General features: G+C 61.8%; 50 protein-coding genes, 1 tRNA gene, 3 pseudogenes and 1 riboswitch (2 of these 55 running past the window's edge). Of the genes and pseudogenes, 24 read left to right on the top strand and 30 right to left on the bottom strand.

Translation table 11 applies throughout. The features are described 5' to 3' along the window. The 3 genes from ACFE72_RS04155 to ACFE72_RS04165 all read right to left on the bottom strand — a co-directional run. A protein-coding gene (locus ACFE72_RS04155; RefSeq protein WP_375411792.1) for an FAD-dependent oxidoreductase crosses the window boundary here: on the bottom strand, positions 1-363 show its 5' portion. The gene continues 1,851 nt to the left of window position 1, outside the view; the window shows 363 of its 2,214 coding nt (coding positions 1-363); it begins with the start codon at positions 361-363; its stop codon lies off the left edge, out of view. A 12-nt stretch (positions 364-375) separates the two neighbouring features. Beyond that, entirely contained in the window at positions 376-1,584 is a 1,209-nt protein-coding gene (locus ACFE72_RS04160) for an acetyl-CoA C-acetyltransferase (protein WP_375411793.1), read from the bottom strand. A gap of 121 nt (positions 1,585-1,705) precedes the next feature. Further along, a complete protein-coding gene (locus tag ACFE72_RS04165; protein ID WP_375411794.1) occupies positions 1,706-3,496 on the bottom strand; it encodes an acyl-CoA dehydrogenase C-terminal domain-containing protein in 1,791 nt (596 codons plus the stop codon). Positions 3,497-3,853: 357 nt separating this feature from the next. On the opposite strand from ACFE72_RS04165, the gene ACFE72_RS04170 reads away from it, so the two are divergent. The 3 genes from ACFE72_RS04170 (at position 3,854) to ACFE72_RS04180 (ending at position 9,075) form a co-directional block, all read left to right on the top strand. Continuing rightward, positions 3,854-7,165 carry a hypothetical protein gene (locus ACFE72_RS04170; protein WP_375411795.1) on the top strand — a complete coding sequence of 1,104 codons (3,312 nt, stop codon included), beginning with the start codon at positions 3,854-3,856 and terminating at the stop codon, positions 7,163-7,165. A 195-nt stretch (positions 7,166-7,360) separates the two neighbouring features. Next, on the top strand, positions 7,361-8,287 hold the full coding sequence (locus tag ACFE72_RS04175; protein WP_375411796.1) for a sulfite exporter TauE/SafE family protein: 927 nt from the start codon (positions 7,361-7,363) through the stop codon (positions 8,285-8,287). Continuing rightward, positions 8,287-9,075 (top strand): TIGR02186 family protein, encoded by a 789-nt coding sequence (locus tag ACFE72_RS04180; RefSeq protein ID WP_375411797.1) that lies wholly within the window; start codon positions 8,287-8,289, stop codon positions 9,073-9,075. The genes ACFE72_RS04175 and ACFE72_RS04180 overlap by 1 nt, the downstream gene beginning before the upstream one ends. Before the next feature lie 26 nt (positions 9,076-9,101). Here the strand turns inward: ACFE72_RS04180 and ACFE72_RS04185 are convergent, their stop codons facing one another. From ACFE72_RS04185 to ACFE72_RS04195, 3 genes are all read right to left on the bottom strand, one after another. Next, positions 9,102-10,457, bottom strand: coding sequence for an NRAMP family divalent metal transporter (locus ACFE72_RS04185; protein WP_375411798.1), 1,356 nt, complete (start codon positions 10,455-10,457; stop codon positions 9,102-9,104). A 160-nt stretch (positions 10,458-10,617) separates the two neighbouring features. Then, positions 10,618-11,283, bottom strand: a complete 666-nt coding sequence (gene pdeM / locus ACFE72_RS04190; RefSeq protein ID WP_375411872.1) for a ligase-associated DNA damage response endonuclease PdeM — start codon at positions 11,281-11,283, stop codon at positions 10,618-10,620. Positions 11,284-11,334: 51 nt separating this feature from the next. Then, a complete protein-coding gene (locus tag ACFE72_RS04195; RefSeq protein ID WP_375411799.1) occupies positions 11,335-13,926 on the bottom strand; it encodes a ligase-associated DNA damage response DEXH box helicase in 2,592 nt (863 codons plus the stop codon). A gap of 296 nt (positions 13,927-14,222) precedes the next feature. On the opposite strand from ACFE72_RS04195, the gene ACFE72_RS04200 reads away from it, so the two are divergent. Further along, positions 14,223-15,668: an outer membrane protein gene (locus ACFE72_RS04200; RefSeq protein WP_375411800.1), complete on the top strand. Its 1,446-nt coding sequence runs from the start codon at positions 14,223-14,225 to the stop codon at positions 15,666-15,668. A 257-nt stretch (positions 15,669-15,925) separates the two neighbouring features. Here ACFE72_RS04200 and ACFE72_RS04205 read toward each other — a convergent pair. Then, positions 15,926-16,071: pseudogene (locus ACFE72_RS04205) on the bottom strand (branched-chain amino acid ABC transporter substrate-binding protein); the annotation flags it as partial. 104 nt (positions 16,072-16,175) lie between these two features. Continuing rightward, positions 16,176-17,102 (bottom strand): methyltransferase domain-containing protein, encoded by a 927-nt coding sequence (locus tag ACFE72_RS04210; RefSeq protein ID WP_375411801.1) that lies wholly within the window; start codon positions 17,100-17,102, stop codon positions 16,176-16,178. Positions 17,103-17,235: 133 nt separating this feature from the next. On the opposite strand from ACFE72_RS04210, the gene ACFE72_RS04215 reads away from it, so the two are divergent. The 4 genes from ACFE72_RS04215 (at position 17,236) to ACFE72_RS04230 (ending at position 21,725) form a co-directional block, all read left to right on the top strand. Next, positions 17,236-18,279, top strand: coding sequence for a ligase-associated DNA damage response exonuclease (locus ACFE72_RS04215; RefSeq protein ID WP_375411802.1), 1,044 nt, complete (start codon positions 17,236-17,238; stop codon positions 18,277-18,279). Next, on the top strand, positions 18,276-19,955 hold the full coding sequence (locus ACFE72_RS04220; RefSeq protein WP_375411803.1) for a cisplatin damage response ATP-dependent DNA ligase: 1,680 nt from the start codon (positions 18,276-18,278) through the stop codon (positions 19,953-19,955). The genes ACFE72_RS04215 and ACFE72_RS04220 overlap by 4 nt, the downstream gene beginning before the upstream one ends. Positions 19,956-20,045: 90 nt before the next feature. Continuing rightward, positions 20,046-20,363, top strand: a complete 318-nt coding sequence (locus ACFE72_RS04225; protein WP_375411873.1) for a DUF6460 domain-containing protein — start codon at positions 20,046-20,048, stop codon at positions 20,361-20,363. A 54-nt stretch (positions 20,364-20,417) separates the two neighbouring features. Beyond that, positions 20,418-21,725: an MATE family efflux transporter gene (locus ACFE72_RS04230; RefSeq protein WP_375411874.1), complete on the top strand. Its 1,308-nt coding sequence runs from the start codon at positions 20,418-20,420 to the stop codon at positions 21,723-21,725. On the opposite strand, the gene ACFE72_RS04235 is transcribed toward ACFE72_RS04230, so the two are convergent. After that, the gene (locus ACFE72_RS04235; protein WP_375411804.1) at positions 21,700-22,794 is read right to left on the bottom strand and encodes a quinone-dependent dihydroorotate dehydrogenase; all 1,095 of its coding nucleotides are present in this window, start codon (positions 22,792-22,794) and stop codon (positions 21,700-21,702) included. The two genes, ACFE72_RS04230 and ACFE72_RS04235, sit on opposite strands and share 26 nt — an antisense overlap. Continuing rightward, positions 22,791-23,135 carry a DUF952 domain-containing protein gene (locus tag ACFE72_RS04240; RefSeq protein WP_375411875.1) on the bottom strand — a complete coding sequence of 115 codons (345 nt, stop codon included), beginning with the start codon at positions 23,133-23,135 and terminating at the stop codon, positions 22,791-22,793. Before ACFE72_RS04240 ends, ACFE72_RS04235 begins: the two co-directional genes overlap by 4 nt. A 198-nt stretch (positions 23,136-23,333) precedes the next feature. Between ACFE72_RS04240 and ACFE72_RS04245 the strand changes: the two genes are divergently transcribed. Continuing rightward, positions 23,334-23,960, top strand: a complete 627-nt coding sequence (locus tag ACFE72_RS04245; RefSeq protein ID WP_375411876.1) for a helix-turn-helix transcriptional regulator — start codon at positions 23,334-23,336, stop codon at positions 23,958-23,960. A 103-nt stretch (positions 23,961-24,063) separates the two neighbouring features. On the opposite strand, the gene ACFE72_RS04250 is transcribed toward ACFE72_RS04245, so the two are convergent. Both ACFE72_RS04250 and ACFE72_RS04255 read right to left on the bottom strand, forming a co-directional pair. Continuing rightward, on the bottom strand, positions 24,064-25,704 hold the full coding sequence (locus tag ACFE72_RS04250) for a lysine--tRNA ligase (RefSeq protein ID WP_375411805.1): 1,641 nt from the start codon (positions 25,702-25,704) through the stop codon (positions 24,064-24,066). A 146-nt stretch (positions 25,705-25,850) separates the two neighbouring features. Continuing rightward, positions 25,851-26,693 carry a transporter substrate-binding domain-containing protein gene (locus tag ACFE72_RS04255; RefSeq protein ID WP_375411877.1) on the bottom strand — a complete coding sequence of 281 codons (843 nt, stop codon included), beginning with the start codon at positions 26,691-26,693 and terminating at the stop codon, positions 25,851-25,853. Between the two features lie 151 nt (positions 26,694-26,844). On the opposite strand from ACFE72_RS04255, the gene ACFE72_RS04260 reads away from it, so the two are divergent. Next, the gene (locus ACFE72_RS04260) at positions 26,845-28,890 is read left to right on the top strand and encodes a glycosyltransferase (protein WP_375411806.1); all 2,046 of its coding nucleotides are present in this window, start codon (positions 26,845-26,847) and stop codon (positions 28,888-28,890) included. Here the strand turns inward: ACFE72_RS04260 and ACFE72_RS04265 are convergent. The 3 genes from ACFE72_RS04265 to ACFE72_RS04275 form a co-directional block, all read right to left on the bottom strand. Next, complete coding sequence (locus ACFE72_RS04265; protein WP_375411807.1) at positions 28,881-29,471, bottom strand: SCO family protein; 591 nt, start codon at positions 29,469-29,471, stop codon at positions 28,881-28,883. The two genes, ACFE72_RS04260 and ACFE72_RS04265, sit on opposite strands and share 10 nt — an antisense overlap. Before the next feature lie 22 nt (positions 29,472-29,493). After that, positions 29,494-29,697, bottom strand: coding sequence for a hypothetical protein (locus tag ACFE72_RS04270; RefSeq protein ID WP_375411808.1), 204 nt, complete (start codon positions 29,695-29,697; stop codon positions 29,494-29,496). A gap of 78 nt (positions 29,698-29,775) precedes the next feature. Next, complete coding sequence (locus tag ACFE72_RS04275) at positions 29,776-30,234, bottom strand: hypothetical protein (RefSeq protein WP_375411809.1); 459 nt, start codon at positions 30,232-30,234, stop codon at positions 29,776-29,778. A gap of 268 nt (positions 30,235-30,502) precedes the next feature. Here ACFE72_RS04275 and ACFE72_RS04280 point away from each other — a divergent pair, with 268 nt between their 5' ends. From ACFE72_RS04280 to ACFE72_RS04300, 5 genes and pseudogenes are all read left to right on the top strand, one after another. Further along, a complete protein-coding gene (locus ACFE72_RS04280) occupies positions 30,503-32,161 on the top strand; it encodes an FAD-binding dehydrogenase (protein ID WP_375411810.1) in 1,659 nt (552 codons plus the stop codon). Positions 32,162-32,193: 32 nt separating this feature from the next. Then, a complete protein-coding gene (locus ACFE72_RS04285) occupies positions 32,194-33,111 on the top strand; it encodes a hypothetical protein (protein WP_375411811.1) in 918 nt (305 codons plus the stop codon). A 92-nt stretch (positions 33,112-33,203) separates the two neighbouring features. After that, on the top strand, positions 33,204-33,554 hold the full coding sequence (locus ACFE72_RS04290; RefSeq protein ID WP_375411812.1) for a RidA family protein: 351 nt from the start codon (positions 33,204-33,206) through the stop codon (positions 33,552-33,554). A 118-nt stretch (positions 33,555-33,672) separates the two neighbouring features. Beyond that, positions 33,673-34,369, top strand: a pseudogene (locus ACFE72_RS04295) (RNA polymerase sigma factor). Positions 34,370-34,462: 93 nt separating this feature from the next. After that, entirely contained in the window at positions 34,463-34,723 is a 261-nt protein-coding gene (locus ACFE72_RS04300) for a DUF4142 domain-containing protein (RefSeq protein ID WP_375411813.1), read from the top strand. Here the strand turns inward: ACFE72_RS04300 and ACFE72_RS04305 are convergent. The 7 genes from ACFE72_RS04305 to ACFE72_RS04335 all read right to left on the bottom strand — a co-directional run bounded on the left by ACFE72_RS04305 (position 34,672) and on the right by ACFE72_RS04335 (position 41,210). Then, on the bottom strand, positions 34,672-35,541 hold the full coding sequence (locus tag ACFE72_RS04305) for a branched-chain amino acid aminotransferase (protein ID WP_375411814.1): 870 nt from the start codon (positions 35,539-35,541) through the stop codon (positions 34,672-34,674). The two genes, ACFE72_RS04300 and ACFE72_RS04305, sit on opposite strands and share 52 nt — an antisense overlap. A gap of 15 nt (positions 35,542-35,556) precedes the next feature. Then, the gene (locus ACFE72_RS04310) at positions 35,557-36,939 is read right to left on the bottom strand and encodes an aspartate aminotransferase family protein (protein WP_375411815.1); all 1,383 of its coding nucleotides are present in this window, start codon (positions 36,937-36,939) and stop codon (positions 35,557-35,559) included. A 14-nt stretch (positions 36,940-36,953) separates the two neighbouring features. Then, positions 36,954-37,466, bottom strand: coding sequence for a RidA family protein (locus tag ACFE72_RS04315; RefSeq protein ID WP_375411816.1), 513 nt, complete (start codon positions 37,464-37,466; stop codon positions 36,954-36,956). Next, on the bottom strand, positions 37,459-38,343 hold the full coding sequence (locus tag ACFE72_RS04320; protein WP_375411817.1) for a DMT family transporter: 885 nt from the start codon (positions 38,341-38,343) through the stop codon (positions 37,459-37,461). Before ACFE72_RS04320 ends, ACFE72_RS04315 begins: the two co-directional genes overlap by 8 nt. Positions 38,344-38,388: 45 nt before the next feature. Beyond that, positions 38,389-39,186, bottom strand: coding sequence for a 2OG-Fe dioxygenase family protein (locus tag ACFE72_RS04325; protein WP_375411818.1), 798 nt, complete (start codon positions 39,184-39,186; stop codon positions 38,389-38,391). Positions 39,187-39,190: 4 nt separating this feature from the next. Next, complete coding sequence (locus ACFE72_RS04330) at positions 39,191-40,366, bottom strand: hypothetical protein (RefSeq protein ID WP_375411819.1); 1,176 nt, start codon at positions 40,364-40,366, stop codon at positions 39,191-39,193. 76 nt (positions 40,367-40,442) lie between these two features. Continuing rightward, complete coding sequence (locus tag ACFE72_RS04335) at positions 40,443-41,210, bottom strand: phytanoyl-CoA dioxygenase family protein (RefSeq protein WP_375411820.1); 768 nt, start codon at positions 41,208-41,210, stop codon at positions 40,443-40,445. Between the two features lie 530 nt (positions 41,211-41,740). Here ACFE72_RS04335 and ACFE72_RS04340 point away from each other — a divergent pair. Both ACFE72_RS04340 and ACFE72_RS04345 read left to right on the top strand, forming a co-directional pair. Continuing rightward, positions 41,741-42,226, top strand: coding sequence for a GNAT family N-acetyltransferase (locus tag ACFE72_RS04340; protein ID WP_375411821.1), 486 nt, complete (start codon positions 41,741-41,743; stop codon positions 42,224-42,226). A gap of 77 nt (positions 42,227-42,303) precedes the next feature. Further along, positions 42,304-43,800, top strand: a complete 1,497-nt coding sequence (locus ACFE72_RS04345; RefSeq protein WP_375411822.1) for an aldehyde dehydrogenase family protein — start codon at positions 42,304-42,306, stop codon at positions 43,798-43,800. 71 nt (positions 43,801-43,871) lie between these two features. Here ACFE72_RS04345 and ACFE72_RS04350 read toward each other — a convergent pair. Then, positions 43,872-43,945, bottom strand: a tRNA-Gly gene (locus tag ACFE72_RS04350). A 159-nt stretch (positions 43,946-44,104) separates the two neighbouring features. Between ACFE72_RS04350 and ACFE72_RS04355 the strand changes: the two genes are divergently transcribed. The 4 genes and pseudogenes from ACFE72_RS04355 to ACFE72_RS04370 all read left to right on the top strand — a co-directional run bounded on the left by ACFE72_RS04355 (position 44,105) and on the right by ACFE72_RS04370 (position 46,364). Further along, positions 44,105-44,950 carry a helix-turn-helix transcriptional regulator gene (locus ACFE72_RS04355; RefSeq protein ID WP_375411823.1) on the top strand — a complete coding sequence of 282 codons (846 nt, stop codon included), beginning with the start codon at positions 44,105-44,107 and terminating at the stop codon, positions 44,948-44,950. A 52-nt stretch (positions 44,951-45,002) separates the two neighbouring features. Then, positions 45,003-45,406: pseudogene (locus ACFE72_RS04360) on the top strand (VOC family protein). A gap of 26 nt (positions 45,407-45,432) precedes the next feature. Then, entirely contained in the window at positions 45,433-45,834 is a 402-nt protein-coding gene (locus tag ACFE72_RS04365) for an SRPBCC family protein (RefSeq protein WP_375411824.1), read from the top strand. Continuing rightward, on the top strand, positions 45,831-46,364 hold the full coding sequence (locus ACFE72_RS04370) for a hypothetical protein (RefSeq protein WP_375411825.1): 534 nt from the start codon (positions 45,831-45,833) through the stop codon (positions 46,362-46,364). Before ACFE72_RS04365 ends, ACFE72_RS04370 begins: the two co-directional genes overlap by 4 nt. Before the next feature lie 55 nt (positions 46,365-46,419). On the opposite strand, the gene ACFE72_RS04375 is transcribed toward ACFE72_RS04370, so the two are convergent. Together ACFE72_RS04375 and ACFE72_RS04380 are read right to left on the bottom strand one after the other, a co-directional pair. Further along, positions 46,420-47,865, bottom strand: coding sequence for an MATE family efflux transporter (locus ACFE72_RS04375; RefSeq protein ID WP_375411826.1), 1,446 nt, complete (start codon positions 47,863-47,865; stop codon positions 46,420-46,422). 105 nt (positions 47,866-47,970) lie between these two features. After that, positions 47,971-49,029 carry a hypothetical protein gene (locus ACFE72_RS04380; RefSeq protein ID WP_375411827.1) on the bottom strand — a complete coding sequence of 353 codons (1,059 nt, stop codon included), beginning with the start codon at positions 49,027-49,029 and terminating at the stop codon, positions 47,971-47,973. A gap of 133 nt (positions 49,030-49,162) precedes the next feature. Between ACFE72_RS04380 and ACFE72_RS04385 the strand changes: the two genes are divergently transcribed. Further along, positions 49,163-50,500, top strand: coding sequence for a PQQ-dependent sugar dehydrogenase (locus tag ACFE72_RS04385; RefSeq protein ID WP_375411828.1), 1,338 nt, complete (start codon positions 49,163-49,165; stop codon positions 50,498-50,500). A gap of 76 nt (positions 50,501-50,576) precedes the next feature. Here the strand turns inward: ACFE72_RS04385 and ACFE72_RS04390 are convergent, their stop codons facing one another. Further along, positions 50,577-51,719: a 2'-deoxycytidine 5'-triphosphate deaminase gene (locus ACFE72_RS04390; RefSeq protein WP_375411829.1), complete on the bottom strand. Its 1,143-nt coding sequence runs from the start codon at positions 51,717-51,719 to the stop codon at positions 50,577-50,579. 78 nt (positions 51,720-51,797) lie between these two features. Then, a riboswitch (SAM riboswitch) is annotated at positions 51,798-51,877 on the top strand. A gap of 71 nt (positions 51,878-51,948) precedes the next feature. On the opposite strand from ACFE72_RS04390, the gene ACFE72_RS04395 reads away from it, so the two are divergent. Next, on the top strand, positions 51,949-53,142 hold the full coding sequence (locus ACFE72_RS04395) for an O-succinylhomoserine sulfhydrylase (RefSeq protein WP_375411830.1): 1,194 nt from the start codon (positions 51,949-51,951) through the stop codon (positions 53,140-53,142). 79 nt (positions 53,143-53,221) lie between these two features. Here ACFE72_RS04395 and ACFE72_RS04400 read toward each other — a convergent pair whose 3' ends face one another. The 3 genes from ACFE72_RS04400 to ACFE72_RS04410 are packed head-to-tail and all read right to left on the bottom strand — an operon-like array spanning position 53,222 to position 56,203. Continuing rightward, positions 53,222-54,190: an SGNH/GDSL hydrolase family protein gene (locus ACFE72_RS04400; RefSeq protein WP_375411831.1), complete on the bottom strand. Its 969-nt coding sequence runs from the start codon at positions 54,188-54,190 to the stop codon at positions 53,222-53,224. Between the two features lie 13 nt (positions 54,191-54,203). Then, positions 54,204-54,926: an SGNH/GDSL hydrolase family protein gene (locus ACFE72_RS04405; protein WP_375411878.1), complete on the bottom strand. Its 723-nt coding sequence runs from the start codon at positions 54,924-54,926 to the stop codon at positions 54,204-54,206. Between the two features lie 35 nt (positions 54,927-54,961). After that, positions 54,962-56,203, bottom strand: a complete 1,242-nt coding sequence (locus tag ACFE72_RS04410; protein WP_375411832.1) for an OpgC domain-containing protein — start codon at positions 56,201-56,203, stop codon at positions 54,962-54,964. Between the two features lie 216 nt (positions 56,204-56,419). Between ACFE72_RS04410 and apaG the strand changes: the two genes are divergently transcribed. Further along, entirely contained in the window at positions 56,420-56,812 is a 393-nt protein-coding gene (gene apaG / locus ACFE72_RS04415; protein WP_375411879.1) for a Co2+/Mg2+ efflux protein ApaG, read from the top strand. 186 nt (positions 56,813-56,998) lie between these two features. Here apaG and ACFE72_RS04420 read toward each other — a convergent pair whose 3' ends face one another. After that, positions 56,999-57,220: the 3' end of an Hsp33 family molecular chaperone gene (locus ACFE72_RS04420; RefSeq protein ID WP_375411833.1), read on the bottom strand. The gene runs 780 nt beyond the window's last position; 222 of the gene's 1,002 nt are visible here — the last part of the coding sequence; its start codon lies beyond the right edge, outside the window; its stop codon occupies positions 56,999-57,001.

Here is a 57,220-nt window from a genome sequence, read left to right on the forward strand (position 1 = left end):
GTTGATGGCGGCGACCCACGGCTTGCCTGACGTTTCGATTTTGCGCAGCGTCAGCGACAACTTGCGGCTTTCGTCGAACAGCATTTTTTGCGCGGCTTCCGCGCCGTCGGCCTTCAGCGCCTCGGCAAAGGCCCTGTTCATGCCTTCCAGCATCGAAAGATCCGCGCCCGCCGAAAAAGCTTCCTTGCCCGAGGTGATGACGACGCCCTTCACGGCGGCATCCGCAGTGGTTTCATCGACGATCGCACCGAGTTCCTCGATCGTGGTGGTGTCGAGGACGTTCATGGAACGGCCCGGAATATCCCATGTCACCAGCGCAATGCCGTCGGCGTCCGTTTCGATCTTGAAATTCTTGAAGGTCATGTTGGTCGTTCCCTAAACCCGCTCGATAATCGTCGCGGTGCCCATGCCGCCGCCGATGCATAGCGTTACCAGCGCCGTCGATTTGCCGGAGCGCTCCAGTTCGTCAAGCACGGTTCCGAGAATCATCGCACCGGTAGCGCCAAGTGGATGGCCCAGTGCAATCGCGCCGCCATTGACGTTGATCTTGGCGTTGTCGATGTCGAAGGCCTGGATGTAGCGCAGGACCACCGAAGCGAATGCCTCGTTAAGTTCGAACAGGTCGATGTCCGACAGTCTCATGCCGGATCGCTCCAGCACCTTCCTGGTCACGTCGACGGGTCCGGTCAACATCATCGCCGGCTCGGAGCCGATATTGGCGAAAGCACGGATCTTTGCACGCGGCTTCAGGCCTGCTTTTTCGCCGGCTTCCCTGTTGCCGAGCAGCACCGCCCCCGCGCCATCGACGATGCCGGAAGAATTGCCGGCGTGATGCACGTAATTGACGCGCTCGATTTCCGGATGAGACTGGATCGCCACCGCCTCGAACCCGCCCATTTGCCCCATCATCACGAATGACGGCTGCAACGACGCCAACGACTGCATCGTCGTGGTCGGGCGCATGTGCTCGTCCTTGGCGAGAATGGTAAGGCCGTTGATGTCCTTGACCGGTACCACCGACTTGTCGAAGCGCCCCTCCTGCCACGCCTTGCCGGCGCGCTGCTGGCTCTGCACTGCATAGGCGTCGACATCGTCGCGTGAAAAACCGTATTTGGTCGCGATCAGGTCGGCCGAGACGCCCTGCGGCATGAAGTAGGCCGGCACCGCGATCGAAGGATCCATCGGCCACGCGCCCCCGGAGGCGCCGATGCCGACCCGGCTCATGGATTCGGCGCCACCGCCGATCGTCATCGCGTGCTGGCCCGACATCACCTGGGCTGCCGCAAAATTCACGGCATCGAGCCCCGACGCGCAAAACCGGTTGATCTGGATGCCCGGCACGTCGTTGCCATAACCTGCGCTCAGCGCCGCCATGCGCGCGATGTCGCCGCCGGCCTCGCCGACCGGATCGACGCAGCCCAGCACGACGTCGTCGATGGTGCCCGGCTGGATGTTGTTACGCTCCTTCAGCGCCTTCAACGGCGCGGTGGCCAGCGCCAGCGCGGTCACCTCGTGCAGCGAGCCGTCGGGCTTGCCACGGCCGCGCGGGGTGCGGACGTGATCGTAAATGAACGCCTCAGGCATTGGGTTCTCCCGTTTCAGTCTTGCGATTCGTCCTTGCGAGGAGCGTAGCGACCAAGCAATCCGACTTTCCTGTGCGGCCTGTGGATTGCTTCGCTTCGCCCGCAAGGACGGTGTTATCTTTTCAAAACGCTTCCGCCGGCAATTCCATGGTGGTGCCGCTTCCAGTCTGGATGCGCGCGAGATGCACCGAGGTTTCCGGCAGCATCCGCTCCATGAAGAAGCGGCCGGTGACGAGCTTGGAGGTCAGATAAGGTGCAGCGCCGCCGCCGGCAATCTTGTCTTGGGCTACTTTCGCCATTCGCGCCCACATGTAACCGAACGTGACCAGACCGAACAGGTGCATGTAATCGGTGGCGCCGGCGCCGGCATTGTCGGGCTTGGCCAGCGCATTCTGCATCAGCCACATGGTGGCCTGCTGCAAGTGACCGAGCGCGGTCGACAGCGGTGCGAGATAAGGCTGCATCGCCTCATCGGCGGCGTGATCCTTGGCGAATGCGGCAACCTCGGCGAAGAACGCCATCGCCGCGCGGCCACCGTCGCGCGGCAACTTGCGCCCCACCAGATCGAGCGCCTGAATGCCGTTGGCGCCTTCATAGATCATGGCAATGCGCGCGTCGCGCACGAACTGCTCCATGCCCCATTCGGCGATGTAGCCGTGGCCGCCGAACACCTGCTGGGCCAGCACCGCGTTGGAAAACCCGACGTCGGTAAGCACGCCCTTGAGCACCGGCGTCATCAGGCCCATGTGGTCGTCGGCCTCCTGGCGATCCTTGGCATCGCTCGATCTGTGCGCGACGTCGCTCTTCAGCGCGGTCCACACCACCATCGCGCGCGCCGCCTCGTTGAAGGCGCGGATCGTGAGCAGGGTACGGCGCACGTCGGGATGCACAATGATCGGATCGGCCGGCCTGTCCGGCGCTTTAGGCCCTGTCAGCGAACGGCCTTGCAGGCGGTCTTTCGCGTAAGCGACGGCGTTCTGATAGGCGACTTCGGATTGCGCCAACCCCTGCACCGCCACGCCGAGCCGGGCCTCGTTCATCATCACGAACATGCCCTGCATGCCCTTGTTTTCCTCGCCGATCAGCCAGCCGGTGGCGCCGTCGTAATTCATAACGCAGGTGGAGTTGCCGTGAATGCCCATCTTGTGTTCGATCGAACCGCACGACACCCCATTCGTCGCACCGAGAGAGCCGTCGGCATTGACCAGCACCTTGGGCACCACGAACAGTGACACGCCCTTGATGCCGGCCGGGGCGCCCTCGATCCGCGCCAGCACGAGATGGATGATGTTTTCGGTGAGATCGTGCTCGCCGCCGGAGATGAAGATCTTGGTCCCGGTAATCTTGTAGCTGCCGTCGGCCTGCTTCACAGCCCTGGTGCGCAACAGCCCCAAATCGGTGCCGCATTGCGGCTCGGTGAGGTTCATGGTGCCGGTCCAGTCTCCGGCCAGCATCCGCGGCACGAACATTTTCTTCTGCTCCGGCTTGCCGTGCACCATCAAGGCGGCAGTGGCGCCCTGGGTCAGGCCCGGATACATCGAGAACGCCATATTGGCCGACATCTGGAATTCGTTGACGGTTTGCGTCAGCGTGGTCGGCAGGCCCTGCCCGCCATACTCCGCGGGAGCCGATAGTCCGAGCCAGCCGCCTTCGCCCAGTTGCTTGTAAGCAGCCTTAAAACCCTTCGGCGTCGTGACCCGACCATCGTCGTGGCGGGTGCAACCCTCGAGGTCGCCGATGCGGTTGAGCGGCTGCAGCACTTCCTCGCTGAGCTTGGCGGCCTCGGCCAGGATCGCTTCCCGCACGTCCGCGGGCGCGTCGCTGAAGCCCGGAAGATTGTTGTATCGGTCGATCTGGAACACGTCGTTGAGCAGAAAGCTGACGTCTTCCAGCGGGGCTTTGTAACTGGGCATCGGGACCTTCTCCGGCAGGGCTTCAGGCGGCTTCGTTTAGGCAAATTTTTGCATCGCAGCAATCGGCTTGTTGCAAAATCACATTAGACGGAACCCGAGGCCGAAGGGGAGCCTAAGAGAGCCAAAGCGACAACATGCGCGCCCTGCTACCGCGAAGCACGCACCTACGGTTGAATTTGCGCCAAATAGCAGTTTTTAGGGCCTGATCCGCAACTCCTTAACCCGTTGTTTACCGTAACACGAAAAAGTCGATCTCAGATGCAGACGACCTGCGCTGAATTCGATTGTCTCTTCAATGGGACGCGCGGGGAAGCTGGCGGTGCAGCGATGCGCCGAGAGTTCGAACCGGGCCAGAGCATGAATTCGCGCGTATCGTGGAGTGTAGAGGGCATCGATCCATCGGTCCGTGAGCGGGCCGAGGCCGCCGCGCGACGCGCCGGCATGTCGCTCGATGACTGGCTCAATTCCACCGTCGGCGATTCCACGGCCCCGAACATTCCTGTCCCCCACGATCCGCCGCTTCCGAGCCAGGACGCCAAAGACGTCGCCGACATTCATCAGCGGCTGGATTCCATCACCCGCCAGATCGAACAGATTTCGCGCCCAGCACCTCGTAACGACGCGGCGCCCAACGATGCCCCGCCCGGCGGCGCATCGCACAACGGCCCCGGTGTCGCCAAGCAGTTGAACGACGCCATTTCGCGACTCGACGCGCGGCTGTCGCAGATTTCAAACCCCGCGCCGAAGCAGGCGCAGCGCCAGGATTCCCAGCGCCAGGCCGAGAAAGTCGAGCGCGCGGCGGCGCAAGTCTACCGTTCTTCTCCGCCGCTCAATCCAGGAACGCTGGACTTCGCCATTGCAGAAATCACTGCGCGCCAAAGCGAGCTCGATAATTCCTCGCCGCGGCCGATGCCGTCCCGTGCGGCACCGCCGATCGCACCGGCGATGGCGCAGCCGGCGCCCGCCGGCCCGGATTTTTCCGGGCTCGAGCGGCATCTGCTCAAGATCACCAGCCAGATCGAGTCGCTGCAGCGTCCGGACAATATCGAGCAGTCGATCGCCGCGTTCCGCGGCGAACTGAACCAAATTCGCCATGCCATCACCGAGGCGATGCCGCGCCGCGCGATCGAATCGATCGAAAACGAGATCCGTTTGCTGTCGCGACGGATCGACGACAGCAGGCAGAACGGCACCGACGGCCAGGCGCTCGCCGGTATCGAACGCGCACTCAACGAGATACGCGAAGCGCTACGCTCGATGACTCCGGCCGAACAACTGGCGGGCTACGACGACGCGATCCGCAATCTCAGCGCCAAGCTCGACATGATCGTGCGCAGCAACGACGATCCCGGCACCATTCGTCAGCTTGAAGATGCAATTTCCGCGCTGCGCTCGATCGTCTCCAATGTCGCGTCGACCGACGCACTGGCACGGCTCAGCGACGACGTTCAGGCGCTGTCGTCCAAGGTCGACCAGTTCGCCCGGTCCGAGGGCCATGGTGATTCGTTCGCGATCCTCGAACAGCGCATCGCCGCATTGACATCGTCCCTGGAAGGCCGCCAACGGCCTGTCGCCAGCGACAATTCCGAGCATATCGAAGGCGCGTTGCGGGCGCTGATGGACCGCCTCGACCATATGCAGGTCGGCAATGACAGCGCGTCGGCATTTGCCCATCTGGAACAGCGCGTGTCGTATCTGCTGGAGCGCCTCGAAGCTTCGACGGATCACCGCTCCGGCAATCTCGGGCGGGTCGAGGAAGGCCTGCAGGATGTGCTGCGCCATCTTGAAACCCAGCATGCCAGGTCTGCCGCGCCCGCCGACGACGGAAGGACCGGCGCGCCGCCCGCCATGCAGATGGACAGCGGCCTGGTCGATCTGATCAAGCGCGAATTGTCCGACATGCGCTTCAACCAGTCGGAAACCGGCCGTCATACCCAGGACGCGCTTGAAGTCGTTCATAACACGCTCGGACATGTGGTCGACCGATTGGCGATGATCGAGGGCGATCTGCGCGCAGCCCGCCCCGCGCCGGTGCCACCGGCGCCCGTGACGGCGGCCCAACCGCTCTCGCGCGCGATGACGCCGCAGCAAGCCGCCCCGCCGCCGCCCCGACCGGAAATGCCGAATCCGGCTGCCGCCCAGGCACATTTCGCCGCTGCGCCGCGCGAATTCCACGCCGCCGAGCCGCCCGCCGCGCCGGTCATCGCCCCAAGGGCGATCAGCGAAATTCTCGAACCTCAGGCGCCGCTACCGCGCGCGGCGATCGAACCCGATCTGCCGCCGGATCATCCGCTGGAACCGGGTACGCGGCCGGTGGGCCGTACCGCGTCACCGTCGGAGCGCATCGCAGCGTCGGAAAGCGCCATCAGCGAGATTTCCCCGGCTGCCCGCGAGCAGGCCAGCACGTCGAGTTTCATCGCCGCCGCCCGCCGGGCCGCGCAGGCCGCTGCGGCGACGCCCGCCAAGGACAACAGGACCAAGCGCGTCGCCGCGCTCAAGGATACGAGCGGTGATGCGGCCAAAGGCTCGTCCACCATCACGTCCAAGATCCGCTCGCTGCTGGTCGGCGCGAGCGTGGTCGTGATCGTGCTCGGCACCTTCAAGATGGCGATGACGCTGCTCGACAGCGGCACGCCGCCGTCAATGCCGGAATCGGAGATCTCCAGCGAGCCGCCGCCCCCGGCGCCTGCCGAAAGCGCCAAGCCCGCGGCACCCGCTCCGGCCATGCCTTCGATGACCTCGCCGACACCGATCGGCCGGCAATCGCTTAATGCACCCGCGCCGGCCGTTTCGGAGAGCACCGCATCGGTGGCGATCCCGCAGCCCGCAATGCCGGCAGCCGCTCCGGTCACCGCGCCGGATATCACCGGAACGATCCCGCAGGCGAGCCCCGCGGTTCCGGTGCTGGCCGCCAATCGCAAACTGACGCTGATCCAGATTCCTCCGGAAGAAAAATTGCCGGACGGAATCGGCGGACCGGTCCTGCGCGCAGCCGCGCTTAAAGGCGATCCCTCCGCCGCTTATGAGATCGGCCTCCGCTATGCCGAAGGCAAAGGCGTGCCGGCGAGCTATGACGATGCCGCGAAATGGTACGACCGCGCCGCGCAAGCAGGCGTGGTGCCTGCGATCTTCCGGCTCGGGACCCTTTACGAAAAGGGCCTCAGCGTGAAGAAAGATGCCGACCTTGCGCGCCGCTACTACCTGCAGGCCGCGGAACGGGGCAACGCCAAGGCGATGCACAATCTCGCCGTGCTCGACGCCGATGGCGGCGGCAAGGGCGCCAATTACAAGAGCGCGTCGCAATGGTTCCGCAAGGCGGCCGACCGCGGCGTCGCCGACAGCCAGTTCAATCTCGGCATTCTCTATGCGCGCGGTATCGGCGTCGAACAGAACCTTGCCGAATCCTTCAAATGGTTCAGTCTCGCCGCCGCCCAGGGCGACGCCGACTCGGTGCGCAAACGCGATGATATCGCCAAGCGGCTCGACGCGCAGTCGCTGGCTGCCGCGAAACTGGCAATCCAGACCTTTACGCCGGAAGGCCAGCCCGACGACGCCGTCAATACGGCAAGCCCGGCCGGGGGATGGGACGTCGCACCGACCCAGGCCGATGCGGCCAAGCCGGCACCTGGCGCGGCCAGGCCGGTCGCCATCAAGCGCGCCGCGCGTTAATCTGAATTATTCACCACTTCGAAAGTTGCGCGCGGGACCGCGGCAAAAACCCGGCATTTCGGGGATACTTTAATCCCTCAGGCCGGCGATTTCGGTTATGCAGGAGCGCGGCCAATAACCCGCGCCGCTATCGAAAAAACCATGCCGTGAGCGGTTTCGGCCGGCTGCAGGGCTAAAAATCCGAAGCGAGCGCGCGTGCAGCTTTACCTTCCGATCGCCGACATTCCGGTCAACGTCTTTCTCATCCTGGCGATGGGTGCGGCGGTCGGATTCGTGTCCGGCATGTTCGGAATTGGCGGCGGCTTCCTGATGACGCCGCTATTGATCTTCGTCGGCATCGCACCCGCAGTCGCCGTCGCCTCGGTCGCGAGCCATATCGCGGCGTCGTCGTTTTCCGGCGCGCTGTCCTACTGGCGCAAACGCGCCATCGATCCGGCATTGGCCCTGGTATTGCTAAGCGGCGGCGTTATCGGCACCGCACTCGGCGTGTGGACATTCACCCTGCTGCGCTCGCTTGGCCAGCTCGATCTGCTGATCGCGCTGTCCTATGTGGTGCTTCTCTCGGCCGTCGGCGGATTGATGTTCTGGGAAGGATTGCGCGCGATCCTGCGCACGCGGCGCGGCGTTGTGATCCCGATGCGGCGCTCGGGCAGTCATGGCTGGATCCACGGTCTGCCGCTGAAAATGCGTTTCAAGCGCTCGAAAATTTACCTGTCGGTGATCCCGGTCGTCGCGGTCGGCCTGGTGATTGGCTTCATCGGCGCGGTGATGGGCATCGGCGGCGGCTTTATCCTGATCCCGATCATGATCTATCTGCTGAAGGTTCCGACCTCGACGGTGATCGGCACCTCCATGGTACTGACGCTGGTCACCATGCTCTTTGCCACCATGCTGCACGCCGTCACCAACCATCTGGTCGACGCTGTGCTGGCGCTGATCCTGATGATCGGCGGCGTCACCGGCGCGCAGTTCGGCGCCCGCGCCGGGCAAAAGATTCGCGGCGAGCATTTGCGGCTGCTGCTCGGACTGCTAATTCTCGCGGTCGGCATCCGCTTTGCCATCGAATTGGGGATCCGCCCCGACGATCTCTTCACCATCCGGGAAACCGGGGGCGCCGGATGATGTGGCGTCCACCCATCGCGGGTATCGGCTTCGCGCTCGTGCTGGGCGCCGGTCTGGCGGCCGACGTCGCGCATGCCGAACGGCTGATCGTTTCCGTGTCGAACCATCGCGTCACCGTGACGCCGAATTATTCCGGCGAGGAACTGGTGCTGTTCGGCTCGGTCGAGAAGGACGACAGGGCGCCCGCAAACCGTGGCAATTACGATCTCGTCGTCACCGTCAGCGGTCCGCGCGCGGACATGGTGACCCGCCGCAAGGAGCGCCGGTTCGGCATCTGGATGAATAACGACTACCGGCAGTTTCTGAAAGTGCCGACCTATCTCGCCCTGTTTTCCAACCGGCCGTTCGACGCCATCGCTCCGCCCGAAGTGCAGCGCCGGCAGCAGCTCGGCCTCAACAACGTATTGCTGACCCAGCGGGTCGGTCCCGACTACGCCGATGTGGTTCCGGACGACGCATTCCGCAGCGCCTTCGTGCGGCTGCGTTCGCAGCACGGTCTCTATCGCGAAGCGAGCTCCGCGGTGACGTTTTTGACCCCGACGCTGTTTCGCACCGGAATCCCGCTTCCGGGGGAGGTCCCGATCGGGACCTACGATGTTGAGATCAAGCTGTTTGCCGACGGCATGCTGGTGACGCGGACCGATACCGCGTTCGAAATCGTCAAGGTGGGGTTCGAGCAATTCGTCGCCACCACGGCGCGTCAGAACGGTTTCATCTATGGGCTGGTGACGGCGTTCATGGCGCTGATGACGGGATGGATGGCCTCGATCGTGTTCCGGAAGGATTAATGTCGCAACGCATCGAGGACATGAACTCACATAAAGAGGCCGATACCCATTGCCGCTACGCTGAGCGCCATCGCCGCAGTTGCGAGCCAGCCAAGCCAGTGCAACGCCCCGCCGATCGTAAAGCGACCCATCACGTCCTTGCGCCGCGCCATGATCATCAGCAGCACCATCACTGGAACAGCGAGCACGCCATTGATGACGGCGCTCCAGAACAGCGCGGAGATCGGATTGATCGAGGTAAAATTCAGCGCAATGCCTATTCCGGCCGACAATGCCAGCACGGCATAGAAGGCGATCGCCTCTTTCGGCTTGCGCGCAAGCCCGACCGGCCAGCGGCGGCCTTCGCCGACGGCATAGGCCGTTGCGCCGCCGAGAACCGGAATCGCCAGCAATCCGGTGCCGACGATGCCGAGCGCGAAAATGACTTCCGCAAACGCGCCTGCGATGGGCTTTAGCGCTTCGGCTGCCTGCGCCGAGGTTTGGATGTCGGTCTTGCCGGTGGCATGCAGGGTTGCTGCCGCCGTGATGATGATCGACAGGGCAATCAGGTTGGAAAACGCCATGCCGACGATGGTGTCGGCGCGAATCCGGTGGAATTCGTTTTGCGCGCCATAATGCTTTTCGATCAGCGGCTGCTTGGTGGCATCGACGCGCTGGTCCTCGGCTTCCTGCGAGGCCTGCCAGAAGAACAGATAGGGCGAGATGGTGGTGCCGAAGATGGCGACGATGGTGGTCAGATAATCGGCGCTCCATGTCAGCCTCGGCACCAGAATGCCGGTGATCGCCTCGCCCCAATGCACATGGGCGACAGCGAGCGCTGCGACATAGGCGAACAGGCACAGCGTCAGCCATTTCAGCACCGCAACGTAGTGCGAATAGTCAAAGAAAATCTGCGCCGCGACCGAGGTGACGCCGAATACCAGTACATAGACGATGCCCGGCCCCCCGATCAGCAATTTGGTCGCATCCGCCATCGCGCCGAGATCGGCCGCGATGTTGATGGTGTTGGCGATGAACAGCAACGCGATCACGATATTGAGCAGCGTCGCCGAATAATGCCGGCAGACATTGCCGGCAATGCCGCGCCCGGTGACGCGGCCGACACGGGCTGAAATCTCCTGAATCGCCGCCATCAGCGGAAACGTCAGCAGCATGGTCCAGCCGATGCCGTAGCCGAGCTGCGCACCGGCCTGGCTGTAAGTGCCGATGCCGGAGGGATCGTCATCGGAGGCGCCGGTGATAAGGCCGGGCCCAAGGCTTTTGAGGAAATCCTGAATCGAAACGGTTCGCGGTGCTCGACCCTGGGAATCGGCCTTTGGTCCCTCGGCTTCCTGGGATTCTTCGGCCTGGTCTTGGCTTTTTTGCTCACCCCGCCCTCGCACCCTCAGCGTACCGCGATGTTGGTTCCGGATCGCGACCCAGGCAAGAGGTTTGATGTCGGGGGCGGTATCCGGCTCGAGAATCCCCGCCGCGCAACCCGGCGGCTGGCCGACAGGCCGGCGGAATTGGCCCTACGGTGTGTGCCAAGACGGCGTAAATTCCTCAATAACAGCGTGAGGCCGAGATCGCGTGCATGCGGTTGTCGCCGAGCACATGCGCCATGAAACCCGGCGTCTGGAATATCCTTTGGAAGGCGGCATCGCGAATGTTCAGGCCGCCGGTATAGGCTCCGAATGACGGCATCACCGCGCGCCTCCCGTCGCTGGCAAAACATCGCCGCTCCACCGTACGTCCGCGCGTGGTGACGCGCGCCTTCGGATGCAGGTGTCCGGCGATCTCGCCCGCCGCACCCGTCGGCTCATGTCGAAACCCAACGGGTCCGACCGCGACTTCGCTCGCGACCACGCCGCCGAGACCGGACGGCAACGACGGATCGTGGTTGCCCGCGATCCAGACCCAGTCGCGTCCTACCTGCAGCGCCGCGATGGCTTCGCGGTCCGGCGCGGATAGGCGCTCGTGCGCTTTGCGGTCATGAAAGCTGTCGCCGAGCGCGATCACGGTGCGCGGATTGTGCCGCGCAATGACCGCACTGAGGCGCGACAGCGTCGCCACCGTGTCGTAGGGCGGCAACAGCACGCCACGCGAGGCAAAACTGGAGCCCTTTTCCAGATGCAGATCGGAAACCACCAGCAGACGCTCGGATTCCCAGAAGAAAGCGCCGGACAGGTCGGCGACCAACGTCACGCTCAGGATGGTGACGGTGGCAATGCGCGCGGCGGCCGGCTCGTGTTCTGAAAATTGCGCGCGTGCCGTCACGGTCTATCCTGTCGCCTCTTTGACGAGTTCATCCGCGGCTTCCGCAAGCAACTCGTCCGACGCTTCGCCATAGACTGACTCGCGGCCGATTTCCAGCATCACCGGCACCGCGAGCGGCGAAACATGATCGAGTTCCTTATGGACGATCCGCCCCTTGATTCGCGACAGCATATCACCGAGCCGGCGGATATCGAGCAACCCCGTGGCCGCGTCGGCGCGGGCCGCGCGCAACAGAACATGGTCGGGCTGGTGCCTGCGCAATACGTCGTAGATCAGGTCGGTGGAAAACAGCACCTGGCGCTTGCTTTTCTCTGCGCCGGTAAAGCGCCGCGCGATCAGGCCGGAAATCACCGCACAAGTGCGAAAAGTTCGTTTCATCAGCGCCGATTCGGCAAGCCAGGCTTCGAGATCGTCGCCGAGCATGTCGGGATCGAACAGTTCGTCGAGATTCATTTTTCCCTGCCGGATCATGAACGACAGATCGCCGAGGCTCCATACGGCAAGCGCGTATTCATTGGCAACGAAGCCGAGCGGCCGCGCCCGCGCGCGCTCCATCCGCCGCGTCAGCAGCATGCCCAAGGTCTGGTGCGCGAGGCGTCCTTCGAACGGATAACAGACGAGATAATGCTTGCTGGCGCGGGGAAAGGTTTCCACCACCAGTTCGCGCACATTGGGCACCCGCGAGACATCGGCCTGCAGCGCCAGCCAGTCGCGCACCTGGTCCGGCAAGCCATTCCAGGCGCGCTTGTCGGCGAGCAGTTTCCGGACGCGTTCGGCCAGATAGGTGGAGAGTGGAAACTTGCCGCCCATGTAGGACGGCACCTTGGCGTCGGCGTCGTTGGCGCGCGAGACATACACCTGATCCTCGGCCAGCGATTCGTAGCGCACCACCTCGCCGCCGAACACGAAGGTATCGCCGATCACCAACCCCTCGATGAAGGCTTCCTCGATCTCGCCGAGCGTCCTTCCCCCGCGCCCCAACGCGCCCGTCAATCCCGAACCGCCGCCGCGCGCGCGCACCAGCCGTACTTTCAGCATGGTGTCCTCGACGATGGTACCGATATTCAGCCGGTAACTTTGCCGGACGCGCGGATTGGTGACGCGCCAGCGCCCTTGCCTGTCCTGCTTGATGCGGGCGAAACGCTCGTAGGTTTTCAGCGCATAGCCGCCGGTGGCGACGAAATCGACCACGCCCTCAAAATCCGTTCGTGTCAGGGCGCAATAGGTCGCGGCTGTCAACACTTCCGCGTAAAGCTCGTCTGCGAGAAACGGCTCGCCGCAGGCGCAGCCCAGCACATGCTGCGCCAGCACATCGAGCGCGCCGGTGCGCAGCGGCGGGGTGTCCTGGGCGTTTTGGGCGACGGCATCGATGGCGACCCGGCACTCCAGGACCTCGAAACGATTGGCCGGCACCAGCACCGCCCGCGATGCTTCATCGATGCGGTGGTTGGCGCGGCCGATTCGCTGCATCAGCCTCGAGGCCCCCTTCGGCGCGCCGATGTTGATCACCAGATCGACGTCGCCCCAGTCGACGCCGAGATCCAGCGACGAGGTGCAGACCACGCCGCGCAGCCTTCCCGCCGCCATCGCATCCTCGACCTTGCGGCGTTGGGCGACGTCGAGCGAACCGTGATGCAGCGCGATTGCCAGGCCGTCGTCGTTCATGCGCCAGAGATCCTGAAACAGCATCTCCGCCTGGCTGCGGGTATTGACGAAAACCAGCGTGGTCTTGTTGACCTTGATCAGGTCGTAGATTTCATCGAGGGCGTGGCGCGCGGTATGGCCGGCCCAGGGCAGCCGCTCCTTGGTATCGAGCATCTCGACGATCGGGGGCGCTGCGCCCCCGGCGACGACGATATCGGCGCCTTCGACCGCGCCGTCGCGTTGCGGCACCAGAAACCGTGCCAGGGATTCCGGCTCCGCCACCGTGGCCGACAGACCGATCGAGCGCATTCGCGGCGCCAGCCGCCACAGCCGCGCCAGCCCAAGCGATAGCAGATCGCCGCGCTTCGAGGTCACCAACGCGTGCAGTTCATCGAGCACGATGCGCTTCAGCGACGAAAACAGAAACGGCGCGTCGTCGGACGACAGCAACAGCGCCAGTTGTTCGGGCGTGGTGAGCAGGATATCCGGCGGATAGCGCCGCTGTCGCTGCCGCCGCGACACCGGCGTGTCGCCGGTACGGGTCTCGACCTTGATCGGCAGCGCCATCTGCGCGATCGGCGCCTCCAGATTGCGCGCGATATCGACCGCGAGCGCCTTCAGGGGCGAGATGTACAGCGTATGCAGGCCGCGGCTGCGCGCCAGGCCACGTCCGGTGGAAACAAGCTTCTTTTCATTGCCCGAAGCATGCTCCGCTTGCCGTCCCTCCCCGGCGAGGGCGCCGGGAGAAGAAAGCTCGACCAGGGTCGGCAGAAATCCGGCCAGCGTCTTGCCGGCGCCGGTCGGCGCGATCAATAGCGCCGAGCGATCGTTGCGCGCCTTCGCAAGCAGCGCCAGTTGATGCGCGCGCGGCGACCAGCCCCGCGCAGCGAACCAGCGCAGGAAGGTTCCAGGCAGCAATGCAGGCTGCAGATCGTGGTCAGGTGACAGCACGACTGCACAGCTATGCCTTCACGACGCTTCGGTCGAGGTTATTCGCGCAGCCCTGGCACCGCCGGCCGAATCATCGCCCATACCCGATTTGCCCCGGATCGAGCGTCTGTTGAACGGTGGCACACCCCCGCGGCGGCGATGATGCGATACATCAGAAGCCGGTATTTTTCGCAGCTTTTTGGCGTACAGCTATCATTCCCTGACAGTGTGGCTGCCCCGCCACAGACAGGCCCAAAGCTTGCGGATACACTCTCAGTTCAAATTTGGACTTTGGGTTGAGAACTTTGGGGACGACGATGAAAAAGATACTGGCTGGAGCAGCAGCACTCCTTGGAACCGCGGTCAGCGCCCAGGCGGCAGACATGGCGGTCAAGGCGCCTTATCTCAAAGCCCCGGTGGCCATGGTCTATGACTGGACCGGATTCTACATCGGCGTGAACGCCGGGGTCGGCATCGGCCGCGATTACACCCGCCTCGCCATCCCGGCTGGTCCCTCGTTCGAAGCATCCTACCTCAATCCCCAGGGTGGCATGGGTGGCGGCCAGGTGGGCTACAACTGGCAGGTGCCGAACTCGTTCTTCGGCGGGCTGGTCTTCGGTGTCGAGGCCGACATCCAGGGCACCGGGCTGCGAGACAACTACACCTGCCTGCTCGGCTGCGCGGTGGGCGTCAATTCCCGGTTCAACCAGAAGCTTGACTGGTTCGGCACGGTCCGCGGACGCGTCGGTATCGCAACCGGTCCGGTCCTGACCTACGTCACGGCCGGTTGGGCCTATGGCAGCGTCAAGACGACGCTGACGGAGACGATCGGGACCACCGGTGCATTTGCGTCAAACCAGAACCGTGGCGGCTGGACCTGGGGCAGCGGCATCGAAGCCTCGCTGGGCGGCAACTGGACCGGCAAGATCGAGTACCTCTGGTTCACCTTGGGCGACCGGATGGACGCCTTTACGCTGAACGGCATTCCCCAGGCCATGAGCACGGACATCCGTGAGCAGATGTTCCGGGTCGGCCTGAACTACCGCATCGGCGGCAATGGTGCGGCTTACGTTCCGCCGCCGGCGTCGAACTGGACCGGCTTCTACCTCGGCGGCAATATCGGCTCCGGCATCGGCCGCGATCGCACCGCATTAAGTGCTGCCGGCACCACTGAATTCTTCAATCTGACCCCGGACGGCTTCAATGGCGGCGTCCAGGCCGGCTACAACTGGCAGGCCGCGAACTGGGTGTTCGGTTTGGAGGCCGATATTCAGGGGGCGAGCCAGCGCGACAACCGTGCCTGCGTGGCGTCCTGTAACCCGCTGACGCTGTTTGCTGCCTATGATGCCAGCCTGCCCTGGTTCGGCACCGTGCGCGGCCGCGTCGGCTATTCGGTCGGATCAAGCCTGTTCTACGCCACCGGCGGTTATGCTTACGGCGGCATCAAGACCAAGATCGCCTACAATCTCGGTACCGGCGTTGGCGCCACGGAATTCTCGAACACCAAGGGCGGCTGGACCGTCGGCGGCGGTATCGAGACCCCGTTCACCTTCCTGGTCGGAGTGCTGGGCAATAACTGGACGTCGAAAACCGAATATCTCTATGTCGATCTCGGTACCCAGACCGGTGCCTTTGCAACCCCGGCTGTCGTCGGCGGACCGGCTGCTTTCGTAGCGACCAACAGCACCCAGGTTCACGAGCATATCTTCCGCACCGGTTTGAACTATCACTTCAACTCCTCGCCGGTGGTTGCGAAATACTGATCGCGACAACAGCAGATATCAAAACCCCGGCCTCTGGCCGGGGTTTTTGTTTGGGCCCTTGTCAGCGAATAATGCACCCAGGCGTCATGGCCGGACTTGACCGCTTTCGTTATGGCCGGGCTTCGTGCCGGCCATCCACGTCTTTCTTCTTCAGCGCCTTTAACACGTGGATGCCCGCACAGGGCCGGCATGACGAACCAATGACGACGCCTGATTTTTCGGATGCTTTTCGGTCAGCGTCTCAGGACGACGTCGGTGATCGCGACCGTCGCATTTGGCTTCACGCTCAGAACATATTTGGCGAGAATCCGCGCCTCGGTCGGATATAACGGCAGACCTGCCATCGTCCATTTGTTATTTTTCGGATCGTTCCATTCGACGCGCCGGTGTTGAGGAGAAGCTCGCTTTGAAAGAAGGATTTTCATTGTTTTCTCCCTGGCATTGCATCGATCGGCCATTCCAGCACTTTCAGCAATGGCTGACACCCGGTTGCGGCATGTAGCCGCGTCAAATCCTGGCCGCGACCACCACGAGGCCAGGCACCGGGATGTTGTCCTCATTGCGCGCCGACAGATCGTCGAGCCGTGACAGCGTGAGGCCGGCAGCCGCAATGGTGTCGCGTATGTGGATAGCGCCGTGTGCATAGCGCAGGCCTTTCCCCAGGATGACACCCTCTCCCCCATGGGTTTCGGCGGTAAATGCCAACAGGCCTCCGGACGCCAGCACGCGCGCGGCCTCGCGCAGCAATGGCACCAGATCGGAAAGATAGACCACCGCGTCGGCGGCGAGGATCAGATTGGCGCTGGCGTCGGGCTTGCCGCTCAGGCCTTGCACCATCTCAGCCACTTCCAGCTCGGCGTAAAGCCCGCTGGCGCGTGCCTGCTCGATCATGCGCGGCGACAGATCCATCCCGATGAACGTACCGACCTCCTTCGCAAAGGCGCGCGCAACCAGGCCGGTGCCGCAGCCGAGGTCGATGGCGCGCTTGAAGAATGCCAGCTTGCGCACCGCAGCGCACTCGGCCAGCACCGCCTCTAACAACAGTGCCGGCCCACGATAGCCGAGATCGTCGAGCAGCGCCGATTCGAATTTCGGCGCATACTGGTTGAACAGCGACCGGACATAGGCCGGCGGCATGCCGGCCAATCGCTCGGCGCCGAGCAGCATCAGCCGCAGGCTTGCGCCGTGACGATCGTCGGGGTCGGCCGCTTGGGCCTTGCGAAACGCCGCAATCGCATCCTCACATTCACCGAGCCGTTCGCGAATGTCGCCCAATGTGAACCACGCCGAGGCAAAGCCGGGCGCCAGATCGGTTGCCTGCAGCAGGAGGTCGGCTGCCGCGACGAGATCGCCTTTCAACTGCAGATCGCGGGCAAAATCGAAGCGCCGGTCGGCGATCATGTCGCCGGAAGACAGGAACAATCGTGCGGGCATGGTTTCCGCGTGCGTCGTTGCCGGGATCGATCCCGGCAATCCATCAAGCAAACAACTCTTCCGGAAGACGGATGCGCGGGTCAAGCCCAGCCATGATGGTTAAAATCGCTTCAAGCCGGCCTATATAGCCTGCATGCGTCCGCAAGAAATCCTGATGCCCGTAGCCGCCGGCCTGTGTTGCAGGCCCGGCGGCTTTCATATCGATCCGGTGCGTCCGGTCGAGCGCGCCGTGATCACCCACGGGCATTCCGATCACGCCCGCCCCGGCCATGGCGCCGTGCTGGCGACCCGGGAAACCCTCGACATGATGCGGCTGCGCTATGGCGAGGATTTTGCGCGGACGACACAGGCCATTGCCTATGGTGAAGAGGTCTGGCTCGACAAAGTAAAGATCAAGTTCCATCCGGCCGGCCATGTACTGGGCTCGGCGCAGATCGCGGTGTCCTGTGAAGGCACCTGCATTGTCGCCTCCGGCGACTACAAGGACGCCCCCGATCCTACCTGCACGCCGTTCGAGGTGGTGCCCTGCGACGTCTTCATCACCGAAGCCACCTTCGGCCTGCCGGTGTTTCGCCATCCCGACGCGGCCGTCGAGGTCGAAAAGCTGCTCGCATCGGTGGCGCTGTTTCCGGAGCGTGCGCATCTGGTCGGCGCCTATTCGCTCGGCAAGGCGCAACGCGTGATCGCGCTGCTTCGGGAAAGCGGCTATGACGCGCCGATCTACCTGCACGGCGCGATGGAGAAGATCACGCGCTATTATGCGAGCCGGGGCGTGCCGCTCGGCGAACTGCGCATGGTCAAAGACGTGAAGAAGGCCGATCTCGCCGGTACCATCACGCTGGCGCCGCCATCGGCGACTTCGGATATCTGGACGCGGCGGTTTCCCGATCCGGTCACCGCGTTCGCGTCGGGCTGGATGCGGGTGCGCGCGCGGGCTCGCCAGCGCGGCGTCGAGTTACCGCTGGTGATTTCAGATCACGCCGACTGGAACGGCCTGACCGCCATCATCGATGCCACGGGCGCCGGTGAAATTTGGGTCACGCATGGCCAAGAAGACGCGCTGGTGCATTGGTGCAAGGCCAAGGGACTGATGGCGCGACCGCTCGATCTCGTCGGCTACGGCGATGAAGATGGCGAGGAAGAAACGCCGTCCGCAGGCGAAGGCGCCGACGGATGAATCGTTTCGCCGAACTGCTCGACCGCCTTGCCTACGAACCCGGACGCAACAACAAGCTGCGGCTGATCACGGGCTATTTCCGCAAGGTGGAGGATCCCGATCGCGGCTATGCACTGGCCGCGCTGACCGGCGCGCTGTCGTTCAAGCACGCCAAGCCGGCGCTGATCCGGGACCTGATCATGTCGCGCACGGATCCCGTGCTGTTCGCGCTGTCGCATGACTATGTCGGTGATTTCTCCGAAACGGTGGCGCTGATGTGGCCGAAGACACCGGCCGCGGCCCATAACAATCCGCCGCCCCCCACGCTGACCGAAGTCGTCACGACGCTGCGTACGCTAGGCAAGACCGAAATGCCTAAACAGCTGACGCGCTGGCTTGATGAACTCGACGAGACCGGGCGCTGGGCGCTGCTGAAACTCGTTACCGGGGGGATGCGGATCGGCATCTCTGCGCGTCTGGCCAAGACCGCGGCTGCGACGCTCGGCGGCAAGGACGTTCACGATATCGAACTGATGTGGCCGGGACTCGCACCGCCCTACCTCGATCTGTTCGCATGGCTGGAGGGCCGCGCCGACAAGCCCGTCAACCTGGATCCGGCGCCGTTCCGGCCGGTGATGCTGGCGCATGCAGTCGAGGACAGCGATTTCGCAAATCTAGACGCCGCGGATTTCATCGCCGAATGGAAATGGGACGGCATTCGCGTCCAGGCGGTGAGCGGCTATGACGAACATGGCAAAATCGTCGCTCGGCTGTACTCCCGAAGCGGCGAAGACATCACCAAAAGCTTTCCGGACCTGTTGCCGTCGCTGCGGCTTGCCGGCGCCGTCGACGGCGAGTTGCTGGTGCTGCGCGACGGCCGGGTGCAGACCTTCAACGTTCTGCAACAGCGTTTGAACCGCAAGGTGGTCTCACCGAAACTGATCAAGGAATTTCCGATCCACCTGCGCGCCTACGATCTGCTCTGCGACGCGGACAATGATCTTCGCGAACTGCCCTTCGCCGAACGCCGAACGAGGCTCGAGGCTTTCATCGCAAAGCTGGACGATCCCCGCGTCGACCTGTCACCGGCAATTCCCTTCGACAGTTGGGACGCGCTCAGGGCGACGCGCGCTGATCCGGCAAGCGCGGGTGCCGGCGAAGATGCCGAGGCCGTCGAGGGCGTGATGCTGAAGCGCCGCGACGCGGCATATCTGCCGGGCCGTCCTAAAGGCCAGTGGTGGAAGTGGAAGCGCGACCCGCACCTTATCGATGCGGTGCTGATGTACGCCCAGCGCGGCCACGGCAAGCGCTCGTCGTATTATTCCGACTATACCTTCGGTGTCTGGACCGATGCTGACGACGGCGACCAGTTGGTGCCGGTCGGCAAGGCCTATTTCGGCTTTACCGACGAGGAATTGCTGCAGATCGACCGCTTCGTCCGCCGCAATACGACGGAAAAATTCGGCCCGGTACGTCATGTCGTCCATGAACCGGACCAGGGCCTGGTGCTGGAGGTCGCCTTCGAGGGGTTGCAGCGCTCGCCGCGGCACAAATCCGGCGTCGCCATGCGGTTTCCCCGTATCAACCGGTTGCGCTGGGACAAGCCTCCGCGCGAGGCCGACCGGCTGGAAACGCTGGAGCGGATGCTGAAATCCGACGCCGCAATTCAGGCTGCTGCGGCGGCCGGCGACCATTGACGCCGCCAAGCCGGTTCCCCATCTGCGGTACACCACTACAATCGGCGCCAGATCGCGCGGGAGACCAGGATGCAAAACGAGACGAGGCAGATGCCGGGCGACGCACCACGCGATTATCCGCGAGGCCTGCCGCGCCGCGACGACAGTCTCTCGCGCTTTCTCGGGGGTTCGCCGCTGGCGGTGGCGTTTCGCCTGGTTCTGCTGTCGATCCTGGTCGGCGTGGTGCTCGCGGCGATCGGCTTCGATCCCTGGAATATCGTCAGCAGCATCCGTCGGCTGTTCAACTGGATTTATGATCTCGGCTTCGATGCCGTCAATGGACTGTGGCGCTACTTCCTGCTCGGCGCCGTCATTGTGATCCCGATCTGGCTGATCTCCCGGTTGTTCGGCGCACCGCGCGGGCGATAGACCGAACGCCGGTTTGATCCATTGGCTTCCCCGTCCCGGGTTACGTCGGCGCAGATGTTCGCCATCGCAGGGCCCGCGATGGCGGCCAATCTGACCACGCCGCTGCTCGGTATTGTCGCCACCATCTCGATCGGCCGGCTTGGCGACGCGACGCCGCTCGGCGGCGTGGCCATGGCATCGGTGATTTTCGACTGCCTGTTCTGGCTGTTCGCGTTCCTGCGCATGAGCACCGTCGCCTTCACGGCGCAGGCGCTCGGCGCCGGTGAGGGCCAGGAATTGCGGGCGCTGCTGGTGCGGGGTTTTGCCGTCGCCGCGCTGACCGGCACCGGTCTTATCGCGCTGCAAATACCGCTGGCCGCCGGGCTGTTCGGCGCCATGGGCGGCAGCGACGGCGTCACGCGTGCAGCCAAGACCTATTTCGCAATCCGGATCTGGTCGGCGCCGCTGGTGCTGGCCAATTATGCCGTGCTGGGCTGGCTGGTCGGACAGGCGCGCGCCACCTTGGCGCTGGGGGTGCAGATTGCGATCAATGCCGTCAACATGGCGGCGACGGTGTTGCTGGTGCTGGTGTTCGACGCCGGAGTCGCCGGCGCCGCGATCGCCGCCATCCTCGCCGAAGCTACCGGCCTCGCGATCGGCGTTTTCATTGCGCGGCATCTTACGGGCGGTCTCGCCGTTTCGCGCACCGCGTTGCTCGATCGCCCCAAGCTGATGCGGATGATGGCGGTCAACCGCGACATCATGATCCGCACTGCTGCTCTGATCACCGCCTTCCTGTTCTTCACCGCTCAGGGCGCACGTGCCGGCGACGTGACGCTCGCCGCCAACGCGGTGCTGAACAACCTTCTGCTGATCAGCGCGTTCTTTCTCGACGGTCTTGCCAACGCCGCCGAGCAGCTCTGCGGCCGCGCCTATGGCGCGCGCGACCGCACCGCCTTCTCGAGCGTGACCCGGCTGGTGATCCTGTGGGGGTTTGCTTTCGCGCTTGCGGTAACCGCGATCTATGCGCTGTTCGGGCCGGCGCTGATCGATATCATGACCGCAAGCCAGGACGTTCGCAGCAGCGCCCGCGACTATTTGTGGCTGGTGGCGCTGGCGCCAGTGCTCGGCGTTTTCGCATTCGCTTACGACGGCATATTTATCGGAGCGACCTGGGCGCGCGACATGCGCAACCTGATGATGCTGTCGCTGATCATCTTTCTCGCCGCTTGGCTGGCGCTGCGGCCGTTCGGCAATGCCGGACTGTGGGGCGCGCTACTCGTGCTGTATGCCGCACGCGGCGGGCTCCAGGCACTTCGCTATCCGGCGCTGTTGGAATCGTCGTTCGCGGCTGAACCTAGAGCGGCCAGTCTTCCGCCGTGATGTTGGCGGCGTCGGCGCCGACGATCTCGGTTAACGAATCTCGTCCCGTGCGCAGCAGGGTAGAGGCGAGATCGCGCTTGATGTCATCGACCAGACCGAGACCCTTGTAGATCAGGGACGAATAAAGCTGGATCAGGCTGGCGCCGGCGCGGATTTTCGTCAGCGCGGCACCTCCGCTGTCGATGCCGCCGACGCCGATCAGCGGAAATGCGCCTTCGGCACGTACATAGGTTTCCGCCACCATTCGTGTCGACAATCGGAACAGCGGCCGTCCGGACAGGCCGCCTTGCTCTTTGGCACGATTCTGTTCGCGCAAGGCCGGGGACCGCGCAATCGTGGTATTGCCGACGATCATACCGTCGACCCGGCGCGAGCGCGCGATGTGGACGACGTCGTCGAGTTCGTTCAGCGTCAGATCGGGCGCGATCTTGAGCAGCACCGGTGAATCGCCGGCGTTTTGCCGCACCCGCTCGCGCGCATCGATCACCTGCGCCAGGAGATCGTCAAGCGCCGCCGCCTGCTGCAAATTGCGCAGCCCCGGGGTGTTCGGCGACGACACGTTCACGGTGAAATAGCTCGCCACCGGCGCGAAAGTCTCGATTAATTTTACATAATCGGCGACGCGATCCGGCGAGTCCTTGTTGGCGCCGACATTGACCCCGACGATGCCGGAAAGATGTGCGCGACTGGCCAACCGCCGCAATACCGCGTCGGCGCCGTCATTATTGAAACCCATCCGGTTTACCACGGCCTCATCGCGCTGCAGGCGAAACAGCCGCGGCCGCGGATTGCCGACTTGCGGCTTCGGCGTCACCGATCCGATTTCGACGAAGCCGAAACCCAGCCGCAGCAACGCATCCGGCGCTTCGCCGCTCTTGTCGAAACCGGCGGCCATTCCGACCGGATTGGGAAAATTCAGGCCGAAAGCGCGGACCGCCAGTTTGGGGTCGTCCGGCCGGGGCCGCAACGGCGGCAGCAGTCGCAACCCCTGGATTGCCAGCCGATGCGCGTCTTCCGGATCGAACCAGCGCAGCAGCGGCAGCGACAAGACATCGAATGCACGAATCACGGTTTCAGCTCCGGAATGTCGTGAAATCCGTCGGAACGCGCGTGCATCTCGAGGATGGCGGTCACCGCGCCGAGATCGAGTTCGCCGTAGAGATGCGGAAATAGCTCGTCGTTGCGCGAGGGCTCCCAACGCAGTGAACTGCCCAGCGCGCCGGCATCCACCGCGATCAGAAACAGCCCGGTCTGGCCGAAAAAGTGCTTCCTCGCCGTCTCAGCGAGCTGCGAGGCCGTGGAAAAATGGATAAAGCCATCGCGCAAATCGTCGGCGCTGCCATGGAACGCGCCGCGCCGCTCGGCCTCGCGCCAGGCCGAGGCGGGACAAATCTTGTAAATCGTGCGCAGCACCGCCCGCTTCCTGCTTGTCGCTCAAGTCTTTAGGGATTTTACCGGCAATTCCGGCGTCCACCCGGACCGTATCGGTGGGGTGAGTTCACATCAAGCATAGCATTTATCCACAGGGAGTATTGCGAACCGGGTTCAATTAAGGCAATAATTCCTAAATTTTGACCGAGTTGAACCATGGCCAAACAGAAGACCGACATGCTGACCCACGACCAGATCTGGGGCGCGATGGACCGCCTTGCCGAACGCGCCGGATTATCCGCCTCGGGACTTGCGAAGAAGTCCGGACTCGACCCCACGACTTTCAACAAGTCCAAACGCATCACCGTCGAGGGGCGCGAGCGATGGCCATCGACCGAATCGGTTGCCAAGGCGCTTACGGCCACCAATGTCAGCTTCGACACCTTTGTTCAGCTGGTCGAGAATACCCCGCGCACCGTGCAGTCAGTGCCGCTGATCGGCTTCGCACAAGCCGGCTCCGGCGGCTTTTTTACCGACGGCGGCTTTCCCGTGGGCAAGGGCTGGGACGAAGTCGGATTGCCTTCGGTAAATGACGAGCATGCCTACGCGCTGGAAATTTCCGGCGATTCGATGAAACCCGCCTATCGCGATGGAGATATCATCGTGGTGTCGCCCGGCGCCCAGATCCGCAAGGGTGATCGCGTGGTGGTGAAGACCAAGGACGGCGAGGTGATGGTCAAGGAGTTGAAACGCCGCAGCGCCAAGGTTCTCGAACTGCAGTCACTCAATCCGAACCATGTCGACCGCACGCTGGCCGCCGCCGAGGTGGACTGGATCGCGCGAATCGTTTGGGCGAGCCAGTAGGCATTCCGTCATTGCCGGGCTTGACCGGCATTCATCATTTGGAAAAAGGCATTTTGCCAAGCGCAGATGGTGTGCGGGCCAAGCCTGCGCATGACGATTGATGTTATGCGGAGCGCGCCAGCGCGCCGTCGATCATCGCGGCCGCGTTCGTCACGCCGTAGACCGCCACGAATGATCCGAAGCGCGGCCCCTTCTCCTGGCCGAGCAGCACCTGATAGAGCATGTTGAACCAGTCCAGCGACACACCGGGCCGGCCGTCCTTGCCCTTCTTCACCGCGTCCAGAAACGGCTCGCGACGCCCGATCTCATAGACCACGTTCTGGATCTCTTCGGCCGACGCGCCCGCCGGCAATTGCGACAGCGCATCACGCAAATCCTGCAGCGCAACGCGGTCCGTCTCGGTCGGTTCGCGGAACTGCTTGGTCGGCGCCACAAAGTCGCGGTAGTAGTTGATGGCATAGCCGACCATCGCATCCAGCTTCGGATGGGTTTTGGGGGTGACGCCCGGCCGGTAGCGCCCGATGAAGCCCCACAAGGTTTCGGCGTTCTCCGCGTTCGACGACGACACCAGCGTCAGCAGCAGCTGGAACGTGACCGGCATATCCGCCGCCGGCGGATGGCCGGCGTGAACGTGCCAGACCGGATTCGACAGACGCTGCTTTCCATCCTGCCGCCGATAGCCGTCGAGGAACTGGTAGTAGTCGTCGACCGTGCGCGGAATGACGTCGAAGTGCAGACGCTTGGCCGCCTTGGGCTCGCGATACATGAAGCAGGACAGGCTTTCCGGCGAAGCATAGCGCAGCCACTCTTCGATGGAGAGGCCATTACCCTTCGACTTGGAAATCTTCTGGCCCTGCTCGTCGAGGAACAGCTCGTAATTGAAGCCTTCGGGCGGCGTGCCGCCGAGGGCGGCACAAATCCTGCCCGACAGCTTGACCGAATCGATCAGGTCCTTGCCGGCCATTTCATAATCGACGCCGAGCGCAGACCAGCGCATCGCCCAGTCCGCCTTCCATTGGCACTTCACCTGGCCGCCCGTAACCGCGATCTCGGTCTTTTCCGCGGTGTCAGGATCGATATAGACCACGGTGCCCTTTGACACGTCGCGCTCGATCATCGGGACATAAAGCACCTTGCCGGTGGCCGGACTGATGGGCAGAAACGGCGAATAGGTCGCCCGACGATCGGGCCCAAGCGTCGGCAGAATGATCTCCATCACCCGATCGTAGACCTCGAGCATCTGCTGCATCGCGCCGTCAAACCGGCCGGAGCTATAGTAGTCGGTCGCGCTCGCAAATTCGTAATCGAACCCGAACGTGTCGAGAAAGGCGCGCAGCCGCGCATTGTTGGCGGCACCGAACGATGGGAATTCGTTCGAGAATGGATCCGGAATGCGCGTCAGCGGCTTGCCGAGATAGGCGGTGAGCATCTCCCTGTTGGGAACGTTGTCGGGCACCTTGCGCAAGCCGTCCATGTCGTCGGAAAACGCCAGCAACCGGGTCTTGATCTTGTCTTCGGTCAGTACGCGGAACGCGTGGCGCACCATCGTGGTGCGCGCAACTTCACCGAAGGTGCCGATGTGCGGCAGCCCCGACGGTCCATAGCCGGTCTCGAACACCACCTCGTCCTTCGGCTTTTTCTTCAACCGCGCGACGATCGCCTTTGCCTGCTCGAACGGCCAGGCATTGGATTGTTCGGCGAGCGCGCGCAGATCGCCTGGACTGGTGAGTTCGGTCGTGGACATTTTAGAGCAGGTCTCCGGAGATCAGGAAACTGGCCTGTTCGCAATTATAGCCGTCGTTGCGAGTGAAGCGAAGCAATCCAGAGCGCCACAAGCAAGATTGGATTGCTTCGTCGCTTCGCCTCTCGCAATGACGAGAACGCGGCATTTCAGAACGGGCTGACGGAGAAATAGCGCAGCCACAGATCGGTATAGCGGCCCTTTTCCCAAAGCCTGAACAGCGCCCAGTTCAGCGACTGGCGCAACAGGTCATTGCCTTTTCGCACGGCAATTCCGATGCCTTCGCCGAAATAGCGGCTTTCGACGAATGGACCGCCGCTGAAGGCGCAGCACTCGCCCGAATCGGTGCCGTTGATCCAGAATGCCAGCGAGATCGCGTCGCCGAAAATGAAATCGACCTCGCCGCGCCGTAACGCCTGCCGCAGCGCGTCGTCGCTCGGATACGAATGCAGTTCCGCATCGGTGAACATCGCCTTGAGATAGGCCTCGTGCGATGAGCCGGCGATGGCGCCGACTTTCTTGCCTTCGAGATATTCCGGACGTAGTTCCGCCATCGCCGCATCGCGCCGCGACACGAACCGCGCCGGCGCCCGGTAATACGGGTCAGTGAAGTCGACGCGCTTGCGCAGTTCCGGCGTCACCGCAAGGGAGGCAATGATGGCGTCGCCGCGATTGCTGGAAATCGCGTCGAGTAGTGTCTCGAAGCGCCGCATCTGGATGGTGCAGTTGACCTTGATCTCTTCGCACAGCAGACGCGCGAGATCGACGTTGAACCCGGCGGGATTGCCGTCGGGACCGGTGAAGTTGAACGGCGGGTAGTCGGTCTCCGTCAAGAACCGGATCACGCTGAGACGCGACAGATCGGGCCTGTCAGGCCGCCGCCTCGGATCCCAGAATCCAGGTACGGCCTGCGGCGCCGCTGCCGGTGCAGTTTTCGGGGCACTTTGAGCGCGCGCGTCTGTGTCCGGCGCTACCACCGCCAGCAATACCACCGCCGCGGTTGCGCGTAAAAAGTGTAACAATTTCAGATTGTTAACCGACACTGAGTGTGATGTGCTCGTTGGCAGGACGCCCGGAAAGGAGGGTCTTATAGACCATCCGGCGCAAGAGGCGAGCGGCGTTTACGGTAAGCGAGGACTTCGCATGGCCCTTTGGGACCATGTCCGAACCGACAAAATGAGAGCCGCGCGGTCGCGCCGCGGCGCAGCCGGCTGCGCGCCGGGCGAAGGGTTCGGATTTTTACGGGGAAACTTTGGCTCGCTGCGATCCAGCAATGATAATCAGCGGCACGCCGTCGAGGACGGCTGGGCCGACGAACTGGATTGCCTGCGGCGGCGACTGCCGCCGCAATTGCTCAGGGCTGCCGAGGAACGGGCGAGGGAACTGGGTGTTGGCGCCGACCAGGTCCTGATCCAGCAGGGCGTGATCGACGAAGAAGCCTATTTGCAGCTATTGGCGTTCCACACCGGGCTCGCCACCGAAACCTTTGCCGGAATCCATCGGAGCGATTCTCCTCTCTCCGATAGCCAAATCCTCGACGCCGCGGCGTTCGGCCTGATCCCGCTGCGGCACGATGGCGGCTTGGTCTGGACGATAGCGCCGCGGCGCCTTGCGGCTCGTACGCTCTGCCGCCTTGTCGATCAACACCCTCATCTAGCCGAGCGCATCCGGCTCACGTCGTCCTCGCATCTCGAGCAATTCCTGTTGCATCAGGCCGACGGCATACTGGGCCGCGCCGCCGCTGACGGTTTGCGCATCCGCTTTCCGCGGATGTCGGCAGCACCCGCCGCAATCGACGGCCCCCGATGGCGCGGACATCTGCAGCGCCTCAAAGGGCCATGCGTGTTTGCGGCGCTGATGCTGTTGCCGCCGATCTTTGCCTTGGAGGCTTGGAGCGTCGTGCTGGCGATATGGTTTCTGCTGTTTATCAGCATACGCTTTGTCGGAGGTTTCTTGCCCCGGCCGGCGCAGCCAGGGTTACGCCGCCTTTCCGATCACCAGTTGCCGGTCTACACGGTCGTCGCGGCGCTTTATCGGGAAGCGAAATCGGTTGCGCTGCTCATGCAGGCCATCAATGATCTGGACTACCCGCGAGAGAAACTGCAGGTCATCCTCGCCATCGAGCCCAACGATCTTGCAACCCGCGCCGCTATCGCTCGACTTGGTCCGATGCCGCATGTGCAAGTCCTGATCGCGCCTGCCACCGGGCCCAGGACCAAGCCAAAAGCGCTGAACTGCGCGCTTTCTTTTGTACGAGGCAGTTTTGTGGCGGTATTCGACGCCGAGGATTGCCCCGAGCCCGGCCAGCTTCGCGCGGCGCTTGATGCCTTTCGTAGCCAAGGCGCCGATGTCGCGTGCGCGCAGGCCAGCCTGTGCATTCACAACATCGCAGACAGCTTGCTGACACGCATGTTCACTGCCGAATATGCCGGGCAGTTCGATGTGGTCCTTCCGGGAATTGCGGCGATGCGTATGCCGCTACCGCTGGGCGGATCGTCTAATCATTTCCGTACGGCGATTCTGCGCGAAATCGGCGGCTGGGATGCCTGGAACGTCACGGAGGACGCTGACCTCGGCTTTCGCCTCGCACGTTTCGGATATCGATCGGTCACCTTCGATTCGACTACCCATGAGGAAGCCCCGATACGGTTCAAGGCATGGCTGCATCAGCGTTCACGCTGGATGAAAGGCTGGATGCAGACCTGGAGTGTGCATATGCGCGAACCCTGGCGGCTGCGGCGTGATGCCGGGTTAAGCGGACTGCTCGCGCTCAACATCGTCGTCGGCGGCAACGTGCTGACCGCGCTCGCCTATCCGATTCTTGTCGTTGAATTTGTCATGTATGGGGCCGCCAGCGTCGCTGGCAACGCTCCCGGCTGGTTCCTGACCGGCTTGCTGGCGCCGCTGCATATCACGACAATCGCAGCAGGCTTTCTATCGACCGTCGCCATCGGCCTGGCCGGCCTTGCCCGGCGCGGCCACCTTCGCAGCGGCTGGATTCTCGCAGCCACGCCGTTCTATTGGGCCTGCCTGTCGATTGCGGCATGGCGGGCGCTGTGGCAGTTCTGGAGCGATCGCTACCGCTGGGAAAAGACCGAGCACGGCCTCACCCGAAGCCGGCGATCAACTGCTTCCCCTGGAGCACAGGCGATGCACCTGATGAAGCGTCGACGAGGATTTCAAAGGTAGCGTTTCAGATCGGCCGCCGCGGCGTCCGGCATCCGTTTCAGATTAAACGGCGCCACGAATTTCCCATCGCGATCCATCAGATAGACCAGCGCGGTATGATCCATGGTGTAATCGCCGTTTTTCAGCGGGACTTTCTTGGCATAGACCCGAAACCCGGAGATGACTTTCGCGACCGCGTCGGCGTCGCCGGTCAAGCCCTTAAGATGCGGATCGAAGCTCGACAGATAATCCTTCATCGCGCTAGCGGTATCGCGCTCCGGGTCGACCGAGACGAAATAGGCATTCACCCGGTCGGCGTCCCCACCCATGGCGCGCAACACCTCGGAGATTTCGAACAGTGAGGTGGGACATACATCCGGACAGTGCGTGAAGCCGAAGAAGATCAGCGTCGGTTTTCCCACCAGATTTTTTTCGGTAACGGTCTGGCCGGCCTGGTCGGTCAGTCGGAACGGCCCCCCGATCGCGGACGGCGCCGTCACGCCGCGCAATCCGCCAAGCAGCCACAGCACGACGACCAGCCCGACAACCAGGCTGCCGGCGAACGCCGCGACGATGACCAGCGGCCGAGTGGTCCGATCCATTATGACCTTCCTTTGGACTAGATCAGAAACAGGCGGCAATGCCGGATGCGATCATCTCGAAGAAAACCGCAGTGCCGTAGTGGAACCACAGCACCGAGGCGCCGAGCAGGATGGCCGTAGTAAGGACAACGCCACCGACCATGATTCCGAACGCAACGCCGCCGATGGCGCGTTGCGCCGGCGCCGCACGTTCCGCAAGCGATCCTTGGCGCGCCGTATTCAGCATTTATCCCAGATAAGGCCGGCGGGGCCGCCGGGCAAGCGCTGCCGGCGCGGCTTCGATCACGTCATGCTGAAGACACGGTTAGCGCGAGGCCGAGGCCTGGGCGTCCAGGTAGCACGGCTTGTACATGGCCATCAGCTGGCGGCCGCGCAGGAAGATCATATGCGGGGTCAGCCCGCCACGTTTTGCGATCCAGCGCCGCACCTGCGACGGATACATGGAATACAGCATCTGCGTCGCTTCGGGGTTGGTCACCGCGCGTCCATTGGAACTGAAGTCCCAAGCCGCGTGAAAGCCGAGATTGGCGTGCGACGTCACGCAGATCTTGTCATGGGGAACGGCGCCAAGAACAATGGTGCAGGCCGAAGCGCACAAGCCGTCGATGATTACCGTCTCTCCGGAACTACGCAGGCCCTGGTATTTGTCTACGTAGGTGCCGATGCGGCCGCCCCGGTCCTCGGCGATCCGAACCACTGCGTGGCTTGCCCCAACACCCGCGAACAACAAGACCGCCGCGAGCAATCCCGTAACGAATTTCATGACCAGCCCCAGTCGAGAACCTGTCCGAATCTGACCGTCTTGTGATGCAAGACTGTCGCCAGCGTGTTGCGAGATCGACGTTTTGTCCAGATCACGGAGGTGGCTCAGATCAAATTCAAATCGAGTGTTGCACGCGGGATGCACCCGCGCTTCGTCAGGTCCCGAACTGGAACAGCCAAGGGTGAGGACTGCCGGTCACGACGCATTTGCCGTTGACCGGGATTGAAGCGGCGGGCTTCTATTCCGCCAAGCGCAGGGAGACCATCCGATGGCCGATGAAGCTGATGTCATTGTGGTCGGCGGCGGGCTTGCGGGCCTCGTCGCGGCGACCGAAATTGCCGACGCCGGAAAACACGTCATCATTGTCGATCAGGAGGGCGAACAGAGCCTCGGCGGCCAGGCCTTCTGGTCGTTCGGCGGATTGTTCCTGGTGGATTCGCCCGAGCAGCGCCGGCTTGGCATCAAGGACAGCTACGATCTGGCGCTGCAGGACTGGATGGGATCGGCCGGCTTCGACCGCGACGAGGATCACTGGCCGAGGCGCTGGGCCGAAGCCTATGTAGCATTTGCCGCGGGCGAAAAACGCGACTGGCTCCGCGCCATGGGGCACCGGATCTTTCCGGTGGTCGGTTGGGCCGAGCGGGGCGGCTACGACGCTATGGGCCATGGCAATTCGGTGCCGCGATTCCATGTCAGCTGGGGCACCGGCCCGGGCATCGTCGAGCCGTTCGAGCGCCGCGCACGCGAGGCCCAGGCGAGCGGCCTGCTCAGCTTCCGCTTTCGCCATCGGGTCGATGCGCTGACGTCGGCCGGCGGCACGATCGACGGCGTCAGCGGCGCGATCCTCGAGCCCTCATCCGCAGCGCGCGGCCAGAGTAGTTCGCGCAACGTCATTGGCAGTTTCAAGCTAACCGCGCAGGCGGTGATCATCGCTTGCGGCGGTATCGGCGGCAATCACGACCTGGTCCGGCAGAACTGGCCGAAACGCCTCGGCGAGGCGCCAAAGAACATGATTTCCGGCGTGCCCGCGCATGTCGACGGCCGCATGATCGGCATCACCGAAGCCGCCGGCGCGCGGCTGATCAACCGCGACCGGATGTGGCATTACGTCGAAGGCATCCAGAACTGGAATCCGATCTGGCCGATGCATGGCATCCGCATCCTGCCCGGCCCGTCATCAATGTGGTTCGACGCCACGGGCACGCGGCTGCCCCCGCCGCTGTTTCCCGGCTCCGATACGCTCGGCCAGCTGCAATACATCATGTCGACCGGCTACGACTATTCATGGTTCGTGCTCACCCAAAGCATTATCAAGAAGGAGTTTGCTCTATCCGGGTCCGAACAAAACCCCGACCTCACCGGCAAAAGCTGGCTGATGACGGCGCGCCGCGCCACCAATAAGGGTGCGCCCGCGCCGGTGGAAGCGTTCAAGAGCAAGGGCATCGACTTCATCGTCCGCGACAACCTTGCCGATCTGATCGCCGCGATGAACGCGCTCAGCGGCGACAATCTGCTCAAGCTCGACTATGTGGAACGTCAGATCGCTGCGCGCGACCGCGAGATCGCCAATCCTTATGTCAAGGACACCCAGGTGATGAGCATCCACAATGCGCGCAAATATATCGGCGACAAGTTGATCCGCACCGCAAAGCCGCACCGCATCCTCGATCCCGCGCATGGTCCGCTGATCGCGGTGAAACTCAACATCCTGACCCGCAAGACGCTGGGCGGTTTCGAGACCGACCTGGACTCGCGGGTGTTCGGCGGCGATGGCGAGATCATGTCGGGCCTCTATGCCGCCGGTGAAGCCGCCGGCTTCGGCGGCGGCGGCATGCACGGCTACCGCTCGCTGGAAGGCACGTTTCTCGGCGGCTGCCTGTTTTCCGGGAGGAATGCGGGACGCGCGGCAGCGAAGGCGGTGGCGTAAGGAATCGAGACGATGAGGCCGGAAGATGCGCGATGCTCCTTGAGCGCGGTGTGCTATTCTGCTCCGATCCTGCTGAGCCTATAGTTCCGATGTCCCGAAAAATCATTGACCACAAAAAGCAAGGACGACAGCCTGCTCGACGTGAGGAGGAGCATGCAATTCAATATGAACCGGAAATCTTGGCACCGACCGAACATCTGCCTCTAAAGTCATCTGGAGGGTTTTCAAAAATCTCGATAGGTGAATTTCTGACTGCTATATCCCTTCTTTACGTTTGCACCATTGCATCGTTCAACGCCGGATACTTCTCAGGCGTTCACGGCAACTTCGTAGAATTCTTTTCGATCGCCGATCTCGCCGGCGCGAACATTCCAGTTCTGCAATATTTTGTTGGCGTCCTAGGACTGTACTGTTTGGTTTCGGTCTACTTCTCGATACTCAGTACCTTCACTGGGGCTAACATCTCAGCCGCCTTTCATGAAATCGCTGAGAATTTCTTCGTCAAGCATCATGCTAACGCGCATATGTTTTGGGGAGTCTATATTCTCCTTCTCATCTTCTTTTACGCCGCAACTGCTTTATTTAAGCATTTCAATATCAGCAACTTCACGCTGGTTATGATACCTGATTTAATCTTTCAAAGCTTTCTGATTCTATTCTTTTGGATGGGATACAAAAACGAATATTTGCCCGCGCGAACGCTAGCGGTTGCCACTCTGTTGGGCCTGTTCGTTACTTCGAATAACGCCGGCGCCGCTTGGCTTAGAAGTGAGCTTGCTGTACCCAACAACGTTCAAGCTATAATCGACAAGGATGGTGGATGCTTAGAGCGCAACATTCTCCGCAATTCGAGCAGTGGATTGCTCCTCTACAATCCGACAATGAAACAGTTTGAATTTCGCAACAAAGACGGTTTTAAGACGATCTACGAAGGCCGTGGGTGTACGTAAACTCATCCAACAATCGGCCTCGAAACCTCTACGCAGTCCACGCAACAAGTTAAGCATCCAACACGTTAGGCCACGCAAATTCGGAGAAGAGCATGACCATCCAGCGTTTCGAGACCGGGCCGCGCATGAGCCAGGCCGTGGTCCATGGCGACACCGTCTATCTTGCCGGCGTTGTAGCCAATACGGCAGCGGGCAAAAGCGTGACGGAGCAGACCAAAGAGGTGCTCTCGATCATCGACAGCCATCTCAAGAAAGCCGGGAGCGACAAATCGAAGCTGCTGACGGCGACGATCTATCTTGCCGATATGGGTACCTATGCAGAGATGAACGCGGTGTGGGACGGCTGGGTTTCAGCGGGAAATGCACCGGCGCGCGCCACCGTGGAGGCCAAACTTGCGGCCCCGCGTTATGGCGTGGAGATCATGGTGATCGCGGCGCGGTAATATTGCGCAACATCGCGGAAGCGGACGGCCGGCAAAAGGTCGACACGACGGCGTGTGGGAACCTCATTGCCGCTGCCGCATCCAACATGCAGCGGTACAGCGACCCCGGACCCCACTTATGCTCACGCGCCACGCACCAGCCGCCCAGATCGCCGGCGTTCCAAGCGGCGACGCCGACCTTGTCCGGCGTGCCCGCGCCCGGGACGAGGCGGCCGTTCGCGCCATCATGCAGGCGAATAATCGCAGGCTGTACCGGATCGCCCGCGGCATCCTGCGCAACGACGGCGAAGCCGAGGACGTGGTCCAGGAAACCTATCTTCGCGCGTTCACCCATCTGGAGAGTTTTCGCGGCGACTCCAGCCTCGCCACCTGGCTGGCCCGCATCGCCATGAACGAGGCGCTGGGACGGCTGCGCCGGCAGCGTCCCAGCGTCGAATTGAGTACCTTGCGGCCGGGAGCGCTGGATGCGCAGATCATCCAGTTCCCGAATTCGGCCGCAGCCGAAGATCCGGAAAAGACCATGGCGCAACGTGAAATCCAGCATGTCGTCGAACATGCCATCGACGATCTGCCTGAGGCGTTCCGCATCGTCTTCATCACCCGGGTCCTCGAGGGAATGAATGTCGAGGAAACCGCCGAGCTGCTCGACATCAAACCGGAAACTGTCAAGACGCGGCTGCACCGCGCCCGCGCCATGCTGAAGGAAAATGTGGAAAGGAAGATCGGCCCGGTGGTGCTGGAAGCGTTCCCGTTCGCAGGAAAACGCTGCGAGCCTGACCGAGGCGGTTTTGAAGCGGCTCGGCCTGTCCGCGTAATTTCGGGAACCTTTGCGCCGGCGCGCCATCCAACCCCTGTGTTCAACCAGCAGCGCCGGCGCTTCATGCCGATTGCCACAGGAGTGCCAGACCATGTTCGTTCGATTGAGCGCGGCGGTCGCCGCGGTTAGCCTGTTGAGCGGTGCGGCCCTTGCCCAGGGCACCAAGCCGACCGATCCGCAGATCGCGCATATCGCCTACACCGCCGGCGTGATCCAAAACGCCGCCGACAAGCTGGCCGAACTCGCCGAGCTGAGCGGCGCCGCCTACGACAAGGCCTACGTGGCCAACGAAGTCGCCTATCACAAGGCGGTCAACAGCGCGCTGGAGAGCCCAGCGGATTCGAGTGCATAATCCCGGTAAAGCTGCCTTGCCCTCCTGGTAACAGGCCCAATATCGAACTTCCTGTTGCCCAGCCGGCGCAATGGCTGCACCTTGCCGAAATTACCGGTCGAAAAAACTTCGTCAGCATGTTCAACCTGTTCGAATTGAACCGTGGTCTCTACCACAACCTTCCCATCGCGCCGAAGCAGGGAGATCACGCGCTGCCTTGTTATGCCGTCCAGAAAAGTGCCGTTCGGTTGCGGCGTGAATACCTGGCCGCCCGTCACGTAAAACAGGTTCGCGGTGGCGAATTCCGCAACGTTGCCGAACGGGTCAAGAACGATTGCATTTTCAAATCCCGCAGCGCGGGCGGTGCGCAACGCCCGCGCCGTCGCGGGATAAAGGCAGGCGGCCTTCGCTTCGGTTGGTGCCGTATCCGGCGATGGACGCCTGACCGGGGAAAGGCAGGCGCTGAACCCTTCGGAGGACGGAAGCGGAGCCCGCTGCACGACCAGTCCGAACTGTGTACTCTCTGCGATCGGCACAGCCCAGCCTTCCGACGCCCAGAACATGGGCCTGATATAAAGCGCCGTATCGCGAGGAAACCGTCCTACGCCTTCGCGAACGAGAATTTCGATATCGATCGCATTCAGGGTCGGCGCAAGGCCCATGACCTGCGCCGAGGCGATCAATCTTTCGCAGTGCCTGTCAACGTCCGGAATCACGTTCTCGAACGCGCGAATACCGTCAAATACCGTTGAGGCCATCCACAGCGCATGGTCGCGCACCCGGACTACGGGAGCATCGTCGTCTATCCAGCCATTGTTTGCAAATGTGAGCACATCCACGGCGCGCCTCCCCGGTTATTGCTTGTCCATCAGGCTCATTGAGGAACATTTTGCGCCGGCGACGGCATCGTCGATCGCCGGAATCAGCAGATCGATGATCCGGTCGATGTCGGACCGAGTGACGATGAATGGCGGCGAGACAAGAATGTGATCACCCCGCCGGCCGTCGATGGTGCCGCCGCCGGGATAACAAATGAGGCCCCGGTTGAAAGCGGCCTGTTTGACCCGCTTATGCAGCTTCACCGCCGGATTGAAGGGCGCCTTGGTCGGCCTGTCGACCACCAGCTCGATCCCGACAAACAGGCCCCTGCCTCTGATGTCTCCCACGAACGGGTGCTGAGCAAGGCGCGATTTCAGCTCGTTCATCAGATACCCTCCCTGCTTCACCACATTGGCGAGCAGATCGCGGTCGCGGATCTTCCGTTGAACAGCCAAGGCGGCCGCACAGGCGACCGGATGTCCCATGTAGGTTTGGCCGTGATGAAAGATTCCATCTCCTTCAATGAAGGCGTCATAGACGCGATTTGAAACCACGACGGCGGCAATTGCCTGATATCCTCCCGCGAGACCCTTGGCCACGCAGATAAGGTCGGGTGCAACGCCTTCATCCTGGCAGGAAAATGTAGATCCCGTTCTTCCCATTCCACACATGACCTCATCCAGGATGAGAAGAACGTTGTATCGGTCGCAGATCTTCCGAATCCTCGCAAAATACCCCGGTACGGCTGCAACCGCACCGGACGTTGCGCCAACTATCGTTTCCGCAATGAACCCCGCAACATTCTCCGGGCCGAGATGCAGGATTTCTGTTTCGAGCGCATTCGCCGCCCGGAGGCCGTATGCTTCGTCAGATTCCCCGGCGTGCCGCATGCGATAAGCATAGCATGGCGGAATAAAGCCACATTGCATGGTAAGCGGCGCGTAAAGACTTCGTCTCCACTCGACGCCGCCTAGCGCAACAGCTCCGAGAGTTGCGCCGTGATAACTTTGATGACGCGCGATGAATTTTGTCTTCGAGGGAAGTCCGGATTGAACAAAATATTGCCGCGCCATTTTCAGCGAGGCTTCGACCGCCTCGGAACCGCTGCCGGTCAAGTATAATTTACCGAAGCCGGCGGGCGCCTCGCCGATGATCAGGTCCGCCAAGGTTTCCGCCGCAAGCGAGGTGAAATAAGAGGTGTGCGCGAAGGCGATACGATCAACCTGTTCCTTGATCGCCGCGATCACATCGGGATCGTCGTGGCCAAGGCAGGAAACGGCGGGACCGCCTGACGCGTCCAGGTATTCGCGCCCGTCTGTGTCAATGATGTAAGCGCCCTTGCCGTGATCGACGATTGGCAGATCGAGCCCGATCTGCCGCGGGAATACGTTTGAAGATCTAGGGCTTTCCAATCGCATTGACGCGGTACCTTTCAGTTCGACGAGACCTGATTGCGTATCGCGACGCCGTACAACCGTACTTTGGCCCGTAACGGAAGCACCGATGCTTGAAGCACCGCGCGCGCCGGCCTGGGTTGCCTTGGAAATACGCGATGAAATTCGATGTTTACTTCCGCAAGCTCGTCGATGTCCGTTAACGCGATATCGACGAATACGACGTCCGACCTTGAGAAACCGGCAGCGGCGAGAACCGCAAACAGATTTCTGAAGGCCAACCGCGCCTGCGTGCCCGCAGAGCCTTGAACAAGCCGTCCGTTCGAGTCGATCGCCAGTTGGCCGCCCGTGTGGCAGAACGGCCCGGCGGCCACGGCGTGACTTATCCCTGCAAGACTTGGCGGCACGCCTTTTCCACTGGTAACGAAAATGCGCTGCGACGCGACGTGGCCATCGCGCGCGCGCGGCGCACGAGTTGTTCCGGTTCGGCGATTTCCGTTCATGGAAGCCAGGCTTCTTTCTTCAGATGGAGGATGGGCGCGTTCATTCACGGAGTTTACCTCGCAGCAGTGGCGCGAGACGCGGCTCGGCGGGCAGCAGAACTCCGACGAAGATGATTGCCGAGCCGATGAGTGTGGATAGCGGAGGAACTTCGTTGAAAATGACGGCGCCGAGCAATGTTGCAAACACGAGAGAGAAGTAGAAAAAGGGCGCGATGAAACTTGCCTCACCTAACCGGGCGCCGCGTAAGACACATTGCTGGCCAACGGCCGCAACTACTCCAATCGCAACCAGGAGCAGCCATTGGGATGCACTGGGGGCGATCCAGACAGGCGCCGCAGCCACGGCTCCGAGCGGAACGGCCAGGAGATTGCTAAGCAGAATGACCACCGTAGGCTTGTCGACCTCACTTACCCATTTCACGCCGACAATCTCGATACCCATCGCGAAGGCCGCAAGCAGCGCAAATAGTGCCGCTGGCTCGACCGTGGATCCCGATGGACGCGTGATGACCAGGACGCCGACGAATCCGATGACGGCAGCCAGCCAACGCCGCCGGTCCGGCCGTTCGCCCAGAAGCAGGGCCGCCAACGCGATGGCAAAGAAAGGGCTTGTGAAACCTATCGCCGTCGCATCGCTCAAACGCATCTTTTCCAATGCCAAAAACATGAAGACTACACCGAAATAGCCGCCCAAGACCCTCACCGCATATCTGACAAACATCGCTTTGGACGGAAAGCGGGCTTCGCGAAATGCGAACGGCAGCAGGGCAGCGGCGGCAAACACATATCTGGCGAAAGTCACCTGTAACGGATGCAATCCGCCCAACGTCCCGGTTGCGAACAGCAGCTTCGCAAGGGCGTTCATCGAGCTGAACAAAAAGCACGAAGATATGATCCAAAGGACCGCCCTTGAGTTCGCCGTCATTGTGATTCCCTTAGACGTGCAAAATTTCAGTTCGAACGTGCAGAACTACCGCGGTACGTGGTGCTGGGTGATCATCGGCGTAAAATCGATGAGCATGATACTCCGCTCACCCCTGTTGCCCTCCGCCAGTTCGATCGGACTCACATAATGGCTGACCATGGGATCAAATATCGCATAGGATTCCAGCGGCTGGCGAAGTTCAAATTCAGCAAGCAGATCATCACGCGGAACTTCATGAAGGGTTTTTCCTGCCCCTGACGGATGGGTGATGGCGTTGATGCCGCCCAGCACTCCGTTTCGCTTCACCAGATGGGCGAAGGTGAAGGTTTCGCCGTCCTGGTGAAAATTGTCCGGGGTAGACAATGCGCGACGATTCTCCGTGTCTACCTGCAGCTTTATGAATGAAACTCCCACCTGGAGCGGATATGCGCGTAGCTCCTTGGGCCAGAATGTCCGGTCGAAATTTAGCCATATCAGCCGAAGCAGCAACGGATTCGATTTTGTCTTCTCCGTAATCGACGGAAGAATTCTTCTCTCTCCGGAGAAGTGCGGATTATAAGGCCCTTGAAAGTACTCGGTTGTGGGGTGCCCGTTCACAAGGGTGGTATGAGGTATCCACTCGAAACTCGATCTCCACGGGAGGAGGAGACCGCGCGCGTAGCTGCGAAAGCGATTATCCGACGGGCCGTATGGATCGCGTCTCAATGCGTCGAATTCGCTTTTTATCTGGTCCAGATGAGAGTCGATTTCCAGATTGACGTCGGCGGCGCCAATCGCAAATTTCTCGAAGCCGAATTGCTCCAACGGAGCGGGCGTGCGCGCCAGTTGACCTTGGTTCATCATGGTTTCAACTCACCTGAACGGATATTGCGGGCGTGGGGGCGGGATACGCGCTTGGCGAGCGCTTAAAAGGATAGACGCTCGATCGATCCTGAAACGAAATGATCTTCCTGTTTAGAATCATCCCGTTCTCAATCTCGATTGCGTCACTGATGGTGCTGTTTTTACGCCATTGCTTCGGGCCGGAAGCGACCGTCGCGATATGAGGAACGAGTGCCTTGGATATTCCCCATGTCGCGGCGTCCCAATGATACGCCGGCGTATGATCAACGGCGCATATCGTCATCTTGCCGACCTTGAATGTCGGCTTCTCAAAAGTCGTCGTGCGTGAGAATGGAAAGCCCATTCCCGGATCGCAACTGATGTCCACGATCAGGCAAGGGTGATCCAGCTTCGCTACCTCCTCCTCGGCGACGAACATGATCGGCATTTCGGGATCCTGTACGATGCAGTTGACGATGATGTCTGAAGACCGCAGTTCGCTTACGAACGGTTGTTCATTGCCGTTGTCGTCGACTGCGGTCGCCCTGCCCGCGGAGTCGATTCCAAGTTTCCTGTATTGCGCGTCCAGCATCGGTTCCTCGATGGATGAAGGGTCGCGTTGCGTGAATACGACAACTTCCTTGAAACCCATCGATTGAAGCGCCATAACGGCGCCGCGGCCTGCATAGCCGTACCCGATCACGATAACTCTGCGTGCAGGCCCGAAGCGTCCGTCGATGCCCATGCGTCCGAGGGCGTGAATGACCCCGGAGTAACCGGCGAGCATGTTGTTTTCAAAAAAGGTATGAAGGCGACGACCGCCGCTGAAGGCGCCTTCATACATACCTTCCCAAGTGATTACGCTGAGGCGTCGTTCGATGGCGATATCGGCGAGATGCCCATAGAGAACGAAATGCAGCCATCCCCACAGGGTGCTGCCCTCGCGCAACGCATGCAGATCGGCCTCCATCGGCTTGGCGAGAATGACAAGTTGCGCCCGCCGCAGGATTTCGTCGCGGGTGGCGAAAGCCTGCACAAAAGGCGCAAGCTCCTTGTCACTGACGTTGAACCTTTCTCCATAGCCCTTTTCGATCACCAGTTTTTGCTGGACCTCGGGCGCAAGAGCAGGAAAGTGACGAGGGTGGATTGGAGCCCGCCGTTCATTTTCCCGAAGCGATGAACCGATAAGACCGATATGCATTTTCCGCCCCTGATTTGTTTGAGTTGACTTGTGCGAGATGAGGCCGGCTCATCTCGCACGCCATACCTGTCCTTGCTCAAGCAAACTCATAAATCGCTTCCATCGTTTCATGCGTCCGATCCTTGTTGAGGTCGTCAGGACCGGCATAGGTGAAATTCAAAATGATCCTGAGGCAGTCGCGTTCAATCGGCGACGTTCGATGCAATGTTGTATCGGTGCGGAAGAAGTAGATGTCTCCACTATCGTGGTGATAACTCCGTATCGGATTTTCAGATAAAAATCGGTTGATCTGCGGGTCTTTCTTGTTCCAGGTCGTGTGCGGCACACACTGCAGCATCCCGCCCGCATCTACCGAGGGCGCCTCGATGATGAATATCAGCGCGTATTGGTAGTCGCCCCAGTGCCAGCCGTGAGTGTCGCCGGGCTTTTCTTGTTTGGTTATCGTCAGCCTCTCCGGCTGGTATTCGCAGTCGCGTACATCATGACCGGCTACCTGACTGAGCAAATTGCGCAAGGGTTTCAACGCATATAATGACGGCGCGAACTCGCCGAATTTGGTGATGTCCGCGAAATTGACGGTCGACATTTTGCGCGGCGTGTTGCCGGTGTGCTCCACCGTGATGTCTATTCGGCGGGCGGCCTTGGCAACGATCGATTTCACGTCCTTCTGGAGAGCGGCCATGACGTTGCGCGGGAGAAGCTCCGTCAGTCTTATGTATCCGTCGCGCAACAGGTTGTTGCGAAGCCGCCAAATTTCATCTGCGGTGAAGACCGTTTGGTAATGCTGTTCAACATCTCGGGTCAGCTGGTCAAGCGTGGTTTCGCGATGGGCCAGAGTGGTCATGATGATCCTCGCTAGTTGAATAGAGGGACTGGGACGCGCCCGCGGCTTCGGCCTTTGAGCCTTGAGGATGGGGGGCCTGATCCCGGAGGGCCGAAGTTTGGCGGCACCGCCTACAAGAGTAATCGTCCTTGGCGGAAATTGGGCAATACTTAAATATTCAAAGGTATATCTTATATATACATCAATATAACGGTCTAGTCGCGATATACTTAAATATTGTATGATATATTATTACTATATATTTCATTATATATTGGCGAGCAGCCTTTAAACGGTAAAGATTTATCGACATATTCGAGGCGCCAGGCGGCCGGGCGGGGTGTGAAATTCACAACCGATTGCTTCACCAGACCCCTACTTTCAACGTCCGAACCGACCCCGAGGGCAAACTTCGATGCCTAAATCCGCGATGGCTCCAGGCGCTGCGTTCTTGATGTGCGGGAGCTAGAGCGGAGATTGTGAAACCCGATTGATCTTTGTCCGCGATGTGACCGATGTGCACTTCTTCACCGTCACCAATCCCGTCTTCCTTGGAGAAGGCCGTCCTCGAGCTGAACAACGCCTATGCGGAAGAGCTTTCCTATCTTGATTACGGTCAGTTGCGCTGGCTCGTAGAACACGCATTTCACGCCCGCAGGGTCGGTGACCTTGACGGGTTCTTGTTGGCGTTTGACGAAAGTGCTGAATACCGTAGCCCGAATTATCTTTGGTTTCGGCAGCGCTATCCGCGTTTTGTCTACGTCGACCGCGTGGTCATCACTCCCGGAGCACGGAGACGTGGCTTGGCGCGTTCGCTTTATATGGATTTATTCTGTAAGGCGCGGCGCGCGGGCCGGGAGATCGTAGGATGCGAGGTCAACGTGGCCCCGCCAAATCCGACATCGGACGCATTCCATGTTTCGTTGGGATTTAGCGAGAGAGGGCGAGCGGTCGCCAATCAGAAACTGGTGCGATATCTCGTTCGTCCTCTTGATGCTCGAGTTGCCAAGAAAGATGAGCGGGAAGAGTCTGGGTAAGCCCCAGTAACCGTTCCACGTCGAGCAAGCGCTCCGTCAGTTGAAACTGGAATGCGGATTCTTACGAGGATCGAGAAATGACAAAAGCAAAAGCCCTGCCGTTTGCACGTCACAAATATGCCGATGGTTCGTTCAAGAAAATTCTGATCGATGGGAAATGGGTGAGCGCGGCATCGGGAAAAGAGTTTGAGAGCATAAATCCGGCAACTGGCGAGCTACTTGCCACGGTTGCCGAGGGCAGCGAGGAAGATATCGATCGTGCTGTGATCGCGGCGCGTCGAGCTTTCGACGGTCCATGGAGCAAATTCAAGCCGTTTGAGCGCCAGGAGATTCTGCTACGGCTTGCCGACCTTGTGGAACGCCATTTCGATGAACTCAGCGCGCTCGATACGCTCGACATGGGCGCACCGATCAGCCGAACGCGGGGGTCGCGGCGCCGCGCTTTGGGTATGCTGCGCTACTACGCCGGTCAGGCCACTTCGATCCACGGAGAAACGATTCATAACTCACAGCCGGGTGATTTCTTTTCATATACGCTGAAAGAGCCGGTCGGCGTCGTCGGCGCGATCATTCCGTGGAATGGTCCTCTCGGCGCGGCGATCTGGAAGATCGGGCCTGCCCTCGCTACCGGCTGCACCGTGGTGCTGAAACCCGCCGAAGAAGCTTCTCTGACGCCGTTACGGCTCGGCGAGTTGGCTCTTGAGGCCGGTGTTCCACCAGGTGTTATCAATATCGTTCCCGGCTTCGGAGAAACCGCCGGCGCGGCGCTGGCTGCGCATCCAGACGTCGACAAGGTCGCCTTTACCGGCTCCCACGTCACTGGCCAATCGGTCGTGAAGGCGTCAGCAGGAAACCTTAAGCGGGTGTCGCTGGAACTCGGCGGCAAGTCGCCAGACGTCGTATTTGCCGATGCCGACCTGGAACTGGCGGTGGCCGGTGCGGCGATGGGCGTATTCGCCAACTCCGGTCAGACCTGCAGCGCCGGAACTCGACTGTTTGTGGAGCGGCGAATCTATGCGGAATTCGTCGATCGCGTTGCAGAGTTCGGCAAGCGCCTGCGCGTTGGCAACGGCCTCGATCCGGAAACCCAGATTGGTCCGCTCGTTTCCGAACAGCAGCTAGACCGCGTAACCTCCTATCTCGACCTCGGTCGACAGGAAGGAGCGCGGGCGATTGCCGGCGGCACCCGGCTGAAAGAAGGGGCGCTGGCACAAGGCTATTTTGTCGCGCCGACGGTTTTTGCAGATGTCGTTGACGATATGCGCATCGCTCAGGAAGAGATATTTGGGCCGGTGATCTCGGCAATATCTTTCGAAGACATTGATGAGTTGGTGCGGCGCGCAAACTCCACAATGTTCGGACTCGGCAGTGGCATTTGGACACGCGACGTCAGTAAGGCCCATCGCCTCGCCGGAGCGATTCGCGCGGGCTCCGTCTGGGTGAACTGTTACCAGGCCATGGACCCCGCGGTCCCGTTTGGAGGCTACAAGATGAGCGGGTATGGCCGGGAATCCGGGCTGCAACACGTCGACGACTACCTCAACGTCAAGGCAGTCTGGATCAAGACGGCGTAACGGTGGAATTCGGCATTCATGCAGACCGCTCCGGGGCTGGAGCGGCGCCGGTTTCGACCGGTTCGGAGAGCTGGAGCGGGCGAAGGGAATCGAACCCTCGTATGCAGCTTGGGAAGCTGCCGTTCTACCATTGAACTACGCCCGCGTCGTTATTCCCCAGCCTTTGATTTAGCCGAGACCGCCCGATCCGCCAAGCGGTTCTGACGCCGCGTCGGCGGCGGAGCATTTCCCGACCAACCCGTAACACGGCTCGATTTTCCTGCTTTCGGTTGCCCCGATCCCCCCGCAGAGCTAGAATTGCAGCATGACGGCAACTGTCCTGCTGCAAGGCGATTTGATCTCCGTATATGACTACCGCTGCACCGCCCGGCCGGACACAAAACCGTTTGTCGAACAGCATCACTGCCATTCGGTCGCCTACGTCCGCAAGGGCAGCTTCGGATGCACCAAGCGCGGTCAATCGTTCGAACTGGTGGCCGGATCCATCTTGGTCGGCCATCCCGGCGACGAATACGTCTGCACTCATGACCACCATATCTGCGGCGACGAATGCCTGTCGTTCGCCCTTGCGCCCGAGCTGGTCGACAGCATCGGCGGCCGAGCCGATGTCTGGCACACCGGCTGCGCGCCGCCGCTGCCCGAATTGATGGTGCTCGGTGAACTCGCCCAGGCTGCGGCTTGCGGCCGCAGCGATATCGGGCTTGACGAAATGGGGCACGTGCTGGCGAACCGTTTTGTCGAGGTGGTTTCGGGACGGACGCAAAAGCCGATGCGGGCGGCCGCGCGTGATCGCCGCCGCGCAGTGGAGACGGCGCTATGGATCGATGCGCATTCGCAGCGGCAGATCGACCTGGAAGACGCCGCCGATCAGGCCGGCCTCAGTCCGTTTCATTTCCTGCGGCTGTTTTCCAGCACCCTCGGCGTCAGTCCGCACCAGTATCTGGTGCGCTCGCGGCTGCGTCATGCCGCACGCATGCTGGCTGATGACGGCGGCCGTTCGATCACCGACATCGCGTTCGACGTCGGGTTCGGCGATCTCTCCAATTTCGTCCGCACCTTCCATCGCGCCGCCGGCGTTTCGCCGCTCCGGTTCCGCCAGGCGTCACGCGGCGACCGCAAGATTCTCCAAGATCGGCTGGCCGTGCACTGACTAGGATGATTTCCGAAAGCGGGCCGCTTGCGCGCCGATCGGGGAGCACGTCATGTACGACCACATTGGATTGAAAACCTCAAAATCTCGACAAAAGCGTGCGCGTTTACGAAGCGGCATTGAAGCCGCTCGGATATGTGCTGTGCTCGCGCGACGCCAGCGGCGCGGGTTTCGGGCCCAAAGGCAAGCCGGCGCTGTGGCTCTATCCGAGCAGGGACATCGCGGCGGGCGCGCATGTCGCGTTCCGCGCGCCCGCTCACGCCGCGATCAAGAATTCCATGCCGAGGGTCTGAAAGCCGGTGGCCGCGACAATGGCGCAGGACCGCGCGCCGATTACAGCCGATTTATTACGCCGCGTTTCTGATCGATCCCGACGGCAACAATATTGAAGCGGTGTGGCCGCATGTCCCATCGCTTCTTCGAGACGCCGCGCAACAGCGCGGCTTCTCAGGATGACGAGTTTCAAACCGGAGAAACCAGCCGTGGCTTCCATCTACAAGGAGATTCCTCTTGACGCCCGTCCCGACGAAGTTTGGGCCGCGGCGCGTGATTTCGGCGCGGTGCATCAGCGCGTCGCGCCGGGTTTTGTCATCGATTGCAAGCTCGATGGTGATTCCCGTTTCGTCACCTTCGCCAATGGCAATGTCGCGCAGGAATTGCTGGTCACCATGGACGAAGCGCGGATGCGGCTGGTCTATTCCGTTGTCAGCCCGCGCGTAAAACAGCACAGCGCCTCGATCCAGGTCTTCGCCGACGGCAACAACCGCAGCCGCGTGCTGTGGATCGCTGACGTGCTGCCGGACGAAATCGCGCCTTACATCGACGGCCAGATGGATCAGGGGGCGCTGGCGATGCAGAAGCAGTTCAGGCGCGACGCCGCATGAGCGCCTCGCCATTTCTCGATGCGCTCGGCGCCGATGGCGCCGCCGCAGATCGTGCCGGCAAGATGGACCTTTACGGGTGGCTGGTTGGCGCGTGGGAACTCGACGTTACCCGGTTTTTCGCCGGCGGCATACGTCAACGCAAAGGCGAGTGGCATTTCGGCTGGACGCTGGAAGGACGTGCGATCCAGGACGTCTGGATCGTCCCGCCGCGCGGCGCGTTGCGCCAAGGCGACGCCGCGGCCAACGCCAATTCCTTCGGCACCACGCTGCGGATTTACGATCCGCGGATCGACGCCTGGCGGATTCAGTGGAACGACCCGGTAACGCTGAATTTCCTGAGCATGATCGGGCGCCGGCATGGCAACGATATCGTTCAACTAGGGACGAATTCCGACGGCCAACCGGTGCGCTGGAGCTTTTGCGATATCACGCCGGATTCCTTCACTTGGCGTGGCGAGACCTCTCTTGACAATGGCGCGAGCTGGCGTCTCGACGTCCAATTCTTGGCCAGACGCATCGCGGCGGCTTAAATTTGCGGCCGTCATTCCGGTCCAGTGCTTTGCGAGGCCGCGCAACGACATGGATTCAAGAGAGCGCCGGGCGGATTTGCGGCACCGATACTGCTTTCGGTCCCCATCGGGTCAGAATTACGCTCAACGCGGACAGCGTGCCCAACAGCACCATCGATGCCGCCGCCAGTGCAAAGAAGTTCGCGGCGGTCGGCTGGTGCAACAGCAGCCACCAGCCCCCGATTCCCACAAACAACAGACGGGCGGTCTGGGCCAGCACCGGCCCCAGAACTTTCGCAGCGCCCTGCGAGGAAAAATACATCGAGATCGACAGCCCGATGAAGGCGTACATCGGCGCCGCCGTATGCAGATATTCCCGGCTGGCGGCGCGCACGCCGGGATCGTTGGTGAAAATGTTGACCCAGAGGTCGGGAAAGACGGCAATGACGGTGCCGACCAAACCGACCGAGGCAAACGATACGCAACCGGCAATCCAGGCGATCCGCCGCGCCCGCGCGATCCGTCCCGCGCCGACCGCCATCCCGACCATCGGCACCGATGCGATGCCCACCGCGAACGCGATCGAGGTCAGCATGAATTCGAGCCGGGCACCGATGCCATAGCCCGCGAGAACTTCGGTGCCGAAGTCGGCAAGCATGCGGGTGAAGATAGTGATGGTCAGCACCGACTGCAGCGGCGAGAAGCAGGAAACCGCGCCGACTTTCAGGATATCAAAGAACATGTCGCGCTGGATTCGGAGTCCCTTGATGACAAAATTGACCCGCGCGCGGCCGGACAGAATATACCACGCCATGATCGACCCACTGAGCGAATAGGCGATCAGCGAACCGGCGGCGACGCCGCGCATGCCGAATTGCGGCACCGGACCAAGCCCAAGTCCAAGCGTGCCGCCGAGAATGATCTGGCAGGCCGCAGAGCCGAGCACCATCAGCGAGGGCAGTTTCATGTTGCCGGTGCCGCGCAGGATTCCCGCCAGCGTGTTCATCAGCCACGCGATGACCACACCGCCAAAAAAAATCTGGACATAGCCGATCGCCTGGCCGAGCACGTCGCCGCGGCCCCCGAGCAATTGCAGCAGCCTCGGCCCGAAGAGCAGCATACCCAGGGTAAACGCCAGCCCGAAGCAGACGCCGATCAGCAGCGCGTGCGACGCCAGCATCGATGCGCGCTCGACATTGCCGGCGCCGAGCGCGCGGGCGATCGCCGACGACACGCCGCCGCCCATGGCGCCGCCCGACATGGTCATGGTCAGGATGACGAACGGAAACACCAGCGCCATTGCAGCAAGCGACTCGACGCCGAGCCGACCGATATAAGACGTCTCCGCAATAACCACGCAAACGCCGGCGCTAAGGGCCACGACGTTTGGCCAGGCCAGCCGCAGCAGTGTCCGCAAAATCGGGCCGTCGAGCAGTAAATTCCGTGCCGGCGCCATAATCGGCGGAAGCGGAAGCTTCTCATCATCGGTAAGCGGAAGTTCGGCGACCCCGATATCGGACATTTCTGCTCCCTAAATGCCGATTCTGATGCGGCGCGGTGTTTCCTATCACCGATCGGCGACGAAATCATGCCGCGGCGGCGCATCAGGGGTCTGCAAAGAGTGCAATCAGACGCCTGAACCGATCGACCAGACAAAAGGCGGCGCGCCGCCTGGGCCGAGCTTCATCTCCGGTGCAATATCTCGGCCACAACCGGCGCCAAGGCCTTCGATTAGTCCTTTCAGAACGCTTGCGCAGGCCGGGTGATAATCGGTAACGCTGTCCATCAGCTTCCAGGTGCGCTGAATCGTTTCGAACACGTCGCGCCGGTCACCGGCCTCGACGACATCGTCCTGCGCTTCAAACAGCGCGACCAAAAACTCATCGAATTTCTGCGCATCTCCGCGGCCCGTGCCAAGACCATGCGCGATCTCATCGAAATATTGCATGCCGATCAGTTTACCGGTGAGGTGCAAAAGATATCCGGCGTCGGCGGGACCGAACAGCTGCACCGCCACGGGAGCCGCAGTCTTCACATATTCCATCGCGTAATTGCGATACGCTTTCTCAAGTCGCGGCTTAGGCCAGATCGATACCGGCAGCGCCGGGGCTTTTTCAGCATCGAACGGAGGCGCCTGCAGATGGCGCGCGAATACCAGGCGCTGATCGACGTCGAGCGCGTGGTCGTATTCGTAATAATAGCCTTCGAGGCCATCCTGTCCATCCACGCTCTGCTTGGTGCAAACGAAGCCGAGCTTCGGATTGCCGAGTGACACGCCATTGTTGGCGTGCCATCCGCGCAGCATCGCACGCGACACCTCCCCCGGGACGCCGCAGATCGCGGTGCCGTGCCAGATCCAGCGCGGCGGCGGATATCGGATCCAGGCCTTGCGATCGGATTCGTACATATACTCAACCGAAACGCCTCCAATCCAGTTCGACAAGTAGTGGTACTGCGCGGCCGCCACGGCCGGCGGCAACCCGCTCAACCCCAGCTTTTCAAGGCCGGGCAGGAAACGCTCCTGCTGCTGGCGGCGAAACACCCGAAACAGGAATTCGGCTGCATCGGCCGTACCGCGCCGGGTGACGATGGTCAGAATGAGGCCGGTGAAATAGGCGTGGTAAAGGTCGGCGATGCTCCGCCATCGCAACCATTTTGCTTCCTGCGCGTCGCTCTGTCCGGTCATAACTCCCCCATCCGCTGCTTTGCACGCTGCCAAGCATAGCCCGGCCACACGCAATTCACATGATTTTCATGACAGGCGTCATGAACGTTCTCCTGGTTCGCGAATTACCACGGGTTAACCGAAGGGAACCATCATGCACACCCGACTTCTGCTCGCTACATGTGTGGGAGCGCTGGCACTTCCGCTCGCCGCCTGTAACGACCCGCAGGACACAGCGACCGCGCAGCAGAGTTATGGCGCCGCGCCGACCCTGCCGGCGCCGCAGAGTTCGGTACTTCCTACCGTCAATATCGCAACCGCCAAAGGCTGGCCCTCCGGCGCCAAACCCACCGCCGCCAACGGCATGGCCGTGAATGCGTTCGCGACCGGGCTGGATCATCCGCGCACCGTCTACGTGCTGCCGAACGGCGACGTGTTGGTGGCCGAAAGCAACGCCCCGCCGAAGCCCGATGATGCCAAAGGCGTCAAAGGTTTCATCATGAAGCAGGTACAGAAATGGGCTGGCGCCGGCGTGCCGAGCGCCAACCGTATCACCCTGCTCCGCGACGGCGACGGCGACGGCGTCGCGGAGACCAAAAGCGTGTTTCTCGAAAAGCTGAATTCGCCCTTCGGCATGGTACTGGTCGGTAGCGATTTCTATGTGGCGAACTCCGACGCTATCATGAAATTTCCATATCACGATGGCGATACCAAGATCACGGCGCCGGGCGTAAAGCTCACTGACCTGCCGGGCGGCACCATCAACCATCACTGGACCAAGGATCTTGCCGCCAGCCAGGACGGCGGCAAACTGTATGCGACCGTCGGTTCCAACAGCAACGTCGGCGAGAACGGCATAGATGCAGAAGCCAATCGCGCCGCCGTTCTCGAAGTCGATCGTGCCAGCGGACAATGGCGCGTATTTGCATCGGGCCTGCGCAATCCCAACGGGCCATCCTGGCAGCCGCAGAGCGGCGCGTTGTGGGTTACCGTCAATGAGCGCGATGAACTCGGCAACGATCTGGTGCCCGACTATATGACATCCGTAAAGGACGGCGCGTTTTATGGCTGGCCCTATAGCTATTACGGCCAGCACGTCGATACCCGCATGGATCCGCAGCGGCCCGATCTGGTGGCGAAAGCGATTGCGCCGGATTATGCGTTGGGCGCACATACCGCGTCGCTTGGTCTCACCTTCAACACCGGCAACCTGTTTCCGGAAGCGATGGCCGGCGGCGCCTTTGTCGGCCAGCACGGTTCGTGGAATCGCAAGCCGCGCGCCGGCTACAAGGTGATTTTCGTGCCGTTCGCCAACGGCATGCCGTCCGGGCAGCCGCAGGATATCCTGACCGGATTCTTGAATGACAAGGGCGAAGCACAGGGACGCCCCGTCGGCGTCAGAATCGACAAGCAAGGCGCGTTGCTGGTCGCCGACGATGTCGGCAACGCGGTATGGCGTGTCACACCGTCGGCCAGGTCGGCGATGAAGTAGACCGGATGATCGTAACGACAGCCGGAGCGAGCACGGCGCCGGTCCTCGATGTCGCTTGGCTTATCCAGGCCCCACGCTAAGCTACCCGAAAATGCTTGCTGAGCTTCAATCCCTGCGCCTGGTAGTTGGAACCGATGCGCTGGCCGTAGAGCGCGTCGGGCCGCGCCAGCATTTTCTCATAGACCAGGCGGCCGACGATCTGGCCGTGCTCCAGAATAAACGGCACCTCGCGGGAGCGTACTTCCAGCACCGCGCGCGAACCGTGCCCGCCGGTGCCGGCGTAACCGAAGCCCGGATCGAAAAAGCCCGCATAATGCACGCGGAATTCGCCGACCAACGGATCGAACGGCACCATTTCGGCGGCGTAATCCGGCGGCACCTGCACCGCCTCTTTCGATGCCAGGATATAGAACTCGCCGGGGTCGAGGATAAGGCTGCCGTCGGGACGCGCGGCGATCGGCTCCCAGAATTCCTCGACCGCATATCCGCCGCGGCGATCGATATCGACCACGCCGGTGTGCCGCTTGGCACGGTAGCCAACAAAGCCATTGGCATTCGCGCCGCTTAGATCGACGCTCAAGGCCACGCCGTTGACGAGATCGGCGTCGTCGGCATCGACCAGCCGCTCCAGATGGTGCAGTGCATCAAGTTCGTCGGCATTGAGGATGGCGTCGCCGGTGCGAAAACGCGCCTGCGACAGCCGCGATCCCTCGCGCAGCAACACCGGAAATGTCTTCGGGCTGATCTCGGCATAGAGCGGCCCATGATAGCCGGCACCGATCATGTCGAACCGCCGTGTGCCGTCGGCGATCACCCGCGTGAACACATCGAGCCGCCCGGTCGAGCTTTTCGGATTGGCGGCGGCGACAATCTCGGGCGGCAGCGCGAGGCTTTCCAGCAACGGCACGATGTAGACGCAGTTGGTTTCCAGTACCGCGCCATCGCTCAGATCGATTTCGTGCAGTTTCAATTCGTCGATGCGCTCGGCTACCGTCGAACCCGGACCGGGCAGGAAGCTGGCGCGGACGCGGTAGGCGGTATCGCCAAGCCGCAGATCGAGGCTGGCGGGCTGGATCTGGCTTTCGACAAACGGATAGGCCGGCAGAATGAACCCGGCATCCGCCATCGCCGCGATCATGCGGTCGGGCAGAATGCCATTGGCATCGGAGGCAAGCGCAAACGCCACGTTGGTTGTCCTTCGGGGACGGCTCGTTGCCATTCCAGCCGCTGAAAATACCGACTTTATCGGTTATCCGAAGGCGGACTTGACGGAAAGGGCGAGGTGGATTAACAGCACGACTTATCCCGTGGTGATTTGAGCCGGCCGGCTTGCAGCCACGTTAAACAAGTCGCTAAACAGGCCGGGGACACGTGTGATCCCGGCTTGTGGAAATTTTTCCAGGCCGGTTTTTTTGTGATCGTTTCTCGACGGTCACGATGGAGGTCACGTGACGGAAGCATCATCCACTGCACATTACCGCCCCGAAACCCGGCTGGTCCATTCCGGCACGCTACGCTCGCAATACGGCGAAACGTCCGAGGCTCTGTTCCTGACGCAAGGCTTTGTCTACGACACCGCCGAACAGTGCGAGGCGCGCTTCAAGGGCGACGATCCCGGCTTTCTCTATTCGCGCTTTTCCAATCCGAACGTTTCAATGTTCGAGCGCCGGATGATCGAACTCGAAGGTGCTGAAGCGGCGCGCGCTACCGCCACCGGCATGGCCGCGGTGACCACCGCTATTCTTGCACCGCTGAAAGCCGGCGACCATGTGGTGGCGGCCAAGGCGATGTTCGGCTCGTGCCGCTATGTGGTGGAAGATCTGCTGCCGCGCTACGGCATCCAGTCCACGCTGGTCGACGGCCTCGATCTCGCGCAGTGGAAGCAGGCGATGCGGCCGAACACGAAAAGCTGCTTCCTGGAAAGCCCCACAAACCCCACGCTCGACGTGCTCGATATCGGCGCCATCGCCGAGATCGCGCACCAGGCAGGCTCCCGGCTGATCGTCGACAACGTGTTCGCGACGCCGATCTGGCAGAGTCCGTTGGCGCTGGGCGCCGACGTGGTCGTGTATTCGGCAACCAAGCATATCGATGGCCAGGGCCGCTGCCTCGGCGGCATCATTCTGTCATCGGAAGCCTTCATTGCCGACCACATCCACACTTTTCTGCGCCAGACCGGCCCCTCGATGTCCCCGTTCAACGCATGGGTGCTATTGAAGGGGCTGGAGACGCTGGCGATCCGGGTGCGCGCGCAGACCGAAACCGCGGCGGCCATCGCCGACGCGCTGGCAAGCCATCCGAAGATCTCGAGGCTGATCTACCCCGGCCGCGCCGATCATCCGCAGGCAGTGTTGGTGAAGAAGCAGATGCGCGCCGGATCGACGCTGATCGGCTTCGAGGTCAAGGGCGGCAAGGCCGGCGCGTTCCGCATGCTCAATGCGCTGAAACTGTCGCGGATTTCGAACAATCTCGGCGATGCCAAGAGCCTCGTGACGCATCCCGCAACCACCACGCACCAGCGGCTGACACCAGAGGCCCGCGCCGAACTCGGCATCAGCGAGGGGTTTGTGCGGTTCTCCGCCGGTCTCGAGCACCGCGACGATTTGATCGAGGATTTTGCCGCCGCGCTGGAGCAGGCTTAGCGCTCGTTTCCCGACGCAATGCGGCCTTCTTCATGCCGCTTCGCAGAGCCGGGCCCGCATCAAACGCCAAGTTCGTTAACTACATCGGCCGGTACGCCTGCACGTTCGGCGGCACGGCGACGCCGAGCTTGATCTGGCCAACCGATTTGATGATGTCGTCGCCAAGCAGTTGGGCGAAGCAGGCATAGCCCCAGTCGTTCATGTGCAGGCCGTCGGCGACGACGAAACTATCGAATGGAATCGACTGCTTCTCATGCCAGTCGCGCATCACCTCGAAACGGGGGAAAAATCCGGCATGCCGTAGCTCGGCGACCTTGCCCAGCAACTGCACCATCCGGCTGGCATTTTCGCCCTTGGCATTGACCGCGGGCGAATATTGCGGATCGACCAGCACCAGATCGGCCCCCGCGGCCTGGATGCTCGCAACACCCTCTTCCACCAGCTTTGCGGTTTCGGCCGGATCGAGATTACGCAATACCGCATTGGTGCCGACCTGCCAGATCACCATATCGGGCTTCACGTCGATCACCTCGGTCTGCAGCCGCTTCATCATTTCCGGAGCGTCTTCGCCGCCCTTGCCGCGGTTGACCACGGTGATGTCGACGCCGGGATACTGACGGCGCAACTGTGCGGCAAGCCGGTTAGGGTAGGTGAATTCCGGTGAGGTGCTGCCAAAACCTTGCGTCGAAGACGATCCGAACGCCACGATCAAGACCGGTTTTCCCGCCACCAATTTGGCGGCAACATGCGGCAGCGACCCCATCGATTTGCCATCGCCCTTCGGCGAGCGGCACGGAACGCGGCTGAGGATATCTCCGGCCGACTTCGCGACTTCCTTGACCTTCTCGATCGCCTTGCCGGCGAGGCTCTTTTGCTGCAACTGATCAATTCCGGCCGTACCGGTCGTGGCAGCTTGCGTCCCGTCGGTCGGCAAGGCCTGCGCCGGTTCCGCGCGCCCCTGCACCTGTGCCGCCGGCGCCAGCAGCACCAGAGCTGCAAGCGGGATTGCAATGATCGCAGTTCGGAAAGAAGTACCGCCGAAACCCATTAACGCCAAATCCTCAATTCTGCTGGGCCGGACCGATGTGCGCCGCGTCAATCAGGAATTTCGACAGTGCGCGGCCAAGGCAATCATGCACGCGTTTCGCCAGCTCAACGCCGTGCGTAGCGCTGAACAGATCGAAATCGCCGGACTCGTTCCAATGGCGCATCACTGCGAACCTGTCGAATAGCGGAACATCGCGCTGCTGCGCCACCACACGCATGTTATCTATGTAGGGAGCGGCGGAAATCATCGTTTCAGTGCGCGGACTGTATTGCAGATTCATTAAAATTACGTCGGTTCCGGCGCTTTGCAGTGCAGCAACGCCGTCATCGACTCCGACGCGGAAATCGTCAGGGTCGATCGATCGTAGCGCATCGACGGTGCCGGTCTGCCAGATAACCAAGGTCGGTTTTCGCTCTTCAGCGAGCTTGCCCAGGCCGGCGGCGACCTCCTCGGCGGTCTTCTTGATTTGCAGCTCGACGCCGATGTTGACGTTAACCCCGGGCAGTTTTTCGCGGAGGATCGCTTGCAGTCGGCTGGGATAGGCTGTTCCATCGGAAGTATTGATGGTCGACGACCGGCTGCCAACGACCAGAACGTCCAATTTACCGCCTTTTTTCACGACCTCGGCGACCTTGGGCAGCGCACTCTCGCTGGAGAGCAGATAGGCCGGAACCTCGCAGGTTGCAGGAGCATCTTCGGCGCGCGCGGGCACGACGGCCATAAAACCCGTCAGCATTATCGAGCCCAGAACGGTCCTCAAATCGGGCTTCATCACGCCCCTCCCGCCATGTCGGCGTTGGCGTCGCTGCTTTTCCCGCGCGTTCCGCTCTTCGCCGCGACGTCCTTATACCACGAAAACACCCAAGCCGCCGCGGACATAATGACGATTCCGCAAATACTGATAGTGAAGTGCATCCCGGCACCGCCCGACACCTCGGCCAGCACGAAATGCCCGGCGAAGGCCAGGAACACGCCCAGGCAGAAAATTTCGAGCGAATGCTGGCCGCACAGGACCAGCGGCCGCAGCCATGGCGATTTCAATCCCGGCCAATCCTTGGACAGGAAACGCACGGTGATCGCAGCCAGCGCCAGGAAATGCGCAAACCGCAGCACGTCGAGATCGGTCTTGTTGATCGGGTACATCCACTGCTCGAGTCGGCGCGGCATCACATGCGGAAGCTGCGGCAGATACCAGGTCAGCGTCACGCAGAACGCGGCGAACAGATAGACGATACAAATCCACAGCGTAACCGGCGACGACAGGATTCGTGACATCCGCTTCGCGCCGCCCAGCGCGCACCAGGCGCCGAACACGAACAGTAACTGCCAGGCAAACGGATTGAAGGCCCAGAAGCCGTTTGGGTAAGCGGTGAGGTACAGATCGAACTCCCACGTTGCCGCATAGAGCAGGACCGACAGTCCGAGCGTCACGTCGGGCCTGCGTTCCATCATCCACAGGATCAGCGGCAGAAACAGCATCAGCACGATGTAGAGCGGCAACACGTCCATGTTGACGGGACGGAATTTCAACAGCAGCGCCTGGACGATGGTGACATCCGGCTGCTTCAGGAAATCGAGGATTCCCATTTCTTCGGTATAAAGAGGGTTCTCGAAACTGGTGGCAACGTAGGAAATCTCGGCAAGGAAGATGGTGAACAGGAATACGTGGGCGACGTAGATTTGCCAGACCCGCTTGAGAATGCGCGCCGTCGCCACGATAAAGCCGCGCTCGAGCATGGCGCGGCCATACACGAACGCCGCGGTATAGCCCGAGATGAAGATGAAGATTTCGGTAGCATCGGAAAAGCCGTAGTTCCGGATCGTGAACCAGGTCAGGATGTTGGGCGGCAGGTGGTCGATGAAGATCAGCCACAGCGCCAGGCCGCGAAACAGATCGAGCCGCAATTCGCGTTCCGTTCCTGCGACCGGAAGCGCGATGGCGGCCGCCGCGGCCCGCGCGCCGTCGTCCACTGCGATGGAGGGTCCGGCAATCTGGTCGGCGACGGACGTCATCGGGCTCCGCTTCAGACGGGGTGTTTCACCGTCCCGTAAAACCGCATTGGCCCGCAAGTTGCAAGCCATTATCAAATCGGATTCCAGGGCGAAACACGGCGCGCTTTAGGTTAGAACTATGTTGAAACAACGGTGAGCGGGCGCCAGACCTTTCGAAGTTTGGTTTCGCCGCCGCTTTTCGCTATGATGTCCTTGAGCACTTTGAAAGACGCCCGCATGTACCGCGCCGTGACCCGCCAGATTGAAGTCACCGTCGAGCCGAATTTCCTGCCGGAACGTTCGTCCGCCGACAAGCCGGAATATTTCTGGTCCTACACCATTGTCATCGTCAATTCGGGCAGCGAAACCGTGCAATTGCGGAAGCGGCACTGGATCATCACCGACGGCACTGGACGAAAGCAGGAGATTCGCGGCGAAGGCGTGGTCGGCGAGCAGCCGGTGCTCGCGCCGGGCGAACGCTTCGAATATACCTCGGGGGTGCCGCTGCCGACCGCGTCGGGCATCATGGCGGGGCGCTATCAAATGGTGACCGCGAGCGGCGAACCTTTCGAGATCGACGTTCCGACGTTTTCGCTCGACAGCCCGGATGGCAAGCGCACGCTGAATTAAGGTGTTCGGCGCCTGGCACGCGGCAATCCATTCTGTTCGAAAGACTCTTGCCAAGCCCGATGGATGCGGGGTCAAGCCCGCGTATGACGCGGAGATGCGCTCCGTTCCCCTGACGCATCGCAACGCGCAGTTGTTCGCAAAGCGATGCGCTGAGCCGGGGTCCGGCCGTACACGCCCGGGGAAGACCTACTCCACCCCCGCCTGTTCCGGCGTGAACTCATACACCGATGAACAAAATTCGCAGGTCACCGCGATCTTGCCGTCTTTCACCATCTCGGCGCGGTCGTTCGGCGCGAAACTTTTCAGCATCGCTGACACCGCCTCGCGCGAGCACGAACATTGCGCGCGCAGCGGCAGCGACGGAAACACCCGCACGCCGCGCTCATGAAACAATCGATACAGCAGCCG

The organism is uncultured Bradyrhizobium sp. (assembly GCF_964252615.1).
Lineage (GTDB): Bacteria > Pseudomonadota > Alphaproteobacteria > Rhizobiales > Xanthobacteraceae > Bradyrhizobium.

What these genes read in the sequence shown, in the direction of transcription:
- ACFE72_RS04160 (WP_375411793.1), bottom strand. Translation starts at nt 1,584, where the DNA reads ATGCCTGAGGCGTTCATTTACGATCACGTCCGCACCCCGCGCGGCCGT.
- ACFE72_RS04165 (WP_375411794.1), bottom strand. Translation starts at nt 3,496, where the DNA reads ATGCCCAGTTACAAAGCCCCGCTGGAAGACGTCAGCTTTCTGCTCAAC.
- ACFE72_RS04170 (WP_375411795.1), top strand. Translation starts at nt 3,854, where the DNA reads ATGAATTCGCGCGTATCGTGGAGTGTAGAGGGCATCGATCCATCGGTC.
- ACFE72_RS04180 (WP_375411797.1), top strand. Translation starts at nt 8,287, where the DNA reads ATGTGGCGTCCACCCATCGCGGGTATCGGCTTCGCGCTCGTGCTGGGC.
- ACFE72_RS04200 (WP_375411800.1), top strand. Translation starts at nt 14,223, where the DNA reads ATGAAAAAGATACTGGCTGGAGCAGCAGCACTCCTTGGAACCGCGGTC.
- ACFE72_RS04210 (WP_375411801.1), bottom strand. Translation starts at nt 17,102, where the DNA reads ATGCCCGCACGATTGTTCCTGTCTTCCGGCGACATGATCGCCGACCGG.
- ACFE72_RS04215 (WP_375411802.1), top strand. Translation starts at nt 17,236, where the DNA reads ATGCGTCCGCAAGAAATCCTGATGCCCGTAGCCGCCGGCCTGTGTTGC.
- ACFE72_RS04220 (WP_375411803.1), top strand. Translation starts at nt 18,276, where the DNA reads ATGAATCGTTTCGCCGAACTGCTCGACCGCCTTGCCTACGAACCCGGA.
- ACFE72_RS04225 (WP_375411873.1), top strand. Translation starts at nt 20,046, where the DNA reads ATGCCGGGCGACGCACCACGCGATTATCCGCGAGGCCTGCCGCGCCGC.
- ACFE72_RS04230 (WP_375411874.1), top strand. Translation starts at nt 20,418, where the DNA reads ATGTTCGCCATCGCAGGGCCCGCGATGGCGGCCAATCTGACCACGCCG.
- ACFE72_RS04245 (WP_375411876.1), top strand. Translation starts at nt 23,334, where the DNA reads ATGCTGACCCACGACCAGATCTGGGGCGCGATGGACCGCCTTGCCGAA.
- ACFE72_RS04250 (WP_375411805.1), bottom strand. Translation starts at nt 25,704, where the DNA reads ATGTCCACGACCGAACTCACCAGTCCAGGCGATCTGCGCGCGCTCGCC.
- ACFE72_RS04260 (WP_375411806.1), top strand. Translation starts at nt 26,845, where the DNA reads ATGGCCCTTTGGGACCATGTCCGAACCGACAAAATGAGAGCCGCGCGG.
- ACFE72_RS04265 (WP_375411807.1), bottom strand. Translation starts at nt 29,471, where the DNA reads ATGGATCGGACCACTCGGCCGCTGGTCATCGTCGCGGCGTTCGCCGGC.
- ACFE72_RS04270 (WP_375411808.1), bottom strand. Translation starts at nt 29,697, where the DNA reads ATGCTGAATACGGCGCGCCAAGGATCGCTTGCGGAACGTGCGGCGCCG.
- ACFE72_RS04275 (WP_375411809.1), bottom strand. Translation starts at nt 30,234, where the DNA reads ATGAAATTCGTTACGGGATTGCTCGCGGCGGTCTTGTTGTTCGCGGGT.
- ACFE72_RS04280 (WP_375411810.1), top strand. Translation starts at nt 30,503, where the DNA reads ATGGCCGATGAAGCTGATGTCATTGTGGTCGGCGGCGGGCTTGCGGGC.
- ACFE72_RS04285 (WP_375411811.1), top strand. Translation starts at nt 32,194, where the DNA reads ATGCTCCTTGAGCGCGGTGTGCTATTCTGCTCCGATCCTGCTGAGCCT.
- ACFE72_RS04290 (WP_375411812.1), top strand. Translation starts at nt 33,204, where the DNA reads ATGACCATCCAGCGTTTCGAGACCGGGCCGCGCATGAGCCAGGCCGTG.
- ACFE72_RS04300 (WP_375411813.1), top strand. Translation starts at nt 34,463, where the DNA reads ATGTTCGTTCGATTGAGCGCGGCGGTCGCCGCGGTTAGCCTGTTGAGC.
- ACFE72_RS04310 (WP_375411815.1), bottom strand. Translation starts at nt 36,939, where the DNA reads ATGCGATTGGAAAGCCCTAGATCTTCAAACGTATTCCCGCGGCAGATC.
- ACFE72_RS04320 (WP_375411817.1), bottom strand. Translation starts at nt 38,343, where the DNA reads ATGACGGCGAACTCAAGGGCGGTCCTTTGGATCATATCTTCGTGCTTT.
- ACFE72_RS04325 (WP_375411818.1), bottom strand. Translation starts at nt 39,186, where the DNA reads ATGATGAACCAAGGTCAACTGGCGCGCACGCCCGCTCCGTTGGAGCAA.
- ACFE72_RS04330 (WP_375411819.1), bottom strand. Translation starts at nt 40,366, where the DNA reads ATGCATATCGGTCTTATCGGTTCATCGCTTCGGGAAAATGAACGGCGG.
- ACFE72_RS04335 (WP_375411820.1), bottom strand. Translation starts at nt 41,210, where the DNA reads ATGACCACTCTGGCCCATCGCGAAACCACGCTTGACCAGCTGACCCGA.
- ACFE72_RS04345 (WP_375411822.1), top strand. Translation starts at nt 42,304, where the DNA reads ATGACAAAAGCAAAAGCCCTGCCGTTTGCACGTCACAAATATGCCGAT.
- ACFE72_RS04355 (WP_375411823.1), top strand. Translation starts at nt 44,105, where the DNA reads ATGACGGCAACTGTCCTGCTGCAAGGCGATTTGATCTCCGTATATGAC.
- ACFE72_RS04370 (WP_375411825.1), top strand. Translation starts at nt 45,831, where the DNA reads ATGAGCGCCTCGCCATTTCTCGATGCGCTCGGCGCCGATGGCGCCGCC.
- ACFE72_RS04375 (WP_375411826.1), bottom strand. Translation starts at nt 47,865, where the DNA reads ATGTCCGATATCGGGGTCGCCGAACTTCCGCTTACCGATGATGAGAAG.
- ACFE72_RS04380 (WP_375411827.1), bottom strand. Translation starts at nt 49,029, where the DNA reads ATGACCGGACAGAGCGACGCGCAGGAAGCAAAATGGTTGCGATGGCGG.
- ACFE72_RS04385 (WP_375411828.1), top strand. Translation starts at nt 49,163, where the DNA reads ATGCACACCCGACTTCTGCTCGCTACATGTGTGGGAGCGCTGGCACTT.
- ACFE72_RS04390 (WP_375411829.1), bottom strand. Translation starts at nt 51,719, where the DNA reads ATGGCAACGAGCCGTCCCCGAAGGACAACCAACGTGGCGTTTGCGCTT.
- ACFE72_RS04400 (WP_375411831.1), bottom strand. Translation starts at nt 54,190, where the DNA reads ATGGGTTTCGGCGGTACTTCTTTCCGAACTGCGATCATTGCAATCCCG.
- ACFE72_RS04405 (WP_375411878.1), bottom strand. Translation starts at nt 54,926, where the DNA reads ATGCTGACGGGTTTTATGGCCGTCGTGCCCGCGCGCGCCGAAGATGCT.
- ACFE72_RS04410 (WP_375411832.1), bottom strand. Translation starts at nt 56,203, where the DNA reads ATGACGTCCGTCGCCGACCAGATTGCCGGACCCTCCATCGCAGTGGAC.
- apaG (WP_375411879.1), top strand. Translation starts at nt 56,420, where the DNA reads ATGTACCGCGCCGTGACCCGCCAGATTGAAGTCACCGTCGAGCCGAAT.